The sequence below is a fragment of the Flectobacillus major DSM 103 genome (genome assembly GCF_000427405.1).
Taxonomy (GTDB): Bacteria; Bacteroidota; Bacteroidia; order Cytophagales; family Spirosomataceae; genus Flectobacillus; species Flectobacillus major.
Window position 1 is genome coordinate 5,345,733 of record NZ_KE386491.1, and the last position, 57,671, is coordinate 5,403,403.

Here is a 57,671-nt window from a genome sequence, read left to right on the forward strand (position 1 = left end):
ACACAAAACGTGTGTACCTCCACTCCCCAAAGGGGCATTGATACCAATACAAAATTTGAGAGCATTACAATGACAAACCTTAATGAAGTCGAGTAGTGCCAATATATTCTTTTTCTGTACTACTATTTCGAGGTTGTTGGCCTGAAGTTTTTCTAAGCATTTGGCTTCGTTGGGGTTGTAATAAATAAACCCATTGTTATAAATAAGGTATCTTTTAAAATCACTTACTCGCTCTGGCCAGCTAGAGGTGATTTCAAAGGTACTCATGTAATCTTTTCCTTGTAGATTGGGATTGGTATATTGAACTGGTTTATCTGTCCAGTCTTTAGCAAAGACTTCGCAGATTTCTGCATTAGAAAATATTTCCATAGTGTAAAAAAAGGCCGTTAAATAAATTAAAGATTAAAGAGCTCAATTTTAGGGATTAAATTACGGGGAAGCTAAAAATACTTATTATTCGGCATGAAAATAGAACAGCAATATGAGAATGATTCAAGTAGGTGACCTCGTTTATATTCCCGACCTTTCGGTGGTGGATGAAAGTTATTTTTATATTGATCATCTTGCTCAAATACGTAGATTGACCAATACCTGTTTGCCTATTCATTCAGGAGAAGAACCTCTACTGAAGTTTGCTTGGGTGTTTTTCGACGAAGTACGTTTGTTAGATGACTCAGCCCTAGAGCGTCTTGCTACAACAGGTTTTGCCTTTGGCTTATATTTTGTATTGACCAACCCTAAGCGTGAAGCCCTTACCCAAAATGATATAGAAGATTTTATCCTAAATTTTCCTCATATACAGTACTGCTCATCTTATGGCAATTGATGGTACGTTTTTACACAACTTTATACCCTTTAATCGCTAAAGTATTGATAAGAAAACTGATATACCTATGTGAACCCAAACAGAGCGTTGCCAATCGCCCCTTTGTACATCGGCGGTTGCTTCGTAGTGCTTCAGATAGGCAGATAGATGCCCATTCGGCTGCTACTATAGAGGCTGTTGAATATGAAAGAAATCAAGGTGTTTTTACTGACGACGAACTGTATCTATTGAATGTACACTTTCCACAAGGAAATAGTCAAAACGATATTAAAGACCTATATTTGGCTTTTTTGCATGTATTTTTGATAGCTGAGCCAACAGACATTGTATTGGTGAATATGTCTTTTTCTATCAACAATATTCAGTATCCATTTGTATACGACCCACTGATTTTTGAGATGAGCAAAACGCTTATGGCTCGGAATATTTTAGTGGTGATGTCGGCAGGCAATAGCCAAAAAGACCTTAATTTACTAACCCAAAACGACACAAGGTTGGGTCATATCAACAACCTCCGTCAGCCTATTGCTAGCTCTTTTTTTACTAAGAATGAATCGAGTATAGTTGTAGGGGGGGAAGGCTCTAATTTTGGCGATATAGTTGACTGCTACTTTGCACCACTGCCGCAAATACTACTAGGGTCTAGGATTTTTGGAGGTAGTTCGGTAGGTGCTGCTCGTTTGGTGGGAAAAGTTTTACAGATTCAGGCCAAAGAATCTTCTCCGCTGAATACTCAGGCGTTAAAACAACGATTGTATGCTCCTAATCGTATTTGAAAAAACTATTTTACATACTACATAAGGTATAATAAATATAAACTATCCCTAATCCTGGAACTAGGATTAGGGATAGTTTATATTTATTATTATCGTTTCATTTTTTGCCATTGCCAATACGTAGCCGAACGCCAGAGCCATTCTATAGGGCCATAGTAATATTGACTGAGCCACCATTTACTAAAAAATATCTGTCCAATAAATATCACAATTCCTAAAACAAAACACCACGCAGGGCTAAAGTTACCAGCCAAACCAAACCCATAGCCATAAAACAAAAGTATACCGATGGTACTTTGAAGTAAATAGTTGGTTAAAGCCATTTTGCCAATATACGATAGGTTGGTCAGCACTCCTTGCCAGCTTGTCTTACTCAGCAGCAGGCTAAAGCCAGTTATATAAAACAGAGTCATGGTACAAGAATGAACAGAAAACAATAATTCAGCAAAGGCATTGAACCACGTAGGAAGTTTTTCATAGGGAATCGTAAATTGAATCGTTAAAAATAAGGCAACAATCACTACGTTGAGTACCAAGGTAAGCCACAATGTTTTGCGAAAAACGGGTTTCAGTGTGTCCAGATGCTCGAATACCTTTTTACGACCCGCCAGCAATCCCAATAAAAAGAAGCCAATTGTTACAAAAAATCTACCAGAGTTCCACTGAAAATCAGCTTTGAAAGCAAAATCCTGAAAGTTTTGATGGAGTATAGCCGTGTAAGTTCCAGTCTTTAGGGTTTGGTAGTTTTTATTATTTTCGATATTAGCTTTTTCGTTTTCTTGTTTTTGTATCTTTTCTGTCTTGGGCTTGTCGGGGTAATACAACTTATAGGTATTTTTGAGTAAAATAGGCGTATTAAGACATAATAAAATGGCTAAAACTGTTATAGTATTACTGTTGAAATAATTGAACAGAAGCAAGAATACTCCTGCTATGGCATAAATACCCAGAATATCGCCTCGCCAGTGAATATGATGAATAAAGCCAATAATAAACAAAAGCACCAATCGCCAAAGAAAACGGCGGTTGAAGTGGGTATCGTCTGGTTTTCTTTGTGTAAATTGAAGAGCAAAGCTTACACCAAACAAGAATGAAAAAAAAGTATAAAACTTGCCTGATATAAAGATACCATCAATATAACTAACCACCGTCGAAGCCACATCGTGTTGATATACCTGCCACACTTTTTCGGGAATAAAACCAGCAATAAACCAGCCAAGAGCATGAGCTAGTACAATACCTAAAAGGGCCGTACCACGAAGGCCGTCTACTATGGCAATGCGTTTTTTAAGAGGAGAAGAGATTGTTTGAAGGTTCATCGTAAAAGGGGTTAAAGGTCAAATATCTGATAAGATGTAAAATGCCGTAGAAAAGTTGCGTTGAATCCTGTTTTTTAGAGCAGTGGCAAATACGTGTGATATAAGGCCAATGAAAAGGGTGAATTAGAGAGAGTATATACACCTAAAAACAAAAAATAAAAGCCAAAATTGTGAATTATAAATGCCCGATCGGGTATCTTTTTGTACCTAACCAGAACAAAATTGCATCTTTCTAATATAAGCCAAATTTTCTTGTGAAAGTTTGGTTAAATACCCAATTTATTTTTGATTTTTGTATGATTTAACGAGACTTTATTCTGTTTTATTAGTATCCAGGAAAAGAAATGGCTAAATGCCATGTATATTCTTGGTAGTTCAAAACTCCAAACTGACAAACTCAAAAAATGCCACAACCATACGTCCAACAAATCAATAGCTTACTAATCGCCAATCGTGGTGAAATCGCTATCCGTATCATGCGTGCTGCCTCTGAGTTAGGTATCCGTACGGTTGCTGTTTACACATTTGAAGACCGCTACTCGCTGCACCGATACAAAGCAGACGAAGCATATCAAATTGGTAAGAATGATGAACCTCTGAAACCTTATCTCGATATTGAGGGGTTAATCAAACTATGTAAGGAGAAAAATATTGATGCCATTCACCCAGGTTATGGTTTCTTATCTGAAAACGTAACATTGGCACGTCGTTGCCGTGAAGAAGGTATCAAGTTTGTAGGGCCTTCGCCCGAAGCCATGGATGCCCTTGGCGACAAAGTAGCTGCCAAATCGGCCGCTAGAAAGGCGAATGTGCCAATGATTGAGGATTCAAAAGTAGATTTAACTTCTTTTGAGATTGCTCTTTCTGAAGCTAAAAAAATCGGCTTTCCCGTAATGGTAAAAGCTGCCGCTGGTGGTGGTGGACGAGGAATGCGTGTGGTACGTGAAGAGGAGGCTTTAGAAAAAGCTTTTAGTGAAGCGAAAAACGAAGCAAAAAATGCTTTTGGCGACGATACTATTTTTATCGAAAAGTTTATCGACCAACCTAAGCATATCGAAGTTCAGCTACTGGGCGACCAACACGGTAATTTGGTGCATTTATACGAAAGAGACTGTTCGGTACAACGCCGTTTCCAAAAAGTAGTGGAGGTGGCTCCGTCGGTGGGCTTAAAAGAAGAAACCAAACAGAAACTTTACCAATATGCTTTATCAATTGGTAAAGCTGTAAATTATTATAATGCTGGTACTGTTGAGTTTTTGGTTGACCTTGACGAGAATATTTACTTTATCGAAGTAAACCCTCGTGTACAAGTAGAACACACTATTACTGAAGAAGTAACAGGTATTGATATTGTACGTACACAATTGTTGATTGCCCAAAATTATAAGCTCTCAGACCCTAATATCTATATTCTTCGCCAAGAAGATATTCCATTGAAGGGTTATGCTATTCAGTGTCGTATTACTACCGAAGACCCAGCCAATGGTTTCAAACCCGATTTTGGTACTATTATTGCCTATCGTAACGCTGCTGGTTTTGGTATTCGTTTAGATGAAGGCTCGTCGTATCCAGGGGTTAAAATCTCTCCTTATTTCGACTCAATGTTGGTGAAGGTATCGGCCAAAGGTAGAACCCTCAAGGGAGCTTCCGAGCGTTTGTTACGTGCCCTTACCGAATTCCGTATTCGTGGGGTAAAAACCAATATTCCGTTTTTACGCAATGTAATTCAACACCCAATTTTCCAACAAGGAAAATGCGTGGTACAGTTTATAGATTCACATCCCGAGTTATTTGATTTTACCACTACCCGTGATCGCTCTACCAAAGCATTACGCTATTTGGGCGAAGTGGTAGTAAATGGTAACCCAGACGTAAAAGTAAAAAATGAAAGAACTTTCAGAACGCCAGTAATTCCTGCGTTCGATGAGTATGCCGAATATCCATTAGGAAACAAACAACGTTTGGATTCTATGGGGGCCGACAAATTTGCCCAATGGGTAAAAGACCAAAAGCAAATTCTGTACACCGATACTACCTTCCGTGATGGTCACCAATCGTTGTTGGCTACACGTGTACGTACCCGTGATATGCTGGCTGTGGCCGAAGGTTTTGCCAAAAGCTTCCCAGAATTATTCTCTATGGAAGTTTGGGGTGGCGCTACCTTCGATGTATCAATGCGTTTCTTGAACGAATCGCCTTGGAAACGTCTCGAAGCCTTCCGCGAAGCTATGCCAAACATGTTGTTGCAAATGCTTTTCCGTGGCTCTAATGCTGTTGGTTATTCGGCCTATCCCGACAACTTGATTGAAAAATTTGTTGAAAAATCTGCAGAAACGGGTATCGACGTATTCCGTATTTTTGATTCACTCAACTGGGTCGAAGCCATGAAGGTGTCGATTCGTGCAGTACGCGAAAGAACCAACGCTATTGCAGAAGCATCTATTTGTTATACTGGCGATATTTTCAATAACGAAAAATATACCCTTCAGTACTACCTAGATATGGCTCGTCAGTTGGAAGACGAAGGAGCTCATATTTTGTGTATCAAAGACATGGCTGGTTTGTTAAGACCTTACCAAGCTCAAACTTTGGTAACTGAATTGAAGAAAGCCGTGGCAATTCCTGTGCATTTGCATACACACGATACGGCATCTATTCAGGCAGCTACTTACTTGAAGGCTATCGAAGCGGGTGTCGATGTAGTTGACTGTTCGTTGAGTGCTATGTCGGGCTTAACGGCTCAGCCAAACTTCAACTCGGTAGTGGCTATGATGCAAGGCAACGAGCGTGAATGTCCTATTAATTTGCCATTGTTGAATAAGTATTCTAACTATTGGGAAGATATTCGTCAAATCTATTATCCGTTTGAATCTGAACTAAAAGCTGGTACAGCCGAAGTTTACGATAACGAGATTCCAGGTGGACAATATACCAACCTTCGTGGTCAGGCTATTGCCTTGGGTGTAGGCGACAAGTTTGAGCAAATGAAACTAAATTATGTAGAGGCTAACAAACTTTTTGGTGATATTGTAAAAGTTACGCCATCGTCGAAAGTAGTAGGTGATATGGCTATCTTTATGACAGCCAATAGCTTAACAGCCGAAGATGTATATGCTCGTGGTTCAACGCTTTCTTTCCCCGAATCGGTAAAAGATTTCTTTAAAGGTGGCCTTGGACAGCCTTACGGTGGTTTCCCTAAGCAGTTACAAGAAATTATCTTGAAAGGTGAACAACCTTTGGTAGGCCGCCCGAACGATACAATTCCGCCAATTGATTTTGAACAGGATTATGCTGCTTTTGAAGCTAAATTCCCAGAAAATCAAGAAGGATTCCTTGATTACCTTTCGTACAAAATGTATCCGAAAGTGTATGAAGACTATTACAAAGCCCAAGAAAGCTATGGCGATGTTTCGGTAATTCCTACCAATGCCTTTTTGTATGGTTTGAAACAAGATGAAGAAATTATGATTACTATCGATGAAGGAAAAACTATCATCGTGAAGTTTTTGTATACTTCCGAACCAGACGAATCAGGTTTGCGTACTGTAACTTTTGAATTAAATGGCCAAGCTCGTCGGATCAAAATTTTAGATAAGAATATCAAAGTTATACGTCCTCAACACATCAAAGCTTCGGTAAAAGGTGATATTGGTGCTCCATTACAAGGCCGTTTAAGCCGTATTTTGGTAAAACCGGGCGACGAAGTGAAGAAAAATGCTCCGTTGTATGTAATTGAAGCCATGAAAATGGAATCGATTGTATCATCGCCATTTGAGGGAGTTGTTTCGAGGATTGTACTCAACGAAGGTACAGTTGTTGAACAAGAAGACTTGGTATTGTCGGTAGAAGAAGCCGTATTGCCAGAACCAGACAAAGAAGAGTTCTTGTTTGTGTATGGTACGTTAAGAAAAGGATATGGCAATGAATTACACAAATTGATTGCCCGTAATTCTGAACTTATCGGTATTGCCAACTACCAAGGCAAAATGTATAATATCGGTGAATATCCGGGTATTGTTCCTTCCAACGACACCGCCGATCAAGTAAAAGGCGAATTATATAAATTAACAAATCCATTGCGTTTGGTGAAAATTTTGGATGAATACGAAGAATTCTATCCTGAAAACGAAGCCGATAGTATTTTCCTTCGTAAATCTATTCAGGTAGAAGTTGACGGAAAAACGATTGAAGCAAATGCGTATTTGTACAACCGCTCGGTTGATGGCTTATCTGTGATTACAACAGGCGATTTCTTAAACCAATAGGTTGAGGCTTTAGCTTGATTATACCAACCCCTCAGGTAGCAATGCTTGAGGGGTTTTGTTTTTTAGGGTATTTAAACCCAACTGTATAAATGTCTTGAGTAAACCATCTAACTTTTGCTAATCAATATATTTGCATTATCTTGCTTACTTACTAAACTATAAAAACAGATAAGAATGAAACTGATAACAAAAACTAGTTTGGCACTATTGGCAGTAGCTATGATGTCGTGTGCCAATCAAAAGAATGAAACGCCAAAGCTTGAAGGTACATGGAAACTAATATCAGGAACTTTGATAGAAAAAGGCGATACTACCGTAACCGATTATACCCAAAATACATCTTTTATCAAGATTATCAATCCTTCTCATTTTGCTTTTTTACAACATGATTTAAAAAAAGGGAAAGACTCTGCAGCCGTATTTTCGTCGGGTGGTGGGCGTTATACGCTTATCGACAGCCTTTATACCGAGCATCTCGAATACTGTTCGGCACGAGATTGGGAAGGAAACGATTTTACTTTTACGATTACCATCAACAATGATACACTTGTCCAAAGTGGTGTCGAGAGAATAGAAGCTTCGGGTATCAATAGGCTAAATATAGAAAAATATGTACGGATAAAACCCTAATATGAGCAACGATATGTTTTTAGGTATTTTGGCTCAAAATAGAAGGCTTTTTCTGCTACTTAGGGTATTTTTAGTGGATAGCCTTCAATTTAAGATATATTCCAACTAGATAGGTTTTTGTTTTCGCCAAAAAGGTTTGAACTTTGTATTTTAATTGGAAGTTTACTAAATATAGGCTATTTACTTTCGATACACGGTTGGTATTTCAACAACAACGACAAGCCAAACCAACCGCCGAAAGACCACACAAAAGATATGTTATACCCCCAAAATATAGAACAAAAGTTAGGTTTCGACCGCATCAGAGAACGGCTTAGCGAATTATGTATTAGTCCTTTGGGAAGGGCTTTTGTAGAAAAAATCCGCTTCTCTGATAATTATGATTTGGTTCAGAAAATGATTCGTCAGGTAGACGAAATGAAGGATATTATGCAGTTTGAACCACAGGCTTTTCCTTCTCAAAACTACCTAGATGTCAACTATCAACTGTCGAAGGCTGCTATTGAAGGAGCATTTTTGTCGGAAGAAGAATTTTTTGACCTCAAATTATCCCTTCGTACCATTCAAGAATGTCTTCGCTTTTTTGATAATAAAGAACCCGAACAATACCCACAGTTGAGGGAGTTGTTGGGAACGGCTTTTCAGAACCGAAGCGACAAAAATCAGGAAGAGGTAATACCCCAAAAAGACCCTAAGTTAGAAATTAGAGGTATTTTGGATGCTTTAGATAAAATCATTGACGACCGAGGCAAGCTCAAAGATAATGCAAGCTCCGAGCTACAGGCTATCCGAAGACGCTTGTTGGTACAAGAAAACGATTTGCGTAAAAAATTGGATAGTATCTTGCGAAATGCTCGTAGCAATGGCTGGATTACCGACGACTTTTCGCTGACTTTGCGAAATGGCCGTATGGTGATTCCTTTGGCTGCCGAACACAAACGCAAAATCAAAGGTTTTGTTCATGACGAATCAGATACAGGTAAGACCGTATTTTTAGAGCCTACCGAAGTCCTAGAAGCCAATAATGAAATTCGAGAATTAGAGTCGGCCGAACGACGTGAGATAATCCGAATTTTGATGGAACTAACCGCTCGTTTGCGTCCGCAAGTGCCTACCCTAAAACGAGCTTATACTTTTTTGGGAATTATTGATTTTGTGCGAGCAAAAGCATGTTATGCTGTTGAATTAGAGGCCATTGCTCCATTGAGTGTCAATAGCCAAATTGTAGATTGGAAAAATGCTCGCCATCCTATTTTATTAGCTTCTTTCAAAAAAGCAGGAAAATCGGTAGTACCCTTATCTATTACGCTCGATTCCGAAAATAGAATATTACTGATTTCTGGGCCTAATGCTGGGGGTAAATCAGTTACCCTCAAAACCTTGGGGCTGATTCAGTACATGTACCAATGTGGTTTGCTTGTACCAATGGCTGAGTATTCGACCATCGGTATTTTTAGGAATATCTTTATTGATATTGGCGATGAACAGAGCTTGGAAAACGACCTAAGTACCTACAGCTCGCACCTTACCAATATGAAGCACTTCCTGGTACATTCCGACCGTAAAACATTGTTTTTGATAGACGAATTTGGAACAGGTACAGAACCAACTTTAGGTGGTGCAATAGCCGAGAGTATTCTTGAAGACCTCAACCGCTCAGGAGCTTATGGTGCTATCAATACCCACTATACCAACTTGAAGGTATTTGCCGACCGTACAAGTGGGCTTATCAACGGAGCAATGCGTTACGATGCCGAACACCTAGAACCGCTCTATGAGCTAGAAATAGGTAAACCAGGTAGTTCATTTGCTATTGAAATTGCTTATAAAATCGGCTTACCTAAATCGGTAATAGATAGGTCGAAAAATAAAATTGGAAAGCAGCAAGTGAGTTTTGAAAAACTGGTGAAAGAGTTGGAAATCGAGAAAAAGGTTTTTGCCGATAAAAACGTTGAAAATGCCCAAAAACAACGTCAACTCGACCAACTGCTAGAACAATACCAGTCGTTGAAAAAGTTTTTGGATACCGAAAAGAAAACGATTCTGAATACAGCCAAAATTCAAGCCAAAGAATTGGTGAAAACGGCTAATCAAAAGATTGAAGCTACTATCAAGGAGATTCGAGAACAAGGAGCTGACAAATTGGTTACTAAAGAAGTACGACAGGATTTGCAAGATTTTCAAGAAGCTTTGGTTGTTGAAAAAATAGCTGTTGCCAATTCGCCAGCCAAAGAAGAGCAAGAAAAAGATGTTGTAGAAGTGATAGGAGGCGATATTATAGTAGGCTCATTGGTAAGAATAAAAGGGCAGGAAGCTTTGGGCGAAGTATTGGCGATTCGTGGAAAAGATGCCGAAGTGGCAATTGGTGATTTGAAAACAACCATCAAAACGAATCGTTTGGAACGTGTATCAAAAAAAGAATTTAAACAAAAAACCTCACCAAAAGCCAAGTTGACAGGAATTGATATGAACGAAAAAATCCAAAATTTCTCGTTCAATCTCGACCTTAGAGGCAAAAGAGGAGAGGAAGCACTGGTAGATGTCGACCGTTTTATGAACGATGCTATCATGGTAGGTTATGACGAACTCCGTATCGTACATGGCAAAGGCGATGGTATTCTAAGGACCCTGATTCGTCAGCATTTGCGAGGATACAAACAGGTAGCCAAAATGGAAGACGAACACGCCGACCGAGGAGGAGCTGGAGTAACTATTGTGAGAATGAGATAGTAAAAATAGGCTTTGGGGCTTAGCCCTTGTGCCTTTTTCAACTTTTCTTTTTATTTTCTAAAAATATTCTCCGACCTTTGAGGGGTTAAAGGCTATAACCTCAAGGCAAAGCACAAATGCCTAGTGCTTATAGCCTGAAAGCATAAAAGATTCAATCAAAATAAACTACAATGGCACAAGCAAAAGCGGGCGATAAAGTAAGCGTCCATTACACAGGTAAATTAACTGATGGAACTATTTTCGATAGTTCGGCTGGACGTGAACCTTTAGAATTTGAATTAGGTACAGGACAAGTTATCAAAGGGTTTGATGATGGTATTACTGGCATGGCAATTGGTGAGCAAAAAACTGTACATATTCCCGTTGACGAGGCTTATGGCCCTGTAAATCCAGAATATATGGCGGTGTTCCCTCGTAACGAAATCCCTTCTGATATTCCTTACGAAGTAGGTATGCAATTAAATATGCATCAAGACGGAACAGGCCAAGTAATGCCTGTAGTAGTAAGTGAAGTAACAGAAACTACCATTACTTTAGATGCCAACCACCCATTGGCTGGTAAAGATTTGATTTTCGATATTGAATTAGTAGCAATCGGATAATTGATTCAAAGTATATGAAAGATGAGGATGTCTTCTTGAAGGCATCCTCATCTTTGTTTTAGGCTTTAGCCAGTTCTTTAAGGGCTTTGACAAAGGTATTGAGTTCGTCCAGATTGGTGTACAAATGCGGTGTAACCCGTACTCCAAATACGCCTGCATAGCCGATAGCTACCGTAAATATCTTATAGTTTTGCATAAGCTTTTTGGCTAAGTCGGCAGGAGGTATTCCTTTTATTCCAACATTGGCAATAGCACATGAGCGTTGAGGGTCTTCGGGGGTATTTAAAGTAATATTTGGGATATCCCTTACTTGCGATGTCCAGTAGTTTTGGAGGTATCTCAGGCGAGCCTCCTTGCGGGCAATGCCAATCATCTGATGAAAGTCAATGGCATCTTTAATAGCCAAATCGGTAGCTACAGGATGTGTACCTGTATGATTGAGTTTTCGGATATCATCATCTTGGTAGCCCATGTCGCCAAAGAGTTGCCAAATAGGCTTAATTTTATCTTTTTTAACATACAAAATACCCGCTCCCAGCGGATTCCCCAACCATTTATGCAAACTACTTCCGTAGTAATCTACACCCCCCAAATCATCTATCTTAAAGTTTAAATGGCCAAAAGCATGAGCCCCATCTACCATTACTTCCACACCATGACGATGTGCCATTTCAGTGATTTTTTTAACAGGTAAAATATGACCAGTTATATTAATAAGATGACAAATCATTAATAGGCGTGTTTTGGGAGTAATAGCTTTTTCATAAACCTCCACAATTTCATCATCAGATTTTGGATGAAGGGGTACCGAAATAACTTTATTGACCATGCCGTATCGCTTGGCCTGAAGTTTGAACATATCCAACATAGCACCATAATCATGTTCGGCCATAAGGGCTTCGTCGCCAGATTTCCAGTCAATACCGGCAATAATGGTATCTAGCGACTCGGTGGTATTGCGGGTAATAATTAGCTCTTCGGGTTGACAGCCCAATAGCTCGGCAAGGAGCTTTTTAGAAGCTAATTTGTCATCAAACTGGCGGGTTCGCATATAATATGACGTAACCGCATTGATGTCGCGAATATGTTGTTGGTATTTTTCTAATACAACCTTAGAGGCCATCGAATAATATCCATTTTCGAGGTGAATAAATTCTTTGGGTGGGGTATAAGCAGTTCTTATTTGTGACCAAAAAGCTTCATCTTCTGCTAATTTAAGGGCAGGAATATGCTCATTTTGAGCCAAAACCTTTTGTAAATCTAATGAGGCTATTGCCGCTATACCTGTAATGTTTTTGAGAAATTGACGTTTGCTGAGGGAAGACATACAACAGAAAGTATAATAGTGAAAAATTACAAAGGGAATATACGAAAAAAGGATAATCCTTTCTAAAAAAGATTATCCTAAAAGCTTGAATATGAGTGGAAATGCTTATGTGTTGAGTAAAGATATATAGAAGCCTTTTAAAGGTATTGCAGGGTAGTTTGATAAAACAATAAACTTGGTATATATACTGGTTTCCTCAATGAGTATTCTTTTATGAGGTTAAGCTATTTTTACAATTCTTTCAACATCCTTTCCAAGGTATCTAAGTCTTTTACCAGCACTTCTCTGGCTTTTGACCCTTCAAATTGCCCTACAATGCCAGCAGCCTCAAGTTGGTCAATTAAACGTCCAGCACGGTTATAGCCAAGTTTCAAACGGCGCTGAATCAAAGAAGTAGAACCTTGCTGATGGGTTACAATCAAACGAGCCGCTTCGTCAAAATATTGGTCTCTATTTTTAGGGTCAAAATCGCTTTTTTCATTTCCTCCGTCAGAATCGCCTTCAAATTCGGGTAGCATATAGGCCGATTCATAGCCTTGTTGATTGCCAATAAACTCACAAACATCTTCTACTTCGGGGGTATCTACAAAAGCACATTGCAAACGAATAATATCTGAACCCGTCGAAAGCAACATATCGCCCATACCTACTAGCTGTTCGGCACCACCAGTATCCAGAATTGTACGTGAGTCAATTTTGGAAGTTACCTTGAACGATAAACGAGCAGGGAAGTTAGCCTTGATTGTACCCGTAATAACATTGACCGAAGGCCGCTGCGTTGCAATAACTAAGTGAATTCCAATAGCACGAGCCAACTGTGCCAAACGAGCAATAGGCTGCTCAACCTCCTTACCTGCGGTCATCATCAAATCGGCTAACTCATCTATTACCAGTACAATGTACGGCATATAATAGTGGCCTTTGTCGGGATTGAGGCGACGATTGACAAACTTGGCATTGTATTCTTTTAGGTTTCGGCAACCTGCATCTTTCAATAAATTATAACGGTTGTCCATTTCGATACACAAAGAGTTGAGGGTATTAACCACTTTTTTGGTATCGGTAATAATAGCCTCGGCCGAGTTGGGAAGCATCGCCAAGAAATGCCTTTCTATTTTATTGAATAGCGTTAATTCTACTTTTTTAGGGTCGACCAATACAAATTTTAATTGCGACGGGTGCTTTTTGTACAACAACGACGTAAGAATCATATTTAAGCCTACAGATTTACCCTGTCCTGTAGCCCCTGCCATAAGCAGGTGAGGCATTTTGGCGAGGTCGGTCATAAATATATCGTTGCTAATGGTTTTACCTAAAACAATAGGTAAGTCGGCCGTAGATTTCTGGAATTTCTCAGACCCAATTACCATTTTTACAGGCACCATTTCACGATTTTTGTTTGGTACTTCAATCCCAATTGTACCTTTCCCCGGAATAGGAGCAATAATACGAATCCCTAAGGCCGCCAAACTAAGAGCAATATCATCCTCAAGGTTTTTGATTTTTGAAATTCTTACACCAGCATCTGGAATAATCTCGTAAAGTGTTACAGTAGGGCCAATTGTAGCCTTAATATCGGCAATACCAATACCATAATGCCCCAAAGTATCCACAATTTTATTGGAATTGGCCTTGAGTTCTTCTTGTGAAACCTGTGCTTTGCCCATATCGTAGTCTTTCATAAGGTCGAGGGTTGGCAATTGGTAATGAGGTAGGTCTAACATAGGGTCGTAAAGGCCAAACTTTTTAACAAGCTCATCGCTAGCTTCATCTTTTTGCGAGGCTAGTTGTTTGATTTCGTCTTCGGTTTCGTCGATATTTTCAGGAATATCATCTTCCATTACATTTTCGATAGTCAACGAAAGTTCTTTTTTGAGTGTTGGTACAGTATTTATGCTATTGGCAACTTTGGCTGTATCATTAATTTTGGGTGTAACCACAGGAGGAAGAAACGGGCGAATTACTTCTTCATCAATATTATCTTCTCTGATTACCATATCATCTTCGTCGTGTAGGGGCTGAATTTCGTCCAAATCCTGACGAACACGCTGGATATTCTTAGCTTTGGCTATATCGTCGGTTGAGTTATCATGATCATCTGGCAAATCCTTGGGTTCTTTTGGAGTGGTAATACGTTCTATCCAGTGGATAATACCCTCAGTGCCATAAAACAAAGCAATAAAGGAAATCAGTACAAAAAGAATCAGAAGAATCGAGAATCCACCAAGCAAGTTGTATAGGTATTCATTAAGATGATACCCAACGCCACCACATAAATCGCTCCAATTGTCGGCAATATGAAAAAGTAACACCCAAAAGCCCATAAAAGAGCTTCCCCATAGCATATAAAATAAGGCTTGCCAAGTAAAGCTTTCGAGAGGAAGTAGTTCTTTTTTGAAAGAAATACGGAAACCCATCACAAAAGTAAGAGGTACTAACCAGTACGATGAGATACCAAAATAACGAAGAACAAGTAGGTCGGCGAGTTTTGCTCCAAAAACACCAAAAAAGTTTTTAGTTTTTTTACCTGTTTCTTCCAGATTTGCAAAAGCGGCATTGAGTTCACTTTGGTCGGCTTTACCTGTAAAAAGGTGCGACGTAAAAGAGAAAAACATAAAAATAGCAAGGAGCATCAGTACCAAGCCCGCTACAAACTGAAACCTAGTGATATTCAAGTTGCTCATGTCAAAATTAAAAGACATGGGTTTACGCTCGGATTTCACTTTTTCCTTAGGTTTGGTTTCTGGGTTTCTGGGTATATTTCTTGCCATAATATTAATTCAAGTATCAATGTACAATGTTACTTTACCTAATTGATAACTGATGAAATACTCATTTAGTACAATTAGATAAGATAAGAATTGTGAATTCAGTAAGGGATATTTAAGCTACTATCTCAAAGTTCGTAACTTTGAGATAGTTTTGCGAGAAAAAGAGCAAAAAAATCCTAAGAAGCTTTTAATAGGTAACAAACGGTTTGTTCTACAAATGTTGAGCCAAATAACGATTGATTTGACTTACCAAAGCTGGGCCTTCGTAAATAAAGCCTGTATAAAGTTGGATTAAGTCTGCTCCTGCATCTAGTTTTTCTTTAGCATCTTCTGGCGAATGAATCCCCCCGACACCAATAATCGGAAACGATTTACCCGATTGGGTAGCCAAATACCGAATCACTTCTGTAGAGCGTTGTGTAACGGGCTTGCCACTAAGGCCGCCCATTTCTTGTACCAAGGCAGGTTCAGACGCCAAGCCTTCTCTCGAAATAGTAGTATTGGTAGCAATTACACCCGCAATTTTGGTTTCTTGTACAATTTCAATAATATCATCGAGCTGCGAATTGGTCAAATCTGGGGCAATTTTCAACAAAATAGGCTTTTGTTTAGGGCGGCTATCATTGTTGTTTTGCAAGGTTTGGAGCAACTGTTTCAGAGGCTCTTTTTCTTGTAAAGCCCTTAAATTGGGCGTATTGGGCGAGCTAACATTTACAACAAAATAATCAACCACATCAAAAAGTTCGTTGAAACAAATCGTATAATCATTTACAGCCTCTTCGTTGGGCGTTACTTTGTTTTTACCAATATTTCCTCCGATTAAAACGGAGCTATTTCTTTTTTTCAAGCGAGCTACAGCGTCTTTAACACCGTCGTTGTTGAATCCCATTCTATTGATAAGGGCTTCGTCGGCTTTTAAACGAAATAAACGAGGCTTGTCGTTGCCAGGTTGAGCCTTTGGGGTAAGTGTACCAATTTCAATAAAGCCAAACCCCATAGCCGAAAGTTCATCGACAAGTACAGCGTTTTTATCGAAGCCTGCTGCTAAGCCTACAGGATTTTTGAACGTAAGCCCAAATACCTTCTTGGCAAGTTTAGGATTTTCATAATTATAAAAAGCCTTGAAAATGCTAGGAACAAAAGGGATTTTGAAAAGGTTTTTTACCAAACTAAAAGTAATATGGTGAGCCTTTTCGGCATCAATTTGGAACAAAAGTGGCTGTAAGAAAATTTTGTACATTGTGTCGTTTGAATCTAATGGGCCTAAAATAGGAGGCTACGAGGATTTGAAAAGGAAAAACAATTATACAAAATTACAAAAACCCCAAAGAAAAACCTCACAGGCATCTAAATTACCTGTGAGGTTCTTACAAAAATTAATAGAAAAGTACTAAACGCTTTTCTTTATTTTTTAGCGGGTTTTTTAAAGATAGCTTCGTCAACCGTAGGATTCAACTTGATTGAGTCAATTTCGATAGTCATATTACCTCCCATTGGGCTAGGCATTTCGGTAGTGTGGGCAAATACCAACCCTTCTACTTTCTTGAAATCCGAGAAGCTTATTTCAACATCCATTTCCTGTCCATTCACTACTCTTTTACCTGTTGTTTTCAAGATAAAATATGTGCTTGGCGAAATAAACAAATTAGAAACATCTCCATTTTTTTCGGTAAGTTTTAATTTGTAAGTTTCTACATTATCCACTTTTTCTTTCCCAATATATTCTATTGTAGCACCTTTTTCTTTGTAACCTAACAATGCACCACCAAACTCCATTTGCCCTTTCGACTGCTTTACTACAGCCCCTGGGAGGTCTTGTGGTTCGCCATTGCCACCCATCATAGCAGGCAGGATTGTCCAACCTTGGTCGCCTTCAATAGCCGTTACAATTTCTTGTCCCATTACCGATACTTCGCTGCGAAGCCCCTTGCCTGTAACAATAATAGTTTTACTTTGCAAATCCATACCACCCATCGACATCTTGTTTTTCAACTCGATACTTTTGATAGCTTTCCACTTTTCGGCACCACCCATAGCTTCAATATGTTTGGCAACGATTTCGTCGGCTGTTTGAGCAAAAGAGGCAACTGTACTGGCAACAACAACCAAAGCAGAGGCGAACATTCTTGTAAATTTCATTTTTTTGTTTAGTTTTAGTTAATAAGGTAAATAACAGGGTAATGTAGAAATTTGAAATTCAGCTAATGCTAGCCTACATCATCAGTTTTGGTTTTAAAATTACCTGATAATTAATTATTTTGTCTCAAAACTCAACACCCATAATTTAGCACTTGTAATTAGATTTATAATGCTAGGATGATAAAATAGCAAATTACCAGTGAAATGTAATGACTAAATAGAAATATATCAAATAGAATGATGATAAAAAGCATAAATCCATGATAGATGGAAACTTAGGCTTCTTTAGGTACGGTTGTTTTAGGAAAAGACTTAAAAGCAATAAGAAGTCCTAAAAATGCTAATATCCCGCCTGAAAAAAAGGCCGCTCCTGGAAAATGAATAGGAGCACTGGGTGATGAAAAAAATCTAAATAAACTAGAGGCCAATATTGGACCAATAATAGCGGTCATACTCACAATACTGGTAAGCCCACCTTGTAGTTCGCCTTGTTCAGATGCCCCCACTTGCTGTGACATAACCGATTGGATAGATGGCCCTGCAATACCTCCCAGTGCATAAGGAATCATAATAGCGTACATCATCCAGCCTTGCCAAGCAAATGAAAATAGGAAAAAGCCTAATCCCCAAAACAATAAGCCTACAAAGATAGATTTCTTTTCGCCTAGTTTGGGAATAATAACTCGGCCCAGATACCCTTGTACAAAAGCTACCATAACTCCTACAAAACCTAATGAAAAGCCGATTTCTCGTTTGTTCCATCCAAAGGTTAATTTAGTGAAATACGCCCATGTGCTTGGGTGGGTTTGACCAGCCAATTGGATACAAAAAAGTGCAATGGCAAGCCCCAATAATAAAGGGTATTTCTTGATTTGGAGAAGCGAACCCACAGGATTGGCTCGTTTCCAGTCGAACGGGCGACGGTTTTCTTTTGCAAGCGACTCAGGTAAGATAAAATACCCATATAGCCAGTTGATAGCCGTAAGGCCAGCGGCGGTAAAAAAAGGTAGTTTGATATGAATTTCACCCAAAACACCACCTAATACAGGGCCAATAATAAAGCCTAGACCAAAGGCTGCTCCAATCATACCAAAGTTTTTGGCACGATCTTCGGGTTTACTAATATCGGCTATATAGGCACTTGCTGTCGTAAAGCTTGCTCCTGTAATACCTGCAATGATTCGGCCAACAAATAGCCAAATGATATTAGGAGCAAAAGCCAATATAAGGTAGTCGATACTAAAGCCCAATAACGAACATAAAATAATGGGACGACGACCGTACTTGTCGCTAAGGCCACCAATAACAGGCGAAAACAAAAACTGCATTATCGAGTACGAAGCCATCAGTAACGACCCATATATAGCGGCATTGGCAGTGCCACCCCCCACAAATTCTTCGATAAGGTCGGGCAAAATAGGAATAATAATACCGATGCCAAGCACATCGATAAGCATAGTAATAAAAATAAAGAAAATAGCTGGGGTGCGTTTGTCAGACATACAGAAGAGCAGTGGCTGCTAGTGAAATGGGTTGAAAACAATTGTCTGGCAAGTTAATGACTTTTTTGGGCTAAAAAAACAGAGATTGGAAGGTTTACCTCCCAATCTCAATAACTTTATATTGGCTTAAAGTTTTACTTTTAGGGTATTTACCAAATAGTTTTTGCTAATAGTAGCCGATTCTAGTGGGGTACGGTTTGGTTCGGGAACACCGTCGAGCTCTACAACAGCCCATTTGTCAAACTTAATTTTGGCCAATGCTTTAAATACAGCAGGAAGATTGACATTCCCTTGCCCTAGCTCTACAAATTTATATGCTTTTGGGTTGTCTGGTTTTTCGGGAAGTGGTGATTTTACATCTTTGATATGCAAGGCAAAAAGGCGATCTTTGTATTGTTCAACAGCTTTTTCGGGTTGTCCGCCACCTTGATGATAATGGGCTACATCTAAAAGTAGTTTTACCCATTTTGGATTAGTTTCCTGTATTAATATATCTACTTCTTCGGGGGTTTCGCCCCATTGGTGCATGTGGTTGTGATATGTAGTTTGAATACCCAAATCAGCCGTTTGTTCTCCAATTTGATTCATTACTTTGGCCAATGCCTTTAGCTCGTCGGTAGTAGGGGCTTGATTGCCTTTCCGAAGGCTATTGGTTAGCTGAATGGCATTTCCGCCAAGGGCTTTGACAAAGCTAGCGTGCGCAACATGATAATCGACATTGCTGGCAACACGAGTTGGGTCTACTTCAACATTGCCACTCGAAAACATAGCAAGACTAAGGTTGTTTTCTTGAATTTTGCTTTTAAGCTCCTGTACTTTGGTTTTGTAAGTATCATAAGCATTGGCTCTTAGTTGAACCCCCTTAAAGCCCAAAGATGCAATTTGGCTCATGGCATCAAGGTCTTTACCTCCCCACGTAATGGCCGAATAGGCCATTTGGATAGAGCTTGGTTTTGAGGCCATTAAGGCATGAGAAACCAAAGAAGCAGCCCCTAAAATGCTAACCTCTGTAATAAATTGGCGACGGTTGATAGATGACATATTCGGTAGTGTTTTCTGCTAAATAGTGAATAAGAAAAGCGATTTATCACCAAAAGAATATTTAGGTAGATATATACTGAACTTAATTATCAATCTCAGCTAGGGCGTTGGTCTTGAAAAGGCAATAACCTTATCGTATTACCCCAATACCTCAATAGACCCTAAAGTCTGATAAACTCTACACGTCTATTTTTCTTTTTTTGTTCTTCCGAGTTATTAGGAGCAATAGGGTCGAGTGGCCCACGGCCAACAGCTTCGAGACGAGACGCAGCAATACCTCTTGTTGTAAGATAGTTGATAACAGCCCAACAACGGTCTTGCGAAAGCTTTAGATTAAGGTTAAAATCGCCTACGTTGTCGGTATGGCCTCGTATTTCGATTCTCAAATTAGGGTTTTCTACTAACAATTGTACAAGGTAGTCTAGCTCTTTGAATGACTCTTCCCGAAGAATAGGGCTACTTTGGTCAAAATAAATATTGTTAAGAGGAATGGTTTTCCCTTGTTCGATAATACCAAATTGTTGCGAGGCAATAATATCGTTTGTAGGTGTGTGGGCTACAACAATTTTCTTTTTTTTTAGGTAAAAATCTTGTTGGAAAACCTTAGATTTAATCATATTGAGTGGTACAAAACGAGCATAATAAGGCTCGTATCCTTCAGCCTTGATCTGAATCGCATACTGTTCGTAAGGTAATAACTCAACAATAGGATACAACCCCTGCAAACTAACAGGCATGCTTTCTTTATTATCAAGATTGATTATTTTAAACTGGGCATTGTTGAGTTCACGATTAGGGTTTTCGCCCCAAGCTTTCAGGATGAAAGTGTATGTTTTTCTCTGTAATCCGAAAATGAGTTGTTTCTGGTTGAGAAGCGAATCACCGATAAAATAGCTTTGTTTGAAGGGTTCAAACCCACTTGCTTTTAGGTCAATATGGAGGTCTTCGCCTTCTATCAGTAAAACCTTGAAGGGCGTTTCGTCAACCAATTTAAGAGGCTCACGGTTGAGCGAAAAAGGAACAATATCTTTTGTCAGAAAGTCTTGGGCATAAATAGCCACAACTGTACTTGCTTTTTGGATAGGCCGCAACAAAAACGATACCGTTGTATTGTTATGACTGCTGTCGAGTCGGATAGTTTGGGGTTGGTAGCCATCGGCTACACATTCTATTGCAAAATGCCGAATGTTGTCGTTGAGGCTCAGATAGGTGAGTGGTTGAGCCTTTACTGGCCGAATCTTTTGCAAATCATCAGTATGTGTATTTCTGATAAAATAGGTAGGTTTTTTGAGCAGTTGCTTACTAACGAAATCAAGAGCATTGAGTCGTATCTGAAAGGTTTCTTTTTCTAACAGAGCTTCAAACTCATACGCTTTACCAAGAGACGTTACCAATATCTGAAATTTGCGAGAAATAGTTTGATACCCCGTAACTCTTGCTTCAATTTCGAGTCGTTCGGCTTCATGAAAAGTCAATTGTTGCAAGCCATTAGGAGCAAGTAGCGTTTTGAATTTATTCTCTTGTGCCGACTTGATAATAAATGTACCAGCAAGTTTTTTACGGGTGTTTTTATCACGTAACGACATTCTTAAAACAGAAACGGGGCCACTGCCGAGTGCCGAGTGGAGAGACAAGGAGGTGTCTATGGGTACTTGACTCGAAATTTGGCCCAATACCATCACTGATGTACTCAATACTAAAGCACAGAATAAAAATACAAGTAACTGTTTAGTCATGAACAAAGATTTACAGGATATTCGCAAAGTTTGTTAGGTACAGAGCTTGACTAATGATTTGATAGGGTTATAGTATTGATTGTGAGATTTTTATATGATTGATTTGTCACTACAATCGATAAGGAAACAAGCAATAAATATAGGGTAAAATAAGTAAACAATCTTGAATTTCTCAAGAATAACCTTGTATAGAACTGCTAAAAGAAAACCTCACCAACATGCTGCTGGTGAGGTTTTCGAGAAAGGATTTTACAAAATCCTAGTAACGGTAATGTTCTGCTTTGAACGGCCCCTCAACAGTTACACCAATGTAAGCAGCTTGTTCATCATCCAAAGTTTCTAGCTGAGCACCAATATGAGCCAAGTGCAATTTTGCTACTTTTTCGTCAAGGTGTTTAGGAAGAATATATACTTTGTTTTCGTATTTTCCTGGGTTTTGCCATAATTCAAGCTGAGCCAAAGTTTGGTTACAGAAAGAGTTAGACATGACAAAAGAAGGGTGACCCATTGCACAACCAAGGTTTACCAAACGACCTTCAGCCAATACAATAACTTCTTTACCTTCGATATTATACAAATCTACTTGAGGTTTGATTTGTTCTTTTGTTGAGCCATAAGCCGAGTTTAACCAAGCCATATCGATTTCGTTGTCGAAGTGACCAATATTACAAACTACAGCTTTATCTTTCATTGCTCTGAAGTGACGTTCACGGATAATATTTACGTTACCAGTAGCAGTTACAAAGATATTAGCACGAGTAGCTGCCTCGTTCATAGTAACAACTTCAAAGCCGTCCATTGCTGCTTGTAAAGCACAAATTGGGTCGATTTCTGTTACCAATACACGACATCCAGCACCACGCAAAGATTCAGCCGAACCTTTACCTACGTCACCATACCCAGCCACAACAGCCACTTTACCAGCCAACATCAAGTCGGTAGCACGGCGGATAGAGTCAACCAAAGATTCTTTACAGCCGTATTTGTTATCAAATTTAGATTTAGTAACTGAATCGTTTACGTTGATAGCTGGCAAAAACAACGTGCCATTTTTTAAACGCTCGTACAAACGGTGAACACCAGTTGTAGTTTCTTCAGACAAACCTTTGATATCAGCAATAAGCTCAGGATAATTGTCAAATACCATGTTGGTTAAGTCACCACCATCGTCAAGAATCATGTTCAATGGTTTACGGTCTTCGCCAAAGAAAAGCGTTTGTTCGATACACCAGTTGAATTCTTCTTCGTTCATTCCTTTCCAAGCATATACAGGAATTCCTGCTGCTGCTATAGCTGCTGCTGCGTGGTCTTGTGTCGAGAAAATGTTACAAGACGACCAAGTTACATCAGCACCCAAAGCTACCAATGTTTCAATCAAAACCGCAGTTTGGATAGTCATGTGCAAACATCCAGCGATGCGAGCACCCGCCAAAGGTTTTGAATCACCATATTCAGCACGAAGTGCCATCAAACCAGGCATTTCGGCTTCAGCCAAACGAATTTCTTTACGACCCCATTCTGCAAGGGCGATGTCTTTTACTTTGTACGGAACGTACGATTGTGTTGCAGTTGACATTTATTTTTTGCTTTTTATTTCTTTTTGCTTAGAGATTACGGCTTATCAAAATAGAAAATTGAATGAACCATAATCTTTATAAAGTACAAAATTAGTAGGTTTTGAGAAGATTTTAAAAGCAAAACTATAAATCATTTGCTATGCTCTTTAAAAATAGATAATATAAAATATTTTAGGTGTATTTTGATAAAATATATCTAAAATGTAGCTATATAATAGATAATTTCGTTTCTTCTACTCCAGATTGTGAACAGGTTACAAAAAAATACGATTAGTGCATAAGCAAACAGCAATCCACCATCGTCTTGTATTTCAATTCCGAGGATGGCAAGATGAGCTACAATAGCCCCTGAAATAATCCCCAATGATAGCAACGCTCCCAAAATGGCTGTTCGTGGAATAAGCAAAAGTAGGGCTGCAATAAGCTCAGCAATACCGCTACCGATTCGTCCGTAGGGTTCAATGCCCAATTTTGAAAATATATATACCGACTCGGGAGCGGCGGTAAATTTAAAGAATAATGTTTGGAGTAAAATGATAGCTGCAATAATTTGGGCAGCCCATTGTAAAACAACCGCATATTTTTTCATGACATGGTGTGTTGAGGAGTTTAAAAAATCTTTTTCCAATTACTATCGGCTTTGGCTTTAAGGATTTTTTCCTCCTTATTCCATTTGTCGAGGGTATTATTCAAAAAGGAATGGTAATATAAATAGAGTTTCCCATCTATTATTTTATAGGTTTCGGGGTCTATTTCTACTTTTTCGCCCGTAGCACCCATAGCATAGGCACACCAGCCACCATATTGTGGCTCAAATTGACTAGGGTTTTGTTTGAACCGAGCCAAGTTATCGGCCGTCGAAAATAAGTATTCAATACCTTGATAGCTGCTCCTCAATGAAGTTTTGCCTTTGAGGGGTTTTTTCTGAATAAAATAACTAACAGGGTCGTAGCCCGACAAAGCGATTCCTTTGTCGAGATTAAAACCTTGCTGTCGATGCAGTGGGTTTTCTTGAGAAAATGAGATAAAACTAATACACGCAAAGGCGAAAAATAAAAGAGACAATTTCATGATTGTATGGCTTAATGATTTGATACCATAAATTTAGCTGAGTACAGCAAGATGAATTGTCGGTTATCTGACGGATTAAGAAAAACAGAAATACCAGTCGAAATGTTTTTGAAGGGTGTTATAGATAGAAATACAAACAAAATACTAATTTTGTGTGCCATGCCTACATGATTGATTCAATTCTGCCAAATTCTTGCAAGTTCGATGGTTATATCATGAGACTTTTAGACCTTTTGCTTTTACAAGAAAAGGTATTATTCTGTACAAGGTAGTTTTAAATGCTATTGCAGATTAGGATTTTTTGAAGCTGGATAAAATGAAATATTTTTATTAACTCTACATCAAAAACCTGATTTATTACAATCCTTAACAAAGATAAAAGACCTAAAGTACTGCATTTATTTTTGTTTGATAGTCCGTTTTTTACTTATAAAGAAGGACTTATGCCTGATAAATGAATGCTGAATTGATTTTACCACAAAACCTAATAAAGAGTTAAACAGTTTTATGACTAAAAAATCGAGCAAACATATTCTCTAAAATTAAAACTTAAACAATGTACCATTTATCAAACCTATTATAATGCCGTCTTTATACCGCCCATTTTTATTTGTGATAGTTTTTTTACTAATAAACCTTCACGCCATCAGTCAAAGTAATCCGTGTTCAAGTTTTTCGGGAGTAGCCATTACCGACACCTTAGAGCAAGACCTCAAAGAGTATATTATTTCAGAAGGAAATAGTATTTACCTCAAGCCCAAAACTCCCCTGTCGGGCATATCGAGCTATCAATGGAAAAAAGACGGAGTCGATATTAACGGAGCCACCAATCGTAAGTACCAAGTTGCAGAATACGGTTTGTATAGCCTTACTGTTAGGCAAGGAAGCTGTACTGCTACTTCATTAGGGATTTTTATAGGTGGTAATACCTATTATCAAATAGACCCTCCTGCGGCCACACAGGTTTGTGTGGGTGATACCATTGTATTGAAAACGGTTAAAGGACTAGGATATTTTTTTCAGTGGAAAAAAGATGGAAACCCTATTCAAGGGGCTACCAAGTCGGAATATAAAGCTTTTGCTACAGGTAATTATACTGTTGTTGTTTCACAAGGAAGATCCGAATTTAAAATGGAAACCCTACCTGTTTATTTGACATTTGGTAATACACTAGAAACCCAAATAGTATCTGATAAAAATATGATTTGTGAAGGCAAAACTACGGTGTTAAAAGCCTCTAATATAAATAACCAGCATCGTGTGCAGTGGCTACATAATGGAACACCCATTGACGGTGCCACGAAAGATAGCTTGGTCGTAAATCAATCGGGATATTATGAAGTACAAATTATAAAGGGGGCTTGTTCGGCACATAGTGGATATAATGTTTCTGTAACCAATTTGAATTTGCCTCGACCTATCATCAATGACGACTTGGGTGGCCGTACATTTGAAGCATGCTCAAACAATGTTGTAAAATTGAGGGTCAAAGATTACCGCGATGGTACTTACATTTGGTTAAAAGAGGGAAATGTTATTCCGAATGCTACATCGCCAGACTATACGGTTCGAGAATCGGGTAATTACTCGGTACGCTACAATGGCAACGAGTTTTGTTCTGCACAATCCGAAGTAATACCTGTCTATATATCTAGTACACTTACGATGGATATTACTGGAAATGACCTGCTCATAGCTCCTTCACAATCAGCTATTTTTACAGCTAACGGTTCGGGAGTATTACCTTTTTTAATGCAAGTGAGTTCAGTTGATAATGGCGAACTGTTTTTTCAAAACTATTTTAACACCCTAGAGCTTATTATTTTTGGAGGGGGAGGGGAAATAACGACGTTCCGTCCCAATAACGCTTTTAGGATAACGAAGCTTGTAAATGCCTGTGGGGTGGGTACTGGTACGGGTACTGCTACTGTAACAATAGGGAATTGTGCCCAGCCTACTGTAGTTAATATATCAACATATTCCGACAGAGTTTGCTTGGGAGGAAGCACCGTTATTACGGCTCTAGCTACTGGCTCGGGCAATTTGAGTTATCAATGGCAAAAAGATGGCGTGGATATAGCAGGGGAAACACAGAAGGATTTGTTAATTCAAGATTTTTCGTATGCTAAGATGGGTAGATATAGAGTAAAAGTATCGAGCGATTGCGGTACGTTTGTATCTACAGCACTGATGATTGTTGCCAACTACGGGAATGTTGTAGTAGCACGATTGGGCTATCCAGCTTATACCAATACCGAATTGCTCTTGACGGCTTTTTCGGGTACTAATTTTGAAGCCTTCAACTCATATACATGGACGGGGCCTAATGGCTTTACTTCAACAGAACAAAACCCTATCATTAGCCGTGTTACACCTCAAAATAGTGGTGTGTACACTGTTTTGGGGCGTAATGCTTCAGGATGTTATAATAGTACCTTTTTGAACGTAACCGTAAATAACCCACCAATAACAATAGGTAATTTAGGCTTAACTTCTTTTTGCCCGAATGGGTATTTTTCTGTACCTTTTTCAACAACCCTTCCCGTAGGAACACCGTATAAAGTTTACCTGTCTGACCAAGAGGGGAATTTCCAAAATGCTACCGAAATAGGAAGTGGTTTGGCAAGTCCTATTTCGGTAAGAATACCGTTTTTTGTATCGGTAGGAACAGAATATCGCCTCAAAATAGTAGCCCAGAATTCGTCGTTGACAAGTACGCTCAGCTCTCGCCTAAGTACCAATGGCAAAGAATTAGACCTAATTGTGTATAATAGTGCAGGTAAAGAGGCTAAACTCAATAAGAATTTGGCTATTTGTAAGGGAGCTGCTATTACGCTGAACATGGTGAGTAATCAAAAAGATGATGTTATTTATCAATGGAAAAAAAGAGAACAGTTTATTGCACGAGATGCCAAAGTACGTCTTAGCCAAGAAGGAACTTATACTGCTAGCGTACAAAAAATGGGTTGTAGTAATGTTGAAAAAACATTTACCCTAACGTCTGTAGATAGCAGTAGTTATGTGCTAGAAAGGCTCGGTAACGAATTTCAATGCGAAGGAACGAATATTATTTTCAGACCTACCTATTATTCTGACAGTGCTACTTATCAATGGCGACGCAATGGTAGTGTATTGCTCGGAGTAATAGCAGATACCCTTGTAGCTTCGCAGACAGGCAAATATTCGGTAGATATTCGAGATAAATGCCCTTTGCGGTATCAGTCAACCGATGCTGAAAGTGTAGTGTTTGGGCAAGAATTAAAGAATGGTATTATTTCTAACAGAGCCCAAGGGAATATTTTATGTGGAGAAGCCTACACGTACCTTTCTTCTGTAGATCAGGATATTGCCAATCCTTTAGCACCTTATAGCTATCAATGGCAAAAAAATGGAGTACCTGTCCAAGGTGATGACGAAGGTGTTTACTACCGAGAATCGCCCAATTTAATAGGTATAAAAAAAGCAGGAGTATATTCACTAAAGCTCACGCAAGGTAACTGTTCGACCTATTCAAATGGTATTAATATTACAAGAGTAGATACTATTAAGTTGGCGTTAAAACTAGACGAAGGCTCGTTGGATAAAATTTGTACAGGTATGACAACAACGTTCACTTCCGACAGCTATTTGTCGGGCAATGCAAAATTATATAAAGATGGTGTAGTTGTACCTACAGGGTTTGTGGTGTCTCAGACAGGAAGTTATGTACTAACCGATAACTATGAAGGATGTGTAATATTACCATCTGATACAGTAAAAATCAGTGTAGGTAATCTTATCAAGCCACAAGTAAAGGGTTTATTAATAGATGGATGCGTATCGGCTTTCCCAACATTATATGCCAATATCAATGCAAATAGTGAATATAGCTTTCAGTGGTTTAAAGATGGAACACCTATCTCAAACAGTAATTCAACTAATTATAATGTTTTGGCAACAGGCTCGTATCAGTTGAAGGTTTCTAAAGGAGCATGTTCGGGTATGTCTGATCCTATTCCTATTCTTCAGCCATCAAGATTATCAAAGCCAAAATTGAAAAGCCAGCAAAACTTAGATTCTATCAATTACTATTGTAGTAATACCATTGCTGATTTGTCGATTGTAGATGATGCAGCATACACCAATTATGGTATCCAAACATTTATTTTGAAAAGAAATGGACAAACCGTGCTTGAGCGAACAGGTTTTTATGACAACATTAATCAACATATACCTATTAAAACCGCTGGAACTTATACGGTAGTACGTAAGCAGGGCCCTTGTGAAGTAGAATCTGACCCTGTAATTATCAAATTTGGAGAACCCATTACGGCAAAAATATCAGGTGGAAGTGCTATTTATCAGGGGCAGTCTAGCAAGCTAAACCTTAGTTTTGGAGGAGGAAATGCTTGGGTCTATCAATTGTCGAACGATGCAACTTTACAAAATACCACAAAAATAACGTTGGAAAAATGGGTAAAACCTCGTACTACACAGATATATACGGTTGCCTTTGTGGGCAGTAATTGCGGAGTAGGTGCATCTAGTGGGTCGGCTACAGTTACAGTACTGCCTTGTCCTACCGACAAAACCATAAGTGTACAATCGGGTAATTGGAATGTACCTGCAACGTGGTCGTGCGGACAAATCCCGACAGCAACATTAAAGGCTATTATTGAGTATGGGCATACCGTAAACCTGCCTAATGGCTATCAGGGTGTAGCCAAGGGGTTGGTATTGAGTGGAGGACTTAATCATGGCGTTAATGCTAGTTTGAAATTAGATTAGTAGCTTTAACTCGACCAATAAACTGGAGTTATCGATAGTAAAATAGCATACTTCTATAGGTACTGAAAGATAAGTCATCTCGAATTTTTAGAACACATAAGGCGGTCGAAAAACTAATTTCGACCGCCTTATGTGATTAATAGTCAATAAATATCTACTAACATGTGTGTGTTTTTTCCATTAGGGTGCGATTGAAGCACCCAATAAATACAAATAAGAGTTCTCTATTTGAAATTATCCCAAAATTCGGGATGACTCATGTTTACAATTATTTTCTAGTAATATTGGTTTTGTTGTGGTTTGATTATCAGTATGATAAATAGGATATTCTTATTTTACTTCAAAATCGCCATTACCAATTTTAAAACCTTCGGCATATAGCTCTACGATATACCGCCCAGGGCGATATTCTATACCTCTGTTATAGACAATCTCGATATACTGGTTATGATTATCATAAAAAATATCTCCTCTTGTGGTAAAAGCAATGTCTTTGCCATTGAAGCTAAAACTACCCGAACCCGTTGCCGAATCAAAAACTGTAGCACCATCAGGGTCAAGAATTCTGACAAAGATAGTTTTCTTTTCGTGTTCGGTAAGTTCGTTTTTAGCCAACATAAACGCCACCTTGAGTCTGGCAATTTTAGAAGCTTTCATCTTCTTATCATCAAACTCTTTCCCTTTATCGGTAATACCCAAAACCCTCACATATTCGGTTTTTAGGGCTGTAGCTTTCGACACCTTTTCCGACAATACTTGATTACGGATTTCAGCATCTTCCTTTTGGGCAGAAATGCGTTCGGCCTTTTGAACAAGTGAATTTTTTTCAGATTTTAGGTTGGCATTCTCATTATTGAGCGTACTATTTTGGTACGATAAGGTTTGATTATCGGCTCTTAACTGCTGAATTTCTTTGTCTTTGACAGCCAATAATGATTCATAGTTTTGAATTTTGGCTTGAAAAGAAGCTTTGATACTAGCTATTTCAGCATTTGTATTTTTGAGTAATTCTTTTTTATCGTCCTCCAGCTGAGTTTTAGCTTTTTGAAGCTCGCTAATATCGCCTCCTAGCCTTTGAATTTCGGCAATTTTCAAGTCTAGTTGTGTTGTAATAGAATCGAGCTTGATACGGGTAGATGCCAGTTCCATTACCTTCGATTCAATAACCTCTTGTTGGTTATTTTGGATTTGATTGCTTTGAATCAACCTATAAACCAGTAAAGCAGCAATAACGGATACAACGGCAATACCAGCTTTCAGTGCCTTGTTGGTATCTGGTTTGGGTTGGTGGTTTGCGTCTAAAAAATCGTCATTCATAGTGTATGATATATAATAGCAGCCTTCATAGAAGCTTGCAGGCGGTAATTTATACTAAAGTAAGAAAAGGATAAGCTGAAAAGGCTGAATTATTCTGGTAATATTTTCATAAAGAGAACAAGTTAATTGGTCTTGACCACTCAACTACAAAAACTGCAAAACGCTTTCAAGACCCATTCCTCTTGAGCCTTTTACCAAAATATGCGTATTTTCGACAGGGTGGTCTTGTAACCAAACGTGTAAGCCAAATTTATCGGGAAAATAATGTACTTTCATAATAGGCAATTGCCCCACAGCAGACTCCATCAATTTTCCTGCCAAAAGTACATAGTCAAAATGACAAGTGGCTAATAACTGACCAAGGGCTTTGTGCTCTTCTGGAGCGTCGTCGCCTAGCTCAAACATATCGCCCAAAATGACCATTTTTTTAGGGGCTTTCAAATTGTTGAAATTGGCAATAGCGGCCTGCATCGACGACGGATTAGCATTATAGGCATCCATCAAGATAAGGTTATTCCCCTTTTCAATAAATTGAGAACGATGATTAGTTGGCTGGTAATCGGCTACTGCCTCACAGGCCAGAGCGGTATCTATCTCAAAATATTCACCAATTCGTACAGCCGCACACATATTCAAAAAGTTATATTTCCCTGTTAGGTGGCTTGTATAGGTATTTTCTTCAAAATCCTTGAAAATAACGCAAGGGATTTCTTCAATCATTTCTATTACCTTTGGGAAAAGAGCATTTTCGTCGGTAGTGTAGGTAATAACTTCTTTAAATTCTTTGCCAAATGTCATTTCATAAGTAGGCGTTGAGGCTACATTGACAAAAACGGTATGATGGTTTTGGCCCAGAAAATCATATAATTCTCCTTTGCCTTTTACAACGCCTTCTATACCACCAAAACCTTCTAGGTGAGCTTTGCCAATATTGGTAATAAAACCATGAGTAGGCAAACAAATCTCAACAAGTTCTTTAATATCTCCTTGTTTGTTGGCTCCCATTTCGATAATAGCAATTTCGATCGACTTGTCGATGGCCAAAACCGTAAGAGGCACACCAATATGATTATTGAGATTGCCTTGGGTAGCGTATGTTTTGTACTTTTTCGATAAAACGCAGTTGATGAGTTCTTTAGTGGTGGTTTTGCCATTTGAGCCTGTAAGGCCAATAAATGGAATATTAAATTGTTTTCGGTGGAAAGTAGCTAATTTTTGGAGTGCCAAAAGGCCATCTTCAACCAATAAAAAACGCTCATCGGCTACTACAGAAGGGTCGTCAACCACAACATATTTTGCTCCTTTTTCTAATGCCTGTGCGGCAAAAGTATTGGCATTGAAGTTGGGCCCCTTCAAAGCGAAGAACATTACATCCTTCTCTATTTTGCGTGTATCGGTAGATACCCCCGAGCATTCCTTGAAATTTTTGTATAAATCACTAACTGAAATCATCGTTTTTATCGTTATTAATGTACTTTGGTGGATGTGTTCCCGAAAAAATCAAACAAATATCGGATGAAAAAATTACTTACTCTCTATTTAATATGGTCTTCCTTTCAAATTTTTGCCCAAGAAATTTCATTCAAATACAACGATAATCTTAAAATTATCCAAAATGGACTTGTACTTCCCAATGCTTGGGCTGGAGGGCTCAATACACCCCAGTTTTCGACTTGCCGCCTCAATAACGACGGTTTCGATGATTTAGTGGTATTTGATAGAACAGCCCAAAAAATTGCTACTTTTTTGGCAGTACAAGATACCAATGGCAAGTTTTCATGGAAATATGCCCCCGAATATGAACCTTATTTTCCGAAAATTCAAAATTGGATGCTTCTTGTAGATTATGACCAAGACGGCAAAAAGGATATTTTTACCCATTCACCAGCGGGTTTACGGGTATTTCGTAATATTTCTACCGACACCAAAATAGCCTGGGAGTTGGTGGCTGACCCTCTTTACAGCGTGGGTTTTTCGGGAAAAATCAACTTGAGTGTTACAGCTACCGATATTCCAGCGATTGTTGACTGTGACAACGACGGTGATATTGATGTTTTGATGTTTGATTCTTCAGGCGATTTTGTAGAATATCATCGCAATAATGCCGTAGAGAAATACCAAGATCCTAAAAGATTAGAATTTGTGAAAATAGGCTATTGCTGGGGGAATTTTTTGAAAGAACATTGCAAAGATTTTCGCTTTGATATAGAGTGTGGCGATACTCCCGCAGGTGAAAGTATTGTCAAGGCTAGCCCCGATAAGGTATTGCATTCGGGCAATTCGTTGCTGCTGCTCGACCTCAATGGCGATAATAAAAAAGACGTACTCTTTGGGCATATTACTTGTACCAATATTGCCTCGATGCTCAATCAGGGAACAGAAAAACGGGCTATTTTTACCAATGTGAGTTATGTTTTTCCACAAGATGCTCCCATTGATTTCCCGATTTTTCCAGCAGTGTATTATGAAGACCTCGATTTTGATGGTATCAAAGACTTGGTAGCTGCCCCCAATGGCTATGATAATGCTCTTCAAACGGTTGATTTTCAGCAGTCTGCATGGTTTTATAAAAATACAGCACAAAATGGAAACGCCAATTTTGTTTTCCAGAGTAAAAATTTCTTACAAAACACGATGCTCGATTTGGGCGAAAATACAAGCCCTGTTTTGGTAGATATTGATGGCGATGGCGACAAAGATTTGTTGGTGGGCAATGGTGGGTTGCGTGGAGAACAAGGCTTCCGAGCTAGTATTTATTTGTTTGAAAACAAAGGTAATGGCAGTTTTGAATTAACCAATACAGACTTTTTGGGCTTGTCGTCGTCTTTACAACTCTTTGATATTAGGCCATTTATTAGCGATATTGACGGCGACGGCATTGAGGATTTTGGCTTTTCGTCCAATTCCTTTAAGGGAATGGAAATTAGGTATATTATTAATAAAGCTGCTAAAGGAAAACCTTGGGATATTAAGCTGGCCGATGCCATACTCTTACCTACTATTCCCGACTTTATTGCTGGCGAAAGTGTGGTGTTTTTTGATTATGATAAAGACGGCATAAAAGATATTATTCATGGAACAGGCCGAGGAAATCTTCGTTTTTTCAAAAATAAAGGTACTAACAAAGCTCCTAGTTATACCCTCCAGAATGACGATTTAGGCAGGCTTGAAGGCAATTATGTTACAGGAAACCTGTATTTGACTATTGCCGATGTCAACTTGGATGGCAAAGCCGACCTTATTACGGGTAGCCGCGAAGGAAATATCAAAATCTATAAAAGTTTATTAGAACAAAACCCTACAGCCTTTGTAGCCGATACAAGCCTTATCTGGAATGCCACGACCGCTCGTAACGAACAGCTACATGTTGGTTCAAACCTTTCTATTGCAGTGGCTGATCTGGACAACGATTTGCTCCCCGATATGGTGGTAGGAAACAATACAGGTGGATTAAGATTTTTGAAAAATACATCTAATATTGTTGTTACTGGTACAGAAGAAACGTATGTAACACAGGTATACCCAAACCCAACCAACAAATATTTGTACATAAAATCGGTACAAGCAGGACTTATCAGTCTTCTCGACCTAAAAGGGAATACGGTGTTAGGTACAAAAAGTATAAAAGCTAATGCCGAGGAATCATTTGATATGTCGGGGCTCAATACAGGGGTGTATTTCTTGAAATTTGAGCCAAACCAAGGGCAAGTTTCTACCATTAAAGTATTACTTCAGAAATAGATAAGTTTAATATCAATGAAGTCCAATAGAGTTTAGTATTCTATTGGGCTTTTTTGTAGAAAAAAGTATTTTCTCTGAATGAGACAATTGTTGTATTTTATCAAGTTTTCTCTTAAATAATAATAATCGACTGTTTTTTAAAATATTGATTATTAGAAACTTGAGTATTTTTAAGGTTTGAGGCTTAATTGATAATTATCATAATCGTACAATTTCCCTAAAAAACAAGATACCATAGTGGACAGATGTTTTTATCTTTACAAAAAACTGGATTATTGAATTAATGGAGGGCTAAAGAATGTCTATCAAGAACGAATTATTAACAATTATAGAGAAAGCAGCTAATCAGAAAGAGTTGCAATGGCTAGAAGCAAAAGCAAATGCCGATGTAAAAACCATACAAATAGCATTTGTATCTGCTCCTCGATTTATTCGGAAAAGTGTAATTGAAGTAGACGAGCAGGCTATTCATCAACTAGTGCCAGCGTGGAATTTGGGCGAATGGACCTTAGAACGCCTTGTTAGGGTATATTTATTGTTGTGTTTGCCCAACGAAAACGAAGAAAGTTATGTTGGATACATAGAAACGCTATTTGATACCGCCGAAATCAACGAATTAGTTGCATTGTATTCGGCTCTGCCTGTACTAAATTATCCCGAAAAATGGCTATTCCGAGCAGCCGAAGCCGTAAGGTCTAATATGGGTGTGGTATTTGATGCTATAGCTTTTGGAAACCCCTATCCACAACAATATTTTTCAGAATTGGCATGGAATCAGTTGGTACTAAAGTGTATCTTCAATGACAAACCGATTCATTTGATTGTAGGACTAGACCAGCGTGCCAATGCAAAATTAGCCGAAACACTATCGGATTTTGCTCATGAGCGTTGGGCAGCAGGCCGAAAAGTACCCGCTCAGGTTTGGCGTTTGGTAGTAAATTTTTTAAATGATACCATTTTGGAAGATATTAATAAACTTTTTCAGTCAAACGACATCCAAAACCAAACGGCCGCAGCCTTGGTATGCCTAGAATCGGGCTATCAGGGAGCCGATACCATGCTCGACAATTATCCGAGTTTGCGAGCTTCGGTTCAAAAAGGACAATTTAGTTGGAAACAATTAGAGGTTTTACAGCTTTGCTATGTTTAACACAGTGATTTTTTTAAGCTGGAAATCCTAACTATATAATATTATGTGTCAAAAACATTCAGAAATAAGTCAAAATCCTTCACACTTTGAAGGAACTGCCGAAGAGCTTGCTACTGCACAAAATGTACAGGCCAATTATATGGATTATATCAAAGACATGAAGTTCTTTGACCCGCATATCCACATGACTTCTCGTACCACCGACGATTATCAGGCTTTGGCCGATGCAGGCGTTGTTGCTATTATAGAACCAGCTTTTTGGTTGGGTCAGCCTCGTACAGGTGTGGCTACCTTCAAAGATTACTTTAGTAGCTTGGTAGGCTGGGAGCGTTTCCGTTCTTCACAGTTTGGTATCAAGCATTATTGTACTATTGGGCTCAACTCCAGAGAGGCCAATAACGAGCCATTGGCCGAGCAGGTAATGGAAATATTGCCCTTGTATTTGTACAAAGAAGGTGTAGTGGGTGTAGGCGAAATAGGCTTTGACGACCAAACTGCCGCCGAAGATAAATATTATCGTTTGCAGCTAGAACTTGCCAAAGAGGCGGGGTTACCTGTGCAGGTACACACACCGCACCGTGACAAGCGTCGTGGTACTGAAAAAAGTATGGCTATTGCCTTAGAACACGGTATTGACCCCAGTATGGTGATTATCGACCATAACAACGAAGAAACCGTAAAAAGTGTGTTAGATCAAGGGTTTTGGGCTGCCTTTACAATTTATCCATTTACCAAAATGGGTAACGAACGTATGGTCGAAATTGTAAAGCAATATGGAGCTGAAAGAATCATGATTAATTCAGCGGCCGATTGGGGTATTAGCGATCCTCTGGCTGTAGCCAAAACGGCCGCTTTGATGAAAATGAAAGGTATTTCGGACGAAGATATTCGTTTGGTTACTTACCAAAATGCTATCGACGCTTTTGCTCAAAGCGGACAAATCAATATAGAAGATTTTGAAAATGTAGGCGAAATCGACCAAAGTAAAACTTTCAATGGAAATACCATTCTGAGAGGAGGGCAGCAGCCTAGAATTGATAAAAACGCCCTTTTAATTCGTTAAGTTTTGGATATTAAGTCATATTTGCAACTCATGCGGCCAGCCAATTTAGTAACGGCTGTAGCCGATATTATGGCTGGCATGGCCATTTCAGGTTTTTTGTTTGAAATAAACTTTTCTTGTTTTCAAACTGTTCTAATCTTGTCTATGTCCACTATTGGACTTTACGGTGGTGGCGTTGTCTTTAACGATGTCTTTGATGCCAAACTAGATGCCATAGAACGTCCCGAAAGAGCTATTCCCAGTGGAAGAGTAACCTTAATGGAGGCTACTATTTTGGCATTGGTATTACTGGTAGTAGGCATTTTGCTGGCAGGATTGATTAGCTTTCAAAGTGCAATGATAGCCTTATCGGTGGCTTTATTAGCCGTTATTTATGACCGATTTGGCAAGCATAATGCTATTTTGGGGCCTATTAATATGGGTCTATGTCGTGGAGGCAATTTATTATTGGGTATTAGTGTTTTGCCCAATGCCGTTGAACAATGGTGGTATTTAGGAATTATTCCTGTAGTTTATATTGCCGCTGTAACAATGGTTAGCAGAGGCGAAGTACATGGCGGAAACCCAAAAACACTTTATTTCGCAGGTTTTTTGTATGTCTCGGTAAGTATTTGTCAAGTGTTTTTTGCGTACCAATTGGGCAATTTATGGTTAACGGTAGCCTTGGTAATCACTCATTTGTATATGATATTCAGGCCCTTGTTGGTAGCTATTCAAAACCCTATAGGCCCCAATATTGGTAAAGCCGTAAAAGCAGGGGTTATTTCCCTGATTATTATGGATGCTGCTTGGGTAGGTGTTGCAGGCAATTGGGCTGTGGCTCTTGTGGTGGTTTTGTTATTACCTATTTCTATTCGATTGGCCAAAATATTTGCCGTTACGTAAGAGCAAACTTTAATATATTACTAAATAAATCAAATATCGTAGGAGACACTCCTGCAAAAACATATAGTTTCGATGTCAGTTATTCAACAAACGTTTCAGGTACAGTTTTCTTATAATATTCAATTTACCGAAAACCTGTTCAATCCTGCAAACACCCTATTTATAGATTTTATTCGTAATTATGGTAGTAATACTTTTCGGAAAAAAATTCTATTTCTTATCGATGAAGGTGTAGCAATTCATCACCCTGCTTTGAAAAGTGCAATACAAAACTATTTTAAAAATCAGGACTTTGTAGAGCTAGCTAGCGAAATTTTGGTATTACCAGGAGGCGAGCAAGTTAAAAATGACCCCGTTTATTTTGAGAAAACCCTCGAAGCAATCGACCAATATGGTATCGACCGCCATTCTTTTGTGGCTGCTATTGGTGGTGGGGCATTTTTGGATATGACAGGCTATGCTTCGGCGGTGGCTCACCGTGGTGTGAAACATATTCGGATTCCAACAACGGTACTTTCACAAAACGACTCTGGTGTAGGAGTAAAAAATGGGGTTAATTATACTGGTAAAAAGAACTTTCTAGGCACATTTGCTCCTCCTGTGGCGGTATTCAACGATACAACGTTTTTACGTACACTCAACGAGCGAGATTGGCGTTCGGGTATTGCCGAGGCTGTAAAAGTAGCCCTTATCAAAGACCTAACCTTTTTTGAATGGCTAGAACAAAACGCTTTGGCTTTGTCGGCTCGTAACGAAAAAGCAATGTACGAGCATATTTTCCGCTGTGCTGAATTACACGTCCAGCATATTTCAAGCGGCGACCCCTTTGAAAGTGGTTCTGCCCGCCCCCTAGATTTTGGCCATTGGGCTGCTCATAAATTAGAATACCTTACCAATTTCTCGATTCGTCATGGCGAAGCCGTTGCTATTGGTATTGCTCTGGATTCTGTGTATTCGCACCTCAAAGGCGACCTCACCCTCGACGAGCTAAACCGTATTATTGTATTATTACAAAACTTAGGGTTTGAACTATACCATCCTGCATTGGGCGAAAATGATAAGATTAATCTTTGGAAAGGCCTAAACGAGTTTAGAGAACACCTTGGTGGCCAGCTTACTATTACTTTGCTGAAAAAGCTTGGAAAAGGAGAAGAGGTACACGAAATAGACTTCGATTTGGTCAAAAAATCGGTTGATTGGCTCGCCAATATAGCAGAACAAACACTTCAGAAGGCATAATGTTGGGCAAAATATCCAATATTTAATGCGGACTGAACTTGTTTAAAAATAGGTTAAAACTAAAATATTTCTAATATTCTATGCAAACATCAGCAGGTCTGTTGACCTATTGTAGCAATATTCATACAGGAGAAGACTGGCAACATCATTTTGCTGTATTGCAAAAGAGTATTCCTGTTATCAAGCAGCAAGTAAGCCCCCAAAATGCCTTTGGTATTGGTTTGCGATTGGCCAATCAGGCCAGTATCGACCTTTCAGAAAAAGAAAATTTAGACAAGCTAAAAACGTGGTTAACCCAAAATAACTGCTACGTATTTACAATGAATGGTTTTCCTTATGGGGGGTTTCACAATACCGTAGTAAAAGACCAAGTGCATGCCCCCGATTGGACCACCCAAGATAGAGTAGCTTATACCATTCGGATGTTTCGTATTTTAGCCGAAATTTTGCCTGATGATCTTTCAGAAGGGGGTATTTCAACATCGCCGTTGTCGTACCGTTTTTGGTGGAAAACCTCCAAAGATTTGCAAGAGGCCACACTACTAGCTACCCAAAATATGCTTGTGGTACTCGACGAATTGGTTGCTATCAAAAAAACTACAGGCAAATCGTTGCATTTGGATATTGAGCCAGAGCCAGACGGTATTCTTGAAAATTCACCAGAATTTATTACTTGGTATCAGGAGGTTTTATTGCCTTTAGGCATCCAACATTTTGCCCAAAAAGGAATAGACGAAGCCTTGGCCAAAACATATATTTACGAACATATTCAGCTTTGTTACGACGTTTGTCACTTTGCGGTAAGCTACGAAGAGCCAGCCGAAGTAATCCAAAAGTTAGAAGAATTAGGTATCAAAGTAGGTAAAATCCAGATTAGTTCAGCTCTGAAAGTGGATTTTAGCGATAACCCTACCGAGAAGCTTGCTGCCATAGCTCGCTACGACGAACCAAGCTATTTGCACCAAGTTGTAGCTCGAAAAGCTGATAATACCTTTGTAAAATACCCCGATTTGGGCGAAGCACTACTAGCAGCTCTATCAGTACAGTTTGCCGAATGGCGTGTACATTTTCATGTACCTCTATTTATCGAGCATTACGGCTTGCTGTCATCTACCCGTCAAGAAATAGAAAAAATCTTGGCCATTCAAAAGCTGAAACCTTTTACTGCTCAGTTAGAAATAGAAACCTATACTTGGGGAGTATTACCTGCCGATTATCAAGCTCCGCTAGACGAATCAATTATTCGAGAAATAGCTTGGGTAAAAAGTATTTTGTAAAAGAATGCTCGGTCAGTATTTGGAAAGATAGATTAATAAAGAGAAATACAAAATGATTTTAGCGTATAACAGAAACGACAGTTTTCTATGAAAATGCAGATATTTTGTGTATCAGTATTCATCTATTATCGTATTTCGGTGGTTATCAAATCACTTTTGTACATTAACTTACTTCAGTAAAAGTCATGAAAAAAACGGTAGTAATAGATATCGTAGGGCTAAGCACTAGTGTGATTGGTGAGCATACGCCTTTTTTGAAAAAATATTTTGATGAACATCATCTTACGCATATCAAACCAGTATTACCTGCTGTAACCACAACGGCACAAAGCTGTTATGTAACAGGAAAATTTCCTGAAGAGCATGGTATTGTTGGTAATGGCTGGTATGACCGAGAAGACAGCGAAGTGAAGTTTTGGAAGCAATCAAATAAACTGGTAAAAGCCGAAAAAATTTGGGAGGCTGCCAAACAGCAAAACCCCAACTTTACATGTTCCAAAATGTTTTGGTGGTACAATATGTACGCCACCGCCGATTTTTCGGTAACGCCACGCCCGCAGTATCATGCAGATGGTGTCAAAGCTCCTGATTGTTATTCGTACCCAGCCGAATTGCGAGATGAACTACAAGCCGAATTAGGAACGTTTCCGCTATTTAATTTCTGGGGGCCAAACGCCAATATCAAGTCGTCGAAATGGATTGCCGATGCTTCGGTATGGGTTGATAAAAAGCATGACCCAACACTAACACTTATTTATTTGCCTCATTTAGACTATTGTTTGCAAAAATTTGGTGTAGATTTTTCTAAAATTCACAAAGAATTAGGTGAAGTAGATAAACTGGTTGAGGATTTGGTTACCTATTATAAAAGTAAAAATGCTCAGGTAATACTACTGTCGGAATATGGTATCAATAATGTGAATAATCCGATTCATATCAATCGTATTTTACGTGAGAATGGGCTTATTTCGGTGCGTGTTGAAAAAGGATTAGAACTACTCGACTGTGGAGCTTCAAAAGCCTTTGCTACAGCCGACCACCAGATTGCTCATGTGTATGTCAACGACCCAAGTAAAAAAGAAGCTGTTAGGGCTATTCTTGAAAAAATACAAGGAGTCGCTTTAGTATTGGACGAAACAACCAAGCAAGAATATCATATAAATCACGAGCGTTCGGGTGATTTTGTACTCATGGCCGATGCCGATAGTTGGTTTACGTATTATTATTGGTTAGATGATACCAAAGCACCCGATTACGCACGTTTGGTAGATATTCACCGAAAGCCAGGATATGACCCCGTTGAGATGTTTATGAATCCTGCCAACCCGCTGATTAAATTAAGAGCAGCATATAAGCTAGCTCGTAAATTATTGGGATTCAGGTATTTAATGGATGTGATTCCGCTCGATGCCTCGTTGGTAAAAGGCTCTCATGGAGGGATCAATATCGGAAAAGAATACTATCCCATTTTGGTTACCGACCAGCCGTTATCACAATCTGAAATTCAAGCTACCGATGTTTACGATGTTATTTGGCAGCATATTTTCTAAGATTTTTTGAAATAGCGATGCTACCTTATCAATAGCATCGCTATACTTTATTTTATTGGTTGCCAGTACTATTAGCAACCTCATTGAACTCTACATTTACCTTGGTATAATACAAAGTTGTGATAGCTTCAAATCCAGAATCTGTACCTACAATCAGCCACAATTGGCCTTTGTCGTCAGTTTTTCCTGTTACTGTTCCTGTGCGTTTTACTAGTTTGTATTTAGCTTCTTCCGAATCGTTGGCTACATTACCCATTACCTTCATATCTTTACCATCGGTAGCTTGCGAAATTTTACCAATGTTTTTGATACGGTAATAGCCATTATCTTTTTCTTTCTTAGGCTCGATTGCACTGAAGCCCGCTCCGAAGTACACGCTTTCGCCAGGCGAACCACCTACACCAAACAAACCTTTTGGAACATTACTAGCAAACTCTACTTCAAATTTGGCTGAATAAGTTTGGTTAGGTTTTAGACCTGACACTTTCTTTTTCATAAACATAAACAAGTCATCGCTATGATTACTGCCCGAAATACGTAAACCTTTCTTGGTAGAGTCTAGTGGAGCAGGCAATTTTGTGTGCGAATAACTAAGTTGATAAAACACTGAATCGGTTACTGGATAATCAGCAAAATCACCTACCCAACCTTGGGCTGATGTATCAAATTTATCTTCCAAAATAAATTTGGTTGGAGTAGATACGTTATCATCTGAACAGGCCATCATTGTTGCGGCGGCGAAGATACTAAAAAGGACTTTTTTCATATTAGTTTTGTTGTTATTGTTTTTTTTAAGGAGGCAGAAGGTTTGAATTAGGTTGGAATATTATTTGAGAATTTTCCGAATAAACATATAAGTATCTGATATATAGATATATAAATTTTTAAAAAAATTATTGTTTCAAAAAAAATATTTGGGGAATATGATAAAATAGGAAAATGTGCTAAACAAATATAGAAGAAAAAATAGACCTTTTACCTTAGAATAAGTAATACGAAAACGTGATTTTAGAGGAATAAATAGATGAATTTACGTATATAGGTTTTGTGGAAAATAATCATAAAAAAAGCGTTTTGTTTGCCAGACAAAACGCTTTGAAAATTGTGGCTCCGGCGGGAATCGAACCCGCATCTAACGTTTAGGAAACGTCTATTCTATCCATTGAACTACAGTGCCGAGTAGCTACAAGAGCTACTAATGTTGCAAAATTCTCAAAAAACTAGCTAATAAGCAAATTTGATTTTGGGAATATATTTTTGGTACTTATTCTGTAATCAAATCCTCGCCTGTAGCATAGACCGAATCGCTGGCAAGCCAGTTAGGAAAAATCTGAAAATGGCGTTCTTTTACCAAATTGAGCAAGGTTTCGCGTAATTCATCAAGGTTTTCTTTTTGCTCGGCCGATACAAAAACAGCGAGAGGCTGAGGCGTATGCAAATAAGAATTTTTCAGGAATTCTGTTACCTTCTGAATTCTCGAAGCTTGGTCTTTGGGTTGTTCTTCCCACTTATGGGCATCTTCCGAATGATTGATTTCCCAATCTTCTTTTTCAATACTCACCGATTCTGCTTCAAATAAATCAATTTTATTGAAAACCAAAATGGTTGGTTTATCAGAAGCACCAATCTCGGTTAAGGTTTCATTTACAACAGCAATTTGCTCTTCGTAGTTAGGGTGCGAAATATCTACTACGTGTAGTAGGATGTCGGCCTCTCTTACCTCGTCGAGCGTTGATTTGAATGATTCAATCAACATGGTTGGTAATTTTCTAATAAACCCTACAGTATCTGATAGCAAAAATGGAATCGTGTCGATAGTTACTTTGCGTACAGTAGCGTCTACGGTAGCAAAAAGTTTGTTTTCGGCAAATACATCAGCTTTAGCCAATCGACGCATCAGTGTTGATTTACCAACGTTGGTATAGCCCACCAACGACACACGTACCATCCGATCACGGTTTTTACGTTGTGTAAAAGCTTGCTTATCAATTTGGCGTAATTTTTCTTTCAAAAAGGAAATACGGTCATTGGCAGTACGACGGTCAGTTTCCAATTCTTTTTCACCTGGCCCACGCATACCAACACCACCACGTTGCTTAGAAAGGTGCGACCACATGCGAGTTAGGCGAGGCAGAATATATTGCTGCTGTGCCAATTCTACCTGTGTACGAGCCTGAACCGTTTGAGCACGCATAGAGAAAATATTGAGGATCAACAAGCTACGGTCAAGTACCTTTACTTCTTTTTGAAGTACAGTAAATTCAGCTTCGATATTTCTGATTTGAATAGGAGATAGGTCATCATCAAAAATAATCATATCCACATCATTATCAATTACATACATAACAATATCTTGCATTTTGCCTTTACCTACATAAGTACGGTTGTCGGGTCTTTCAAGTTTTTGGGTAAATGTATATAATGTTTCGATACCAGAAGTATCGGCCAAAAATGCTAATTCATCCAAGTATTCCTTGGTTTGTTCTGCGTTTTGTTTTTGTGTTTGGACAGCCACCAGTACGGCTGTTTCTTTTTCTTTATATGTACTATGCATAATCTGTATTTTCAGAAATGGGTAATTCGTTTGTATCTATAAAAAGCAAAAAGTCGGAATGACTTACTTGCAGTTAAAAAGGGCTAATGCCACTAGGTTATTTTAGCGAAATTCATGTAATATTTTTTCGTAAGGGGCTAATAATAAATAATTTTCATCTTTAATACCAAAATCATACCCAAATGTTTTGGCCATTTCTACTACTTCGGTCGACAGAAGGCTACCTTTTTCAAATAAAAGTTTTGACAAAGCAATCAGAAAATCTTTATTAGCTTCGAGCAACTCTTTTGTTTCGTTTTGCAAATTTTTCATCATTTTCTCAATCGACCAGTCGGTTACGCTGGTATCCATACTATAAGCTCCAGACTGACCATAATAAGCCGAAAAGTTGCTATCAAAACCGTACTTTCGGATATACTCCATAATCAAACTTACGGCTTCTTCACGGTCGTAGGCGTGCGAAATAGTGATATGGTCTTCGCCAAAAACAATTTCTTCGGCAATACCTCCTGCCAAATAAATTTTTATTTTGTGGATAATATTGCTTTTTGAAAGGTGCAACAAATGCGGAAACGAAAAGCCTGTGGCATACGAAGAAGCTACCCTCGATTTGAGTTGCAATGGTACTAAGCCTAGCAATAAACCGTATACCAAAGCATGACCAGCTTCGTGTACCGAAATATTAGCTATCATATCGGGCAAATTATTTTGTCGGATTTTGTCGATTTTACCAATATAAGGCAATGAAACTGTTTTTTTGTCAGCCAAAATGGCAGTAATCTGCTGTGTATCAAAGTTATAATCCATTTTGATGTGCATATAGTTGTTGGTAAATGCCTCAAACAAAATGGTAGATAAATTGGACTCAACAATATCGGTAATACTCGAAAAAACAGGCCTTACACCTTGTACAGGAAATACCCCATTTTGATAAATGAGTTGATTGATATTGGGCGAAATTTCAATATCTACACCAAAATGCTCCTTATTTTTTTGAATAATTTTTCTAATTTCTTGATTAATTAATTGATTAAAATCCTGCTTTTTCAAAGACCTATAAATCAAGTGAATATTACCAAATCGGGCTACTTGTTCGGGCTTGAATTTCTTTGACAAAGCATTTTTAATATCTACTATCGTGATTTTTTCGGTATAAGCCCTAAAAATATCGGCATCAACGTCTGCTTCTCCAGTTTCGTTGGCCATCGAGTAGGCATCGTCTAAGTTACCGCTTATTATTATCAACGTTTTAGAGTGGTCGAAGGGTTCATAAACCGTTTTTTTATCTCTTTTTTGTTGCATAATCTTCAGAATATCCTCTTCTTTCATTTCGGCAATGTCCAATACCGACCCTTCGAGGTCAAAGGCTTTTTTGAGGTTGTTGGCTTCCCAAATACCTACTGTCAAGTCTTCTTCGTCTTCTTGCTCTATTTCAGCGTTTACTGGTAATTCTTTAATTTTAGCACGACGTTTTTGACGTTGCATTGTAGCATACAAATAGCGTTGCATGTACTCGTCGATAGCCTCTTTACTATCTCTTTTCGACAGTTTTCCATCCGACAATAATTCCCAAAAATCTTGTGCACGAGAATTATTCATCGGTTTTCCTTCGGGGTCGATAGTATAGAATCGCTGAATTTCGTCGAAAAGTACTATTGCTGGCTGGCCATCGTTGATACAATTGGATTCGAACATTGTCGCAACATTATAATTCCATGAATGTTCGCTATTAGATAGTTCAATTTCAACAAAACGTTCTTGAAATTGAAGTTTAGTTACCAGTTTTCTGATTAGGTCAGTTTTGCCAACGCCAGTCATGCCCCAAAGGTTGATAATAATTGGGCGAGTCAATATGGCTGGCATAATAAACCAGATTTGGATATAATTAATTAATTCGTCAATGATATAATCTATACCGATAAACTCGTTTTTTAGCTCAGCTTTAATCGTGTCTAAGCGTTGTCTTTTTTGGTTAATTTCTTCGAGGTTTATCTGGATTTTGGGTTGTATGCTCATACTAGCTTAAATATCTTTAGTTGGTTGTATAGATGTTTGATGACTGTCTATAAAGACAAACAAACCAATAGGTTGTCCTTGGAATACTGAACAAAAAGTAATGCTATTACAAATATATGATGTTTGTACTTGAAAAAGTACAATATCCATGAAGGCAGGACTTTGCAGTACTGTGAAAGGAGTAATTAGGAGAAAATAAATATTAGCTTCATGGGAGTATGGATTCGGCAAGAATCTTTTACAAAAATCTATAATGGTGCAAAGGTAGATGTTTTTTTTGACAATAATAACTAAGATAGATAATAAAAAAGCCCTCCAAAGTAATAAATTGACTTAGGAGGACTTTGAAGAGTAATGTTTTTTATTTTAACGAAGCAATTAACTTTTCGTTTAGGGCTACATAATCATCATTTTTAGCTTCTTTAGATAGAGCAATCGACTGATTAGCAGTAGCTTTAGCACCAGCTTTGTCACCTAATTTAGCTTGAATTTTAGCTTTTAAGTGTACAATCCAGAACGCTTTTGGATTTGCTTCGATAGCTTTGTTGGCCCAAGCCAAAGCTTGATTAAGGTCTTTTCCTGTTTCAAAATAATAGCTTGCCGCTTGGAAATATGGACGGTTGTCGACATTCATAGCTGCATCAATGGCTTTTGAAATTTTTGAATCAATTTCGGCTGTTACAGGAATACTGATTTGGGTTTTTTCCCAAGCCACTACGATGTCGGCAGTTGCAGGTGTTACATTGGCCAATTGAATCGAGAATGTTTCTACAGGAGCCGAAAGATTTGTCGGTTTCACTTTAAACTTGGCAGCATCTTCCGAAGCTTTGTAGCCATCAACACCCCAGTTGTTGAGTCCTTTGTTGAAAATAACTTCCCATTCATCTTTGTTTGGAACGGTATACAACACATACGAGCCAGCTTTTAGGGCTACACTACCTACGGTTACATCTTCGCCAAAGGTTACTCGGGTAGCAGCGTTAGCCCCTGTTCTCCACAACTTTCCGTAAGGAGCAAGGTCACCAAAAACCGTTCTGCCTTTCATGTTGGGTCTTGAGTAAGTGATCTCAATCGAAGACAAAGCAAAATCTTGTTTGATTGTTTGGGTTGGGCTAGGAGCAGGGGTTTTGATAACTTGGGCTTGGGCTGTCACGATAGAAGCCATCGCGAACAATAATACTACAATTTTTTTCATGGTGTTTGTTTTGGAGAATTGTAAAAAACTTTAATCAATTAAAATACAAAAATAGGCATTATTATGTTTTTTTTATCAATATAAAAAACAAGCCTAATTTCTATTTAAGTAATCGTACAAAGCAAGTTTGCTTTTAATCATAATTATGTAATAGTTAAGGATTGAATCTCAAAATGCTATACTCACCAAGTACCTACGTGGTAGGTAAATGTTTAATCACAGAACCTACCATCCACCGTACACTTACGTCGAATGCCGTCATGATATTAATCCACGTTTTTTCTTTCAATTGCATTTTTTGAATAATCTCCACGGTATTGTATCCTTCCTGATGCCATTGTAAAACGGAGCCAGTAAAGTCTTCAAAATACTGAAGCTTCTGGCTAAGGGCTTGTTTTCCATGCTTGAGCTGAGGATTATGTGCACAAAAAAGCTGTTCAAAATCTTCTTGTAAAACCCTCTGAATAGAATGAATTTGTTGCCAAATATTCTCCCCTTTTCTGAATACTTTGATTTTTTGACTCACAAATAAATCACCTGAAAAAAGCCAGCCGTGTTGTTTTTCGATAAATACATGGTGGTCGACTGAGTGGCCAGGTGTATGGATTGTTTCTAGTTGATAATGAGGTGTTTGTATAAACTGAGGGATATTTTGAATAGGGAAAACATGAGGTCGAACCTTCCCGAAAAAGTATTTTTCGTAAAGCATAATATCGAAACCATGCCTGATTTTGTTAGCCGTAAAAGGGTGAGCCCAAACCCTTGGGTGATGTTTTTGGTACAACGATGCTACATTGCCGATATGGTCTTCATGCCAATGTGTTAAAGCAATTTGTTCGAGAGGTTTGTTGGCAAAAATATGGTTTACGTTGTGCCGGCAGTTGTACTGAGCTGTATCGATAAGTAGGCCATCGAGCCAATAAATATGAACCGTAAAAGTAGGAAAACCTGGCCAGTGATACCCCAGTTCATAACCTTCAACAGGGTGGTGTTTTTTGATGCTGAGCTGTTGCATAGTTCATACAGAATTTAGAGAGGTTCGTTTGTCGAAAAGTTGATGGAATTGTTTCAAAGATAAAACAATGACTCAGTAAAAATGCTTATCATTGAATGAATAGTAAACATGAACCTTTATTCTTTCCTTGATAGTATGAAAAGACGAGATTTCCTTCAAAATTCGGCCTTGGGGCTTGTTACATTGGGCATGAGTAAATCTTTATTTTTGCCCCAAAAGATAAATATACTTGATACCCCCTACAAGCTCAAAGAGTTGCGTAATGGTGTAGGTGTTTTTACAGAAAAGGGAGGTACAATTGCATATTTACAAACAGCTAAAGGCTTAGCTGTTGTGGACTCACAGTTTCCTGAGCAATCGACACACTTGATTGAAGAGCTAAAAAAGATGTCAGAAAAGCCTATTAAGCTTTTGATTAACACCCATCATCATGGCGACCATTCGGGGGGGAATATTTCGTTTAAAGGTATTGTTGAGCATGTAGTAGCTCATGAGAATTCTTTAAAAAATCAGCAAGTTACAGCCGAGAAGCAAAAAACAGTAGATAAACAGTTATTTCCCGACATTACTTATGCTACTCAGTGGAAGCAAAAGTTAGGCAAAGAAACTATCAAAATGCACTATTTTGGAGCGGGGCATACCAATGGCGATTCAATTGTACATTTTGAAGATGCTAATATTGCCCATCTTGGCGATTTGGTATTCAACCGTCGTTATCCATTTGTAGATAAAACAGCAGGAGCTAATATCAAAAGCTGGGTAAATGTGCTGGATTCAATAGATAAAACCTTTGATAAAGATACACTTTTTGTATTTGGGCATGCTTTTGACCCAGAAAAGATAACAGGAAATAAAGAAGATATAAAGGCATTTAAAGATTACCTCGAAAAGCTTCTAGTATACGTAGATACAGCAGCAAAAGCGGGTAAATCGAAAGATGAAATTTTGAAAGCAACCGCCATTCCTGGTGTTACCGAATGGAAAGGCGATGGTATACAGCGAAGTATTGGAGCTGCTTACGAAGAAATAGTAGAAGGTAAATAAAACCCTATTTGCGAGTACTGTCTTTTATTAGTACTATTACTCGACCTACAAGGCCAATGCTAATGATACCTCCAATGAGTACAATAAAAAACGTTTTTTCATTGAAGCCATTTGTGGTTTGAAAGAGGGTAATAGCTCCCCAAGTAATCAGGGCAACAGTTGCCACAATAGCAACAATGAGCAAAATATATGCTAAGTTTTTCATCAGAATGGTATTTTAAATAACAACTATTGTTTGCCGCGATTGTTTAGAATAGGAGCAGATAAAATAAAAAAGACTCATCCTTTGAGATGAGTCTTTTTGAGGATATATCAAAGACTAAGCAGATGCTAGAGCTTCGGCACCACCTACAATTTCGAGGATTTCCTTCGTAATTGCAGCCTGACGTGAGCGGTTGTAGATAAGTTTTAATTCTTTCAACAACTCCCCAGCATTATCGGTAGCCTTGTCCATGGCAGTCATACGGGCACCGTGTTCAGAAGCATTTGATTCTAAAACAGCTTTGAAGACTTGCAATTTTAAAGCTTTAGGAATCAATTCGCTGATAATTTCTTCTTCCGAAGGTTCAAAGATATAATCAACATTTGATTTCTTAGTTTGGTCGTCTTTTTTCTCAACAATAGGCAACATTTGTTCAGCTTTCAGAATCTGAGTTGCTACGTTTTTGAATTCGTTATAAACTACTTCAACAACATCGTACTTGCCATCAACAAACCCGTTCATAGCAAATTCGGCTGCTGTACGAACTGTTGCAAAGCTCAATTTGCTGAAAGTATCAACAAATTGGTTATTAACATTGTAACCACGACGGCTTAGGTATTCGCCACCTTTTTTACCGATAGCCAAGATTTCAACTTTACCAGCTTCAAATTGACTAGGATATTTTTCATTAATAAGGTTTACTACAGCCTTACCAACATTGGCATTGAATGCACCACAAAGACCACGGTCTGAAGTAACAACAATAATTAAAACACTCTGAATAGAACGAGCGTTTGTATATGGATTTGATTGAGCTCCCTCTGCATTGGCCGAAACAGTTGCAATCATTTCGGTCAATTTTTGCGAATAAGGTCGCATCTGTACAATAGCATCTGTTGCACGGCGAAGCTTAGCCGCCGATACCATTTTCATGGCTTTAGTAATCTGCTGAGTAGAGTTTACTGATACTATTCGGTTACGGACTTCTTTTAATGAAGGCATCTTCTGCTAATGATTGAAAGAGTGAATGATTGAAATTCGAGTGAAATTTCTGAACAGATTATATATTAATGAGAGAACAAGCACGTTGTGCCTATTCTCTCATCTAATCATTCAAAAACTATGCTTGATACTTAACTGCCACTTCTTTCGCCACTTTCTTCAACACATCAGTCAAAGAGTCATCGTATTTACCTGCTTTCAAGGCATCCATCGTAGATTTTTGTGTAGCATTCATTACACCGATGAAATCCTTTTCAAACTCACGAACTTTATTTACTACCACGTTGTCAATCAAACCGTTGGTAGAAACAAAAATCATAGCGATTTGTTCTTCAACACGTTGAGGATGACCGTTTGGTTGTTTCAACATTTCAAGGTTACGACGGCCACGCTCGATAGTCAATTTCGTAGCAGCATCCAAATCAGAGCCGAATTTAGCAAAGGCTTCCAATTCACGGAATTGAGCTTGGTCAAGCTTCAATGTACCTGCTACTTTCTTCATTGATTTGATTTGAGCATTACCACCCACACGAGATACCGAAATACCTACGTTGATTGCTGGACGAATACCTGCGTTGAACAAGTTGGTTTCCAAGAAAATCTGACCGTCAGTAATAGAGATTACGTTAGTTGGGATATAAGCAGAAACGTCACCAGCCTGAGTTTCGATAATTGGAAGAGCTGTTAATGAACCACCCCCTTTAACGATTCCTTTGATAGATTCAGGAAGGTCATTCATGTTTCTAGCAATTTCGTCAGAAGAGTTGATTTTTGCAGCACGCTCCAATAAACGTGAGTGAAGATAGAATACGTCACCTGGGTAAGCTTCACGTCCTGGAGGACGACGAAGAAGCAACGAAACTTCACGGTAAGATACAGCCTGTTTAGACAAATCGTCATAAACTACCAATGCAGCACGACCTGTATCACGGAAGAATTCGCCGATAGCAGCACCTGTAAATGGAGCAAAGAATTGCATCGGAGCTGGGTCAGAAGAACCTGCCGCTACAATTACAGTATAGTCCATAGCACCTGCTTTACGAAGGGCTTGTTCTACTTGCTTGATTGTTGACGATTTTTGTCCACAAGCTACATAGATACAGTAAACTGGATTACCTGCGTCGTAAAATTCTTTTTGGTTAATGATTGTGTCAATACAAACAGTTGTTTTACCTGTCTGACGGTCACCAATAACTAACTCACGTTGACCACGACCTACTGGAATCATTGCGTCAATTGCTTTGATACCTGTTTGAAGAGGTTCTGTTACTGGCTGACGATAAATTACCCCTGGAGCTTTACGCTCAAGTGGCATATCGTAAAGTTGTCCTTGCAAAGGACCGTTGCCGTCGATTGGCTCGCCAAGTGTGTTCACGACACGACCTAAGATACCGTCACCTACTTTGATTGAGGCGATTTCGTCTGTACGTTTTACGGTGTCGCCTTCTTTGATTTCAGATGATTCACCCAATAATACCGCACCTACGTTGTCTTCTTCGAGGTTAAGGGCTAGGGCTTTCAAGCCGTTTTCAAATACGAGCAATTCACCCGCTTGTACTTTCGATAGTCCGTAAATACGAGCTACACCATCACCGATTTGTAGCACGGTACCTACTTCTTGGAGTTCAGCCTCTGACTTTGCACCTGAGAGTTGCTCTCTCAAGATGGCTGACACTTCATCTGGTCTGACTGATGCCATTTTTTTATAGTTGGATTTGTGATTTTGGAATTCGATTTGAGAGGTTATTAGTTAGATGTTTCCCAAGTACTAGTGATTTACAAAATGGAAGAGATACTTCACTTATGTAATTGTTCGTACATCTTGAACTTATTAACTCTTTTTCGGGTGCAAAATTAGGGAAGAAATTTCACAATTCCACGACAATACTATTTTTTTCGTGCTAAACGTTATACTTTTTTGAGAGAAGGCAATTTTTTGAATTGTATTTTTTCTATATCAATATTCTGTGCTTTTGCGGTTTGGTATAATTTTTTATTTGAATTATTCTATTTTGCTTTCTGATTCTTTAAGCCTATGAATACATTATTTTGCCTTAATTTATTTGGTAAAATAGGGTAAAAAAAAAGTTTATCTGCTTTTTAGGAGTGATTTTAATAAAAATAGGGTATTAACAATACGATTCGGTCTTTTATAAAACTGAGTTTTTCAAAATAGAAGAGCCTGTATATACCCAAAGCTATTCTTAAAATCTTACAATATAGCATTTTATCCAAAAGTTATTAAGTGGTAGTTTTTTGTTATTTCTAATGTTTTTTTCATGATAAAATCTTGTAGAAAATAGGCAAAAATAAAGATTATGCTGTTAAAAAGTGTTAAAACACAACTATGCTATCTCAATATAGGTTATCATAGTGTATCATAGCATCATTGAAATAAAATATATATACGAACACAACCATAATTTATCGCTGTAACTTTTCGTTCTAAGCATCATATAAAATAGCCAAACTTCGGAAATAAGTAATTCAAATCCTTATTTTTGTATTTCGTTCCATAAGTGAATTGTCGCTTGAGCCAACGGTATCAGTAATTGAGGCAAGGAATACACATGATTTAGCAGGCTATAGTATAAACAAGCTTATCAATGGGGTAATTTGAATAACAATTGTTGGGTAGTTGAGATAGCGACAAGTAAATTGCTTATAATAATTTAGTAGTAAACATTAAAAAATTATCATGAATCTAAAACACATTTTATTATGTTCGGGCGTTGCCCTAACGTCTTTTGTTGCAGAAGCTCAAGTAAAAAAAGCTCCTGCTGCACAAAAAGCAAGCCCAGCATCTAAAACTCCAGTTGCGAAAACCTCTGCTACACCAGCTACTAGCGTTAAATTAACGAGTTTGGCCGATTCGGCAAGTTATTCTTTGGGCGTTTTGGTAGCTCAAAATTTTAAATCACAGGATATTGCTATCAATCCAGATTTATTAGCAAAAGCTTTTGGCGAGGTAATGAATGGTTCGGCAACTTTGCTAAGTGATATGCAAGCCAATCAGATTTTGCAAAAATTTATGCAAGCAAAACAAGCCGAACAATTTAAGCCTGTAAAAGAAGCAAGCGAGAAGTTTTTGGCAGAAAACAAAAAGAAAGAAGGTGTTGTTACTTTGCCAAGTGGTTTGCAGTACCAGATTCTCAAAGCTGGTGATGGCCCCAAACCAACTATCAACGATAAAGTAAAAACACATTATCATGGTACTTTAATCGACGGAACGGTGTTTGATAGCTCGGTTCAACGCAACGAACCTATTACTTTCCCTGTAAGCGGTGTAATTCAAGGCTGGATAGAAGCCCTTCAGTTGATGCCAGTAGGGTCAAAATGGAGATTGTTTGTGCCTCAGGATTTGGCTTATGGCCCTCGTGGTAGTGGCCCAACTATCAAGCCCTATTCTGCCTTAATTTTTGAAGTAGAATTATTAGGAATCGAAAAATAGGCTTTAAGCAATTATCTCCAAGGATTATTGAGCAAATAAAATAGGAATACGGCAAATAAGTAAGCCGTAAAAATACGAACTTAACAGGCAGGAAAATGGTTAAATAGTTGTAATTTAAGAACCAATACTGCATTCCGTATTCCTATAGAATATTAACTATTAAAATAATAACGTTATTGGTTTGTAAGCTCATCGTTACTCTTAATATCCTTACGGATTACAGCTTAAACAAATACCCCAAATTTATATGAAGAAATACCTCATCGCTCTTGTTCCTGTAACCCTACTTGCGGTATTAGGACTTCGCTCGACATCGCATAGTGCCGAGAAAAATATTGCTGTGGCCTATAAATACACTGAAGATGATATAAAACCCACCGAGACTCAGAAAAAAGTAGAAGAATTAGTGACGCAGATTTTGGGGAATTACCACTACCGTCGTGTGCCTCTCAATGATTCTTTATCTTCAAAAATCTTTGATAATTATATCAAAGAACTCGATGGTAATAAAATGAATTTTACCAAACAGGATATTGATGATTTTGAAAAATTCAGATATACTATAGATGACCAACTTCAATCAGGGGATTTAACGGCTGCTTATCAAATCTATAATGTTTATCGTAAGCGTGCCAAGGAGCGTTTTACGTTTGTGGCTTCGTTGCTCAACAAACCTATGGATTTTAAAATAGACGAGGTGTATTCTCCTGACCGTGAAAAATCCTCTTGGGCAAACAACAAGCAAGAGTTGGATGAGATTTGGAGAAAAGCCATTAAGAGTACTTTGTTAGATTGGAAAATTAGCGGAAAGGCTGATTCTTCGGCTGTCAAAGACCTCAAAGAACGTTATACAAGAAGCGAAAAGTATTTTGATAAAACCAAAAGTGAGGATGTGTTTCAGCAATTCATGAATTCGTTTACTGAAAGTGTTGATCCTCATACCAACTACATGATTCCAAAAGCCGCCGCTCAGTTCAACCAAGAGATGGCTCAATCGTTTGAAGGAATCGGTGCAACACTTCGTTTGGAAGGTGATTACGTAACTATCATGGAGTTGATTACTGGAGGGCCTGCCTACAAAAGCAAAGCCTTAAAACCCAAAGATAGAATCGTTGGCGTTGCACAGGGCGACAATGGTGCTTTTGTGGATATTGTAGGCTGGATGACCGACGATGCCGTAAAACTTATCAAAGGGCCAAAATCGACGGTAGTACGCTTGAAAATTTTGCCAGGTGATGCCGCTGTTGGAGCAATGCCTAAAGAAATACGTTTGGTTCGCGAAAAAATTAAACTGGAAGATGGAAGTGCCAAAAAAGATGTTTTGTTATTAAGCAACAACGGAAAACCTTATAAATTGGGTTTGATTACTTTGCCTGTTTTTTATCGTGATTTTGAGGGTGTTCGCAAAGGTGAAGGTGATTTTAAAAGTACCAGTGCCGATGTGAAAAAATTCTTGATAGAACTAAAAGCTGAGAAAGTTGATGGTGTTATCCTCGACCTTCGCAACAATGGTGGCGGTTCGTTGGTGGAAGCCGTAAGTCTGACAGGGCTGTTTATTCCTCAAGGCCCAGTAGTACAACGCAAACACGCCGATGGCGAGATTTCTGCTGAATACGACCGTGACCCAAGTGTAACCTACGACGGCCCATTAGGAGTATTAGTGAATCGCTTTAGTGCTTCGGCTTCTGAGATTTTTGCAGGAGCTATTCAAGACTACAAGCGTGGTATTATTATTGGCGAGCAAACCTACGGAAAAGGAACTGTACAAACATTGGTAGATTTGAGCCGCTTCTTGAAAAGCGAGCCTGATAATGTAGGTCAGTTAAAAATTACGATGGAAAAATTCTATCGTATCACAGGAAGTAGCACCCAACACAAAGGTGTAACACCTGATATTGAATTACCTTCTGGCTTTTCGGCAGCAGAATATGGCGAAAGCTCACAACCAAGTGCTTTGCCTTGGGACATGATTGCTTCGACCAAATATACCCCTTCGCAAGATGTAAACGAGCAAATTGTAAGTAAGTTAAAGAAAAAGTACGAAGAGCGTCTGAAGACTGAAGCCGATTTGAAAAAATTGGTGAGCGATTTTGATTATTGGAAAAAAGCCAAAGAACGCAAAACAATTTCATTGCAAGAAGACAAACGTCGCAAAGAAATTGACGAGCAGAAAAAACGCAATAGCCAAGAAATTAATAACGATTTGGGTGATGTAGATACCAAAGTAGAGGTTAAGACCGACTCGGTGAGTATTGCCAATGCCAAAGAAAAAGCCCTAAAAGAGCGTCGTGAAAAAGATGCGTATTTGAAAGAAACAGAGCGTATCTTAACCGATTATATTTTCTTGGCACCTTCTAATGGTATCAAGTTGACTCAAAATAACAATAAATAAGTAGAGGATAAATACCGCCTACTACTTTGTATATTCATCAAAGCCTGCGAGCTAGCTGCTCGTAGGCTTTTGTGTTTTATGAGCATTTGATTAGTTTTGAAAAAAATAAACCAGTTTGTTATGACACCCAAATTTATCCTGAAGCGAGTCTTGTTTGTGATGGTCGCTTTATTTATAATACTCAATTTTCTATTGGCTTTTCAGGCATATCGGTTTACCTATTTTTATGAGGCTAGTGAAGTTGCTTACAAAAAGCCTGAACAAATGACTTTAGGGGAAAAAATTTCAGGTGGATTGTTTGGTTTCAAATTTCCCAAACGGAAAATAGATACATTACCTAGTTTGCCCTTCAAGTCAGTTATTCTTACAACGGCTCAGTCATTGCACTTAAAATCATGGTTCGTAAAAGCCGATTCTGTGGCACTAGGCACTGTTATTTTATTTCACGGACATGCTTCTAACAAGCAGAAGGTGCTGGCCGAAGCCACTTATTTTCATGAATTAGGTTATAATACACTTTCGGTAGATTTAAGAGCACATGGCGAATCTGATGGCAATATTTGTACCATTGGCGTAAACGAGTCGGAAGATGTTGAAGTAGCATTCAACTATGTGAAAAATACGCTTCACGAAAAAAATATTATTTTTTGGGGAGTATCATTGGGAGCCGCCACGATATTGAAAGGCATTCATGATTTTGGCTTAACGCCTCAGAAAGTCATTTTAGAATGTCCCTTTGCCACAATGGAAGACGCAGTAAAAGGTAGATTACGTTCATTACATATACCTGCAACGCCTATTTCTCAGATTTTGATGTTTTGGGGAAGCCTCGAAAGAGGATTTTGGGCATTCTCTCATCGGCCTGTTGACTATGCTAAGGCCGTTAAAGTACCTGTGCTATTAAATTGGGGGAAGCATGACCCACGAGTTACTATGGCTGAAACAGAAGCTATTTTTGAGGCTCTACCAAGTAATAATAAGAAAATGGTGATTTACGAAAAATCGGCACATCAGTCGTTTTGTAGAAGTGAAACAGCCAAGTGGAAAAGTGAAATACAAGCTTTTGTCAAATAGAATAGTACTCAGAAAAGCATTGTTACCTTAGTTATTTGAAAGAAAAGTAGGATAATTAGAAGAATATTTAATTAGTGCCTGAATTAGCGATTGTTAAGATAATCGCTAATTCAGGCACTAACTATTTGGTATAAATAGCTGCTTCTTCGTCCAGGAATAAAAGAGCATTATGATGTTTCTGAAAAACGGTAGAAGGCAATACCTCGCTGATTTCTTCAGTAATAGTACGCTTAATAATATCAGCTTTCTTTGAACCACTTGCCAATAAAATCGCTATTTGGGCTTCTAACAAATGTTTGAGGCCAACAGTAATACCCTGTGTTAATGGCGTAGCTTGTGTAAAATATTTTTGCCCAACAGAAATTGTAATTTCTTCTAAATCAGATACATGGCAGTAGTTTTCAAAGCTTGAGTGAGGCTCGTTG

The 57,671-nt window shown here is 38.5% G+C and carries 41 protein-coding genes and 1 tRNA gene (2 of these 42 cut by a window edge); 18 read left to right on the forward strand and 24 right to left on the reverse strand.

Annotated elements, in window-relative coordinates:
• Positions 1 to 369, reverse strand: the 5' portion of a protein-coding gene (locus tag FLEMA_RS0164340; RefSeq protein ID WP_044174125.1) for a hypothetical protein. It extends 447 nt beyond the left edge of the window; the window shows 369 of its 816 coding nt (coding positions 1-369); the start codon lies at positions 367 to 369; its stop codon lies off the left edge, out of view.
• Between the two features lie 112 nt (positions 370 to 481).
• Here FLEMA_RS0164340 and FLEMA_RS75525 point away from each other — a divergent pair, with 112 nt between their 5' ends.
• Positions 482 to 826 (forward strand): hypothetical protein, encoded by a 345-nt coding sequence (locus tag FLEMA_RS75525; RefSeq protein ID WP_144080179.1) that lies wholly within the window; start codon positions 482 to 484, stop codon positions 824 to 826.
• Between the two features lie 44 nt (positions 827 to 870).
• Positions 871 to 1,602: a S8/S53 family peptidase gene (locus FLEMA_RS75530; RefSeq protein WP_144080180.1), complete on the forward strand. Its 732-nt coding sequence runs from the start codon at positions 871 to 873 to the stop codon at positions 1,600 to 1,602.
• An 89-nt stretch (positions 1,603 to 1,691) separates the two neighbouring features.
• On the opposite strand, the gene FLEMA_RS0164385 is transcribed toward FLEMA_RS75530, so the two are convergent.
• On the reverse strand, positions 1,692 to 2,921 hold the full coding sequence (locus FLEMA_RS0164385; RefSeq protein WP_044174131.1) for a DUF418 domain-containing protein: 1,230 nt from the start codon (positions 2,919 to 2,921) through the stop codon (positions 1,692 to 1,694).
• A 404-nt stretch (positions 2,922 to 3,325) separates the two neighbouring features.
• Here FLEMA_RS0164385 and FLEMA_RS75535 point away from each other — a divergent pair, with 404 nt between their 5' ends.
• From FLEMA_RS75535 to FLEMA_RS75545, 4 genes are all read left to right on the forward strand, one after another.
• Complete coding sequence (locus FLEMA_RS75535; RefSeq protein WP_159102746.1) at positions 3,326 to 7,186, forward strand: pyruvate carboxylase; 3,861 nt, start codon at positions 3,326 to 3,328, stop codon at positions 7,184 to 7,186.
• A 174-nt stretch (positions 7,187 to 7,360) separates the two neighbouring features.
• Positions 7,361 to 7,816 carry a hypothetical protein gene (locus tag FLEMA_RS0164505; protein WP_026997639.1) on the forward strand — a complete coding sequence of 152 codons (456 nt, stop codon included), beginning with the start codon at positions 7,361 to 7,363 and terminating at the stop codon, positions 7,814 to 7,816.
• 255 nt (positions 7,817 to 8,071) lie between these two features.
• Complete coding sequence (locus tag FLEMA_RS75540) at positions 8,072 to 10,546, forward strand: endonuclease MutS2 (RefSeq protein WP_044175363.1); 2,475 nt, start codon at positions 8,072 to 8,074, stop codon at positions 10,544 to 10,546.
• A 170-nt stretch (positions 10,547 to 10,716) separates the two neighbouring features.
• Positions 10,717 to 11,148 (forward strand): FKBP-type peptidyl-prolyl cis-trans isomerase, encoded by a 432-nt coding sequence (locus FLEMA_RS75545; RefSeq protein WP_044174133.1) that lies wholly within the window; start codon positions 10,717 to 10,719, stop codon positions 11,146 to 11,148.
• Between the two features lie 58 nt (positions 11,149 to 11,206).
• Here FLEMA_RS75545 and FLEMA_RS0164595 read toward each other — a convergent pair whose 3' ends face one another.
• The 10 genes from FLEMA_RS0164595 to FLEMA_RS0164700 all read right to left on the reverse strand — a co-directional run bounded on the left by FLEMA_RS0164595 (position 11,207) and on the right by FLEMA_RS0164700 (position 24,312).
• Complete coding sequence (locus FLEMA_RS0164595) at positions 11,207 to 12,475, reverse strand: aminotransferase class V-fold PLP-dependent enzyme (protein ID WP_026998041.1); 1,269 nt, start codon at positions 12,473 to 12,475, stop codon at positions 11,207 to 11,209.
• A 230-nt stretch (positions 12,476 to 12,705) separates the two neighbouring features.
• The gene (locus FLEMA_RS0164605) at positions 12,706 to 15,246 is read right to left on the reverse strand and encodes an FtsK/SpoIIIE family DNA translocase (RefSeq protein ID WP_026998042.1); all 2,541 of its coding nucleotides are present in this window, start codon (positions 15,244 to 15,246) and stop codon (positions 12,706 to 12,708) included.
• Between the two features lie 211 nt (positions 15,247 to 15,457).
• Complete coding sequence (locus FLEMA_RS0164620) at positions 15,458 to 16,486, reverse strand: quinone-dependent dihydroorotate dehydrogenase (RefSeq protein ID WP_026997645.1); 1,029 nt, start codon at positions 16,484 to 16,486, stop codon at positions 15,458 to 15,460.
• A 164-nt stretch (positions 16,487 to 16,650) separates the two neighbouring features.
• Positions 16,651 to 17,385: a LolA-like protein gene (locus tag FLEMA_RS0164630; RefSeq protein ID WP_026998043.1), complete on the reverse strand. Its 735-nt coding sequence runs from the start codon at positions 17,383 to 17,385 to the stop codon at positions 16,651 to 16,653.
• A 275-nt stretch (positions 17,386 to 17,660) separates the two neighbouring features.
• Positions 17,661 to 18,887 (reverse strand): TCR/Tet family MFS transporter, encoded by a 1,227-nt coding sequence (locus FLEMA_RS0164645; protein ID WP_026998044.1) that lies wholly within the window; start codon positions 18,885 to 18,887, stop codon positions 17,661 to 17,663.
• A 126-nt stretch (positions 18,888 to 19,013) separates the two neighbouring features.
• On the reverse strand, positions 19,014 to 19,928 hold the full coding sequence (locus FLEMA_RS0164660) for a sugar phosphate isomerase/epimerase family protein (RefSeq protein WP_044174135.1): 915 nt from the start codon (positions 19,926 to 19,928) through the stop codon (positions 19,014 to 19,016).
• Between the two features lie 161 nt (positions 19,929 to 20,089).
• Positions 20,090 to 21,664, reverse strand: coding sequence for an OmpA family protein (locus tag FLEMA_RS77260; RefSeq protein WP_052354359.1), 1,575 nt, complete (start codon positions 21,662 to 21,664; stop codon positions 20,090 to 20,092).
• Between the two features lie 259 nt (positions 21,665 to 21,923).
• A complete protein-coding gene (gene ahcY / locus FLEMA_RS0164685) occupies positions 21,924 to 23,240 on the reverse strand; it encodes an adenosylhomocysteinase (RefSeq protein ID WP_026998046.1) in 1,317 nt (438 codons plus the stop codon).
• 197 nt (positions 23,241 to 23,437) lie between these two features.
• Positions 23,438 to 23,830, reverse strand: coding sequence for a DoxX family protein (locus tag FLEMA_RS0164695; RefSeq protein ID WP_026997646.1), 393 nt, complete (start codon positions 23,828 to 23,830; stop codon positions 23,438 to 23,440).
• Between the two features lie 20 nt (positions 23,831 to 23,850).
• The gene (locus tag FLEMA_RS0164700) at positions 23,851 to 24,312 is read right to left on the reverse strand and encodes a YHS domain-containing (seleno)protein (RefSeq protein WP_044174137.1); all 462 of its coding nucleotides are present in this window, start codon (positions 24,310 to 24,312) and stop codon (positions 23,851 to 23,853) included.
• Positions 24,313 to 24,894: 582 nt separating this feature from the next.
• Here FLEMA_RS0164700 and FLEMA_RS75555 point away from each other — a divergent pair.
• Positions 24,895 to 29,079 carry an immunoglobulin domain-containing protein gene (locus FLEMA_RS75555; RefSeq protein WP_044174140.1) on the forward strand — a complete coding sequence of 1,395 codons (4,185 nt, stop codon included), beginning with the start codon at positions 24,895 to 24,897 and terminating at the stop codon, positions 29,077 to 29,079.
• A 330-nt stretch (positions 29,080 to 29,409) separates the two neighbouring features.
• On the opposite strand, the gene FLEMA_RS0164840 is transcribed toward FLEMA_RS75555, so the two are convergent.
• Both FLEMA_RS0164840 and FLEMA_RS0164850 read right to left on the reverse strand, forming a co-directional pair.
• Complete coding sequence (locus tag FLEMA_RS0164840) at positions 29,410 to 30,396, reverse strand: DUF8428 domain-containing protein (RefSeq protein ID WP_026997652.1); 987 nt, start codon at positions 30,394 to 30,396, stop codon at positions 29,410 to 29,412.
• Between the two features lie 144 nt (positions 30,397 to 30,540).
• Positions 30,541 to 31,848, reverse strand: a complete 1,308-nt coding sequence (locus tag FLEMA_RS0164850) for a UDP-N-acetylmuramoyl-tripeptide--D-alanyl-D-alanine ligase (RefSeq protein ID WP_026997653.1) — start codon at positions 31,846 to 31,848, stop codon at positions 30,541 to 30,543.
• A gap of 63 nt (positions 31,849 to 31,911) precedes the next feature.
• Here FLEMA_RS0164850 and FLEMA_RS75560 point away from each other — a divergent pair, with 63 nt between their 5' ends.
• The 7 genes from FLEMA_RS75560 (at position 31,912) to FLEMA_RS75590 (ending at position 41,301) form a co-directional block, all read left to right on the forward strand.
• Positions 31,912 to 34,137: a T9SS type A sorting domain-containing protein gene (locus FLEMA_RS75560; RefSeq protein ID WP_044174143.1), complete on the forward strand. Its 2,226-nt coding sequence runs from the start codon at positions 31,912 to 31,914 to the stop codon at positions 34,135 to 34,137.
• 298 nt (positions 34,138 to 34,435) lie between these two features.
• A complete protein-coding gene (locus tag FLEMA_RS75565; RefSeq protein WP_044174145.1) occupies positions 34,436 to 35,287 on the forward strand; it encodes an EboA domain-containing protein in 852 nt (283 codons plus the stop codon).
• A 43-nt stretch (positions 35,288 to 35,330) separates the two neighbouring features.
• On the forward strand, positions 35,331 to 36,350 hold the full coding sequence (locus FLEMA_RS75570) for a TatD family hydrolase (RefSeq protein WP_044174147.1): 1,020 nt from the start codon (positions 35,331 to 35,333) through the stop codon (positions 36,348 to 36,350).
• A 3-nt stretch (positions 36,351 to 36,353) separates the two neighbouring features.
• On the forward strand, positions 36,354 to 37,235 hold the full coding sequence (gene eboC / locus FLEMA_RS75575) for a UbiA-like protein EboC (protein ID WP_262486530.1): 882 nt from the start codon (positions 36,354 to 36,356) through the stop codon (positions 37,233 to 37,235).
• Between the two features lie 72 nt (positions 37,236 to 37,307).
• The gene (locus tag FLEMA_RS75580; protein WP_044174150.1) at positions 37,308 to 38,474 is read left to right on the forward strand and encodes a 3-dehydroquinate synthase; all 1,167 of its coding nucleotides are present in this window, start codon (positions 37,308 to 37,310) and stop codon (positions 38,472 to 38,474) included.
• Between the two features lie 80 nt (positions 38,475 to 38,554).
• The gene (eboE, locus tag FLEMA_RS75585; RefSeq protein WP_044174152.1) at positions 38,555 to 39,751 is read left to right on the forward strand and encodes a metabolite traffic protein EboE; all 1,197 of its coding nucleotides are present in this window, start codon (positions 38,555 to 38,557) and stop codon (positions 39,749 to 39,751) included.
• A gap of 185 nt (positions 39,752 to 39,936) precedes the next feature.
• Positions 39,937 to 41,301, forward strand: coding sequence for an alkaline phosphatase family protein (locus tag FLEMA_RS75590; protein WP_044174155.1), 1,365 nt, complete (start codon positions 39,937 to 39,939; stop codon positions 41,299 to 41,301).
• Between the two features lie 52 nt (positions 41,302 to 41,353).
• Here FLEMA_RS75590 and FLEMA_RS0165100 read toward each other — a convergent pair whose 3' ends face one another.
• The 6 genes from FLEMA_RS0165100 to FLEMA_RS75595 form a co-directional block, all read right to left on the reverse strand.
• Complete coding sequence (locus FLEMA_RS0165100; protein ID WP_026998047.1) at positions 41,354 to 42,067, reverse strand: hypothetical protein; 714 nt, start codon at positions 42,065 to 42,067, stop codon at positions 41,354 to 41,356.
• Between the two features lie 339 nt (positions 42,068 to 42,406).
• Positions 42,407 to 42,478: transfer RNA gene (locus FLEMA_RS0165115), tRNA-Arg, on the reverse strand.
• 87 nt (positions 42,479 to 42,565) lie between these two features.
• Positions 42,566 to 43,855 carry a GTPase HflX gene (gene hflX, locus FLEMA_RS0165120; protein WP_026998048.1) on the reverse strand — a complete coding sequence of 430 codons (1,290 nt, stop codon included), beginning with the start codon at positions 43,853 to 43,855 and terminating at the stop codon, positions 42,566 to 42,568.
• A gap of 102 nt (positions 43,856 to 43,957) precedes the next feature.
• The gene (locus FLEMA_RS0165130) at positions 43,958 to 45,871 is read right to left on the reverse strand and encodes an AAA family ATPase (protein WP_044174156.1); all 1,914 of its coding nucleotides are present in this window, start codon (positions 45,869 to 45,871) and stop codon (positions 43,958 to 43,960) included.
• Positions 45,872 to 46,232: 361 nt separating this feature from the next.
• Positions 46,233 to 47,066, reverse strand: coding sequence for a DUF2911 domain-containing protein (locus FLEMA_RS0165145; RefSeq protein WP_026997659.1), 834 nt, complete (start codon positions 47,064 to 47,066; stop codon positions 46,233 to 46,235).
• A 193-nt stretch (positions 47,067 to 47,259) separates the two neighbouring features.
• A complete protein-coding gene (locus FLEMA_RS75595; RefSeq protein WP_044174158.1) occupies positions 47,260 to 48,081 on the reverse strand; it encodes an MBL fold metallo-hydrolase in 822 nt (273 codons plus the stop codon).
• 135 nt (positions 48,082 to 48,216) lie between these two features.
• On the opposite strand from FLEMA_RS75595, the gene FLEMA_RS75600 reads away from it, so the two are divergent.
• Positions 48,217 to 49,125, forward strand: coding sequence for an MBL fold metallo-hydrolase (locus tag FLEMA_RS75600; RefSeq protein WP_044175367.1), 909 nt, complete (start codon positions 48,217 to 48,219; stop codon positions 49,123 to 49,125).
• A 4-nt stretch (positions 49,126 to 49,129) separates the two neighbouring features.
• Here FLEMA_RS75600 and FLEMA_RS0165195 read toward each other — a convergent pair whose 3' ends face one another.
• The 3 genes from FLEMA_RS0165195 to atpA form a co-directional block, all read right to left on the reverse strand.
• Entirely contained in the window at positions 49,130 to 49,330 is a 201-nt protein-coding gene (locus FLEMA_RS0165195; protein ID WP_026997660.1) for a hypothetical protein, read from the reverse strand.
• Between the two features lie 114 nt (positions 49,331 to 49,444).
• Positions 49,445 to 50,329, reverse strand: coding sequence for an ATP synthase F1 subunit gamma (gene atpG / locus FLEMA_RS0165205; RefSeq protein WP_026997661.1), 885 nt, complete (start codon positions 50,327 to 50,329; stop codon positions 49,445 to 49,447).
• A gap of 118 nt (positions 50,330 to 50,447) precedes the next feature.
• Positions 50,448 to 52,028 (reverse strand): F0F1 ATP synthase subunit alpha, encoded by a 1,581-nt coding sequence (gene atpA, locus FLEMA_RS0165210; RefSeq protein WP_026998049.1) that lies wholly within the window; start codon positions 52,026 to 52,028, stop codon positions 50,448 to 50,450.
• Between the two features lie 999 nt (positions 52,029 to 53,027).
• Here atpA and bamJ point away from each other — a divergent pair.
• The 3 genes from bamJ to FLEMA_RS75615 all read left to right on the forward strand — a co-directional run bounded on the left by bamJ (position 53,028) and on the right by FLEMA_RS75615 (position 57,246).
• Complete coding sequence (gene bamJ / locus FLEMA_RS75605; RefSeq protein WP_044174160.1) at positions 53,028 to 53,780, forward strand: BamJ family beta-barrel-assembly machinery protein; 753 nt, start codon at positions 53,028 to 53,030, stop codon at positions 53,778 to 53,780.
• 247 nt (positions 53,781 to 54,027) lie between these two features.
• The gene (locus FLEMA_RS75610) at positions 54,028 to 56,172 is read left to right on the forward strand and encodes a carboxy terminal-processing peptidase (protein WP_044174162.1); all 2,145 of its coding nucleotides are present in this window, start codon (positions 54,028 to 54,030) and stop codon (positions 56,170 to 56,172) included.
• 120 nt (positions 56,173 to 56,292) lie between these two features.
• Positions 56,293 to 57,246, forward strand: coding sequence for an alpha/beta hydrolase (locus FLEMA_RS75615; RefSeq protein WP_044174164.1), 954 nt, complete (start codon positions 56,293 to 56,295; stop codon positions 57,244 to 57,246).
• A 121-nt stretch (positions 57,247 to 57,367) separates the two neighbouring features.
• Here the strand turns inward: FLEMA_RS75615 and FLEMA_RS0165340 are convergent, their stop codons facing one another.
• Positions 57,368 to 57,671, reverse strand: partial view of a glucosamine-6-phosphate deaminase gene (locus FLEMA_RS0165340; protein ID WP_026998050.1) — the 3' end only. Its footprint extends 416 nt past the window's final position; the window shows 304 of its 720 coding nt (coding positions 417-720); its start codon lies beyond the right edge, outside the window — the gene reads right to left on this strand; the stop codon is at positions 57,368 to 57,370.

Excerpts from the sequence above, each read along its gene's own strand:
- FLEMA_RS75525 (WP_144080179.1), top strand. The coding sequence starts at position 482 with ATGAGAATGATTCAAGTAGGTGACCTCGTTTATATTCCCGACCTTTCG.
- FLEMA_RS0164385 (WP_044174131.1), bottom strand. The coding sequence starts at position 2,921 with ATGAACCTTCAAACAATCTCTTCTCCTCTTAAAAAACGCATTGCCATA.
- FLEMA_RS75535 (WP_159102746.1), top strand. The coding sequence starts at position 3,326 with ATGCCACAACCATACGTCCAACAAATCAATAGCTTACTAATCGCCAAT.
- FLEMA_RS0164505 (WP_026997639.1), top strand. The coding sequence starts at position 7,361 with ATGAAACTGATAACAAAAACTAGTTTGGCACTATTGGCAGTAGCTATG.
- FLEMA_RS75540 (WP_044175363.1), top strand. The coding sequence starts at position 8,072 with ATGTTATACCCCCAAAATATAGAACAAAAGTTAGGTTTCGACCGCATC.
- FLEMA_RS75545 (WP_044174133.1), top strand. The coding sequence starts at position 10,717 with ATGGCACAAGCAAAAGCGGGCGATAAAGTAAGCGTCCATTACACAGGT.
- FLEMA_RS0164595 (WP_026998041.1), bottom strand. The coding sequence starts at position 12,475 with ATGTCTTCCCTCAGCAAACGTCAATTTCTCAAAAACATTACAGGTATA.
- FLEMA_RS0164605 (WP_026998042.1), bottom strand. The coding sequence starts at position 15,246 with ATGGCAAGAAATATACCCAGAAACCCAGAAACCAAACCTAAGGAAAAA.
- FLEMA_RS0164620 (WP_026997645.1), bottom strand. The coding sequence starts at position 16,486 with ATGTACAAAATTTTCTTACAGCCACTTTTGTTCCAAATTGATGCCGAA.
- FLEMA_RS0164630 (WP_026998043.1), bottom strand. The coding sequence starts at position 17,385 with ATGAAATTTACAAGAATGTTCGCCTCTGCTTTGGTTGTTGTTGCCAGT.
- FLEMA_RS0164645 (WP_026998044.1), bottom strand. The coding sequence starts at position 18,887 with ATGTCTGACAAACGCACCCCAGCTATTTTCTTTATTTTTATTACTATG.
- FLEMA_RS0164660 (WP_044174135.1), bottom strand. The coding sequence starts at position 19,928 with ATGTCATCTATCAACCGTCGCCAATTTATTACAGAGGTTAGCATTTTA.
- FLEMA_RS77260 (WP_052354359.1), bottom strand. The coding sequence starts at position 21,664 with ATGACTAAACAGTTACTTGTATTTTTATTCTGTGCTTTAGTATTGAGT.
- ahcY (WP_026998046.1), bottom strand. The coding sequence starts at position 23,240 with ATGTCAACTGCAACACAATCGTACGTTCCGTACAAAGTAAAAGACATC.
- FLEMA_RS0164695 (WP_026997646.1), bottom strand. The coding sequence starts at position 23,830 with ATGAAAAAATATGCGGTTGTTTTACAATGGGCTGCCCAAATTATTGCA.
- FLEMA_RS0164700 (WP_044174137.1), bottom strand. The coding sequence starts at position 24,312 with ATGAAATTGTCTCTTTTATTTTTCGCCTTTGCGTGTATTAGTTTTATC.
- FLEMA_RS75555 (WP_044174140.1), top strand. The coding sequence starts at position 24,895 with ATGCCGTCTTTATACCGCCCATTTTTATTTGTGATAGTTTTTTTACTA.
- FLEMA_RS0164840 (WP_026997652.1), bottom strand. The coding sequence starts at position 30,396 with ATGAATGACGATTTTTTAGACGCAAACCACCAACCCAAACCAGATACC.
- FLEMA_RS0164850 (WP_026997653.1), bottom strand. The coding sequence starts at position 31,848 with ATGATTTCAGTTAGTGATTTATACAAAAATTTCAAGGAATGCTCGGGG.
- FLEMA_RS75560 (WP_044174143.1), top strand. The coding sequence starts at position 31,912 with ATGAAAAAATTACTTACTCTCTATTTAATATGGTCTTCCTTTCAAATT.
- FLEMA_RS75565 (WP_044174145.1), top strand. The coding sequence starts at position 34,436 with ATGTCTATCAAGAACGAATTATTAACAATTATAGAGAAAGCAGCTAAT.
- FLEMA_RS75570 (WP_044174147.1), top strand. The coding sequence starts at position 35,331 with ATGTGTCAAAAACATTCAGAAATAAGTCAAAATCCTTCACACTTTGAA.
- FLEMA_RS75580 (WP_044174150.1), top strand. The coding sequence starts at position 37,308 with ATGTCAGTTATTCAACAAACGTTTCAGGTACAGTTTTCTTATAATATT.
- eboE (WP_044174152.1), top strand. The coding sequence starts at position 38,555 with ATGCAAACATCAGCAGGTCTGTTGACCTATTGTAGCAATATTCATACA.
- FLEMA_RS75590 (WP_044174155.1), top strand. The coding sequence starts at position 39,937 with ATGAAAAAAACGGTAGTAATAGATATCGTAGGGCTAAGCACTAGTGTG.
- FLEMA_RS0165100 (WP_026998047.1), bottom strand. The coding sequence starts at position 42,067 with ATGAAAAAAGTCCTTTTTAGTATCTTCGCCGCCGCAACAATGATGGCC.
- hflX (WP_026998048.1), bottom strand. The coding sequence starts at position 43,855 with ATGCATAGTACATATAAAGAAAAAGAAACAGCCGTACTGGTGGCTGTC.
- FLEMA_RS0165130 (WP_044174156.1), bottom strand. The coding sequence starts at position 45,871 with ATGAGCATACAACCCAAAATCCAGATAAACCTCGAAGAAATTAACCAA.
- FLEMA_RS0165145 (WP_026997659.1), bottom strand. The coding sequence starts at position 47,066 with ATGAAAAAAATTGTAGTATTATTGTTCGCGATGGCTTCTATCGTGACA.
- FLEMA_RS75595 (WP_044174158.1), bottom strand. The coding sequence starts at position 48,081 with ATGCAACAGCTCAGCATCAAAAAACACCACCCTGTTGAAGGTTATGAA.
- FLEMA_RS75600 (WP_044175367.1), top strand. The coding sequence starts at position 48,217 with ATGAAAAGACGAGATTTCCTTCAAAATTCGGCCTTGGGGCTTGTTACA.
- FLEMA_RS0165195 (WP_026997660.1), bottom strand. The coding sequence starts at position 49,330 with ATGAAAAACTTAGCATATATTTTGCTCATTGTTGCTATTGTGGCAACT.
- atpG (WP_026997661.1), bottom strand. The coding sequence starts at position 50,329 with ATGCCTTCATTAAAAGAAGTCCGTAACCGAATAGTATCAGTAAACTCT.
- atpA (WP_026998049.1), bottom strand. The coding sequence starts at position 52,028 with ATGGCATCAGTCAGACCAGATGAAGTGTCAGCCATCTTGAGAGAGCAA.
- bamJ (WP_044174160.1), top strand. The coding sequence starts at position 53,028 with ATGAATCTAAAACACATTTTATTATGTTCGGGCGTTGCCCTAACGTCT.
- FLEMA_RS75610 (WP_044174162.1), top strand. The coding sequence starts at position 54,028 with ATGAAGAAATACCTCATCGCTCTTGTTCCTGTAACCCTACTTGCGGTA.
- FLEMA_RS75615 (WP_044174164.1), top strand. The coding sequence starts at position 56,293 with ATGACACCCAAATTTATCCTGAAGCGAGTCTTGTTTGTGATGGTCGCT.